54 protein-coding genes (1 of these 54 running past the window's edge) are annotated in these 57,671 nt (G+C 57.6%); 26 read left to right on the top strand and 28 right to left on the bottom strand.

The genetic code is table 11. The annotated features are described in order from the left end of the window. Positions 1 to 684: the 3' portion of a radical SAM protein gene (locus VFA76_00270; protein ID HZR30268.1), read on the top strand. The gene continues 351 nt to the left of window position 1, outside the view; 684 of the gene's 1,035 nt are visible here — the last part of the coding sequence; its start codon lies beyond the left edge, outside the window; its stop codon occupies positions 682 to 684. A 71-nt stretch (positions 685 to 755) separates the two neighbouring features. On the opposite strand, the gene galE is transcribed toward VFA76_00270, so the two are convergent. From galE to metK, 5 genes are all read right to left on the bottom strand, one after another. After that, complete coding sequence (galE, locus tag VFA76_00265) at positions 756 to 1,760, bottom strand: UDP-glucose 4-epimerase GalE (GenBank protein HZR30267.1); 1,005 nt, start codon at positions 1,758 to 1,760, stop codon at positions 756 to 758. An 11-nt stretch (positions 1,761 to 1,771) separates the two neighbouring features. Further along, on the bottom strand, positions 1,772 to 2,170 hold the full coding sequence (locus VFA76_00260; protein ID HZR30266.1) for a CBS domain-containing protein: 399 nt from the start codon (positions 2,168 to 2,170) through the stop codon (positions 1,772 to 1,774). Positions 2,171 to 2,250: 80 nt separating this feature from the next. Continuing rightward, positions 2,251 to 3,723: a TldD/PmbA family protein gene (locus VFA76_00255; protein ID HZR30265.1), complete on the bottom strand. Its 1,473-nt coding sequence runs from the start codon at positions 3,721 to 3,723 to the stop codon at positions 2,251 to 2,253. Between the two features lie 316 nt (positions 3,724 to 4,039). Then, positions 4,040 to 5,317, bottom strand: coding sequence for an adenosylhomocysteinase (gene ahcY / locus VFA76_00250; GenBank protein HZR30264.1), 1,278 nt, complete (start codon positions 5,315 to 5,317; stop codon positions 4,040 to 4,042). Between the two features lie 111 nt (positions 5,318 to 5,428). Then, on the bottom strand, positions 5,429 to 6,619 hold the full coding sequence (gene metK, locus VFA76_00245; GenBank protein HZR30263.1) for a methionine adenosyltransferase: 1,191 nt from the start codon (positions 6,617 to 6,619) through the stop codon (positions 5,429 to 5,431). 291 nt (positions 6,620 to 6,910) lie between these two features. Between metK and VFA76_00240 the strand changes: the two genes are divergently transcribed. Continuing rightward, on the top strand, positions 6,911 to 7,963 hold the full coding sequence (locus VFA76_00240; GenBank protein ID HZR30262.1) for a sensor domain-containing diguanylate cyclase: 1,053 nt from the start codon (positions 6,911 to 6,913) through the stop codon (positions 7,961 to 7,963). A 20-nt stretch (positions 7,964 to 7,983) separates the two neighbouring features. Here the strand turns inward: VFA76_00240 and VFA76_00235 are convergent, their stop codons facing one another. After that, a complete protein-coding gene (locus VFA76_00235; GenBank protein HZR30261.1) occupies positions 7,984 to 9,036 on the bottom strand; it encodes a hypothetical protein in 1,053 nt (350 codons plus the stop codon). Between the two features lie 207 nt (positions 9,037 to 9,243). On the opposite strand from VFA76_00235, the gene VFA76_00230 reads away from it, so the two are divergent. Together VFA76_00230 and kdsA are read left to right on the top strand one after the other, a co-directional pair. Beyond that, the gene (locus tag VFA76_00230; protein ID HZR30260.1) at positions 9,244 to 10,917 is read left to right on the top strand and encodes a CTP synthase; all 1,674 of its coding nucleotides are present in this window, start codon (positions 9,244 to 9,246) and stop codon (positions 10,915 to 10,917) included. A 57-nt stretch (positions 10,918 to 10,974) separates the two neighbouring features. Then, positions 10,975 to 11,805, top strand: coding sequence for a 3-deoxy-8-phosphooctulonate synthase (gene kdsA, locus VFA76_00225; protein ID HZR30259.1), 831 nt, complete (start codon positions 10,975 to 10,977; stop codon positions 11,803 to 11,805). A 553-nt stretch (positions 11,806 to 12,358) separates the two neighbouring features. Here the strand turns inward: kdsA and tnpA are convergent. Beyond that, positions 12,359 to 12,802: an IS200/IS605 family transposase gene (gene tnpA / locus VFA76_00220; protein HZR30258.1), complete on the bottom strand. Its 444-nt coding sequence runs from the start codon at positions 12,800 to 12,802 to the stop codon at positions 12,359 to 12,361. A 568-nt stretch (positions 12,803 to 13,370) separates the two neighbouring features. Here tnpA and VFA76_00215 point away from each other — a divergent pair. The 5 genes from VFA76_00215 (at position 13,371) to VFA76_00195 (ending at position 20,359) form a co-directional block, all read left to right on the top strand. Next, the gene (locus tag VFA76_00215) at positions 13,371 to 14,375 is read left to right on the top strand and encodes a KpsF/GutQ family sugar-phosphate isomerase (GenBank protein ID HZR30257.1); all 1,005 of its coding nucleotides are present in this window, start codon (positions 13,371 to 13,373) and stop codon (positions 14,373 to 14,375) included. 119 nt (positions 14,376 to 14,494) lie between these two features. Then, positions 14,495 to 16,270 carry a proline--tRNA ligase gene (locus tag VFA76_00210; GenBank protein HZR30256.1) on the top strand — a complete coding sequence of 592 codons (1,776 nt, stop codon included), beginning with the start codon at positions 14,495 to 14,497 and terminating at the stop codon, positions 16,268 to 16,270. Positions 16,271 to 16,311: 41 nt separating this feature from the next. Continuing rightward, positions 16,312 to 16,659, top strand: a complete 348-nt coding sequence (locus VFA76_00205) for a hypothetical protein (GenBank protein ID HZR30255.1) — start codon at positions 16,312 to 16,314, stop codon at positions 16,657 to 16,659. A 208-nt stretch (positions 16,660 to 16,867) separates the two neighbouring features. Further along, the gene (locus VFA76_00200; protein ID HZR30254.1) at positions 16,868 to 19,492 is read left to right on the top strand and encodes a PBP1A family penicillin-binding protein; all 2,625 of its coding nucleotides are present in this window, start codon (positions 16,868 to 16,870) and stop codon (positions 19,490 to 19,492) included. Between the two features lie 48 nt (positions 19,493 to 19,540). Continuing rightward, positions 19,541 to 20,359 carry a tetratricopeptide repeat protein gene (locus tag VFA76_00195; protein ID HZR30253.1) on the top strand — a complete coding sequence of 273 codons (819 nt, stop codon included), beginning with the start codon at positions 19,541 to 19,543 and terminating at the stop codon, positions 20,357 to 20,359. Between the two features lie 167 nt (positions 20,360 to 20,526). On the opposite strand, the gene VFA76_00190 is transcribed toward VFA76_00195, so the two are convergent. The 10 genes from VFA76_00190 to VFA76_00145 all read right to left on the bottom strand — a co-directional run bounded on the left by VFA76_00190 (position 20,527) and on the right by VFA76_00145 (position 29,350). Beyond that, complete coding sequence (locus VFA76_00190; GenBank protein HZR30252.1) at positions 20,527 to 21,144, bottom strand: HAD hydrolase family protein; 618 nt, start codon at positions 21,142 to 21,144, stop codon at positions 20,527 to 20,529. 128 nt (positions 21,145 to 21,272) lie between these two features. Next, positions 21,273 to 22,208: an energy transducer TonB gene (locus tag VFA76_00185; protein ID HZR30251.1), complete on the bottom strand. Its 936-nt coding sequence runs from the start codon at positions 22,206 to 22,208 to the stop codon at positions 21,273 to 21,275. A 114-nt stretch (positions 22,209 to 22,322) separates the two neighbouring features. Next, on the bottom strand, positions 22,323 to 23,633 hold the full coding sequence (locus VFA76_00180; protein HZR30250.1) for an AMIN domain-containing protein: 1,311 nt from the start codon (positions 23,631 to 23,633) through the stop codon (positions 22,323 to 22,325). 99 nt (positions 23,634 to 23,732) lie between these two features. Then, positions 23,733 to 24,062 carry a PilZ domain-containing protein gene (locus VFA76_00175; GenBank protein ID HZR30249.1) on the bottom strand — a complete coding sequence of 110 codons (330 nt, stop codon included), beginning with the start codon at positions 24,060 to 24,062 and terminating at the stop codon, positions 23,733 to 23,735. Between the two features lie 123 nt (positions 24,063 to 24,185). Then, a complete protein-coding gene (locus VFA76_00170) occupies positions 24,186 to 24,761 on the bottom strand; it encodes an aminodeoxychorismate/anthranilate synthase component II (protein HZR30248.1) in 576 nt (191 codons plus the stop codon). 53 nt (positions 24,762 to 24,814) lie between these two features. After that, complete coding sequence (locus VFA76_00165) at positions 24,815 to 25,138, bottom strand: HU family DNA-binding protein (protein ID HZR30247.1); 324 nt, start codon at positions 25,136 to 25,138, stop codon at positions 24,815 to 24,817. Positions 25,139 to 25,278: 140 nt separating this feature from the next. After that, positions 25,279 to 26,295: a signal peptide peptidase SppA gene (gene sppA, locus VFA76_00160; protein ID HZR30246.1), complete on the bottom strand. Its 1,017-nt coding sequence runs from the start codon at positions 26,293 to 26,295 to the stop codon at positions 25,279 to 25,281. 77 nt (positions 26,296 to 26,372) lie between these two features. Further along, the gene (locus tag VFA76_00155; GenBank protein ID HZR30245.1) at positions 26,373 to 27,218 is read right to left on the bottom strand and encodes a diacylglycerol kinase family protein; all 846 of its coding nucleotides are present in this window, start codon (positions 27,216 to 27,218) and stop codon (positions 26,373 to 26,375) included. Between the two features lie 46 nt (positions 27,219 to 27,264). Next, entirely contained in the window at positions 27,265 to 28,512 is a 1,248-nt protein-coding gene (gene tyrS, locus VFA76_00150; GenBank protein HZR30244.1) for a tyrosine--tRNA ligase, read from the bottom strand. A gap of 88 nt (positions 28,513 to 28,600) precedes the next feature. Beyond that, entirely contained in the window at positions 28,601 to 29,350 is a 750-nt protein-coding gene (locus tag VFA76_00145) for a hypothetical protein (protein ID HZR30243.1), read from the bottom strand. 240 nt (positions 29,351 to 29,590) lie between these two features. Here VFA76_00145 and hfq point away from each other — a divergent pair, with 240 nt between their 5' ends. From hfq to VFA76_00075, 14 genes are all read left to right on the top strand, one after another. Next, a complete protein-coding gene (gene hfq / locus VFA76_00140) occupies positions 29,591 to 29,905 on the top strand; it encodes an RNA chaperone Hfq (protein ID HZR30242.1) in 315 nt (104 codons plus the stop codon). A gap of 10 nt (positions 29,906 to 29,915) precedes the next feature. Beyond that, on the top strand, positions 29,916 to 31,394 hold the full coding sequence (gene hflX / locus VFA76_00135) for a GTPase HflX (GenBank protein HZR30241.1): 1,479 nt from the start codon (positions 29,916 to 29,918) through the stop codon (positions 31,392 to 31,394). A gap of 293 nt (positions 31,395 to 31,687) precedes the next feature. Beyond that, the gene (locus VFA76_00130) at positions 31,688 to 32,167 is read left to right on the top strand and encodes a hypothetical protein (protein ID HZR30240.1); all 480 of its coding nucleotides are present in this window, start codon (positions 31,688 to 31,690) and stop codon (positions 32,165 to 32,167) included. Continuing rightward, entirely contained in the window at positions 32,164 to 32,916 is a 753-nt protein-coding gene (locus VFA76_00125) for a hypothetical protein (protein HZR30239.1), read from the top strand. The genes VFA76_00130 and VFA76_00125 overlap by 4 nt, the downstream gene beginning before the upstream one ends. Continuing rightward, positions 32,917 to 33,471: an ATP synthase F1 subunit delta gene (gene atpH / locus VFA76_00120; protein ID HZR30238.1), complete on the top strand. Its 555-nt coding sequence runs from the start codon at positions 32,917 to 32,919 to the stop codon at positions 33,469 to 33,471. Positions 33,472 to 33,531: 60 nt separating this feature from the next. After that, positions 33,532 to 35,103: a F0F1 ATP synthase subunit alpha gene (gene atpA / locus VFA76_00115; protein HZR30237.1), complete on the top strand. Its 1,572-nt coding sequence runs from the start codon at positions 33,532 to 33,534 to the stop codon at positions 35,101 to 35,103. A 6-nt stretch (positions 35,104 to 35,109) separates the two neighbouring features. Beyond that, positions 35,110 to 36,195, top strand: a complete 1,086-nt coding sequence (locus VFA76_00110) for a FoF1 ATP synthase subunit gamma (GenBank protein HZR30236.1) — start codon at positions 35,110 to 35,112, stop codon at positions 36,193 to 36,195. Positions 36,196 to 36,231: 36 nt separating this feature from the next. Then, positions 36,232 to 37,677, top strand: coding sequence for a F0F1 ATP synthase subunit beta (gene atpD / locus VFA76_00105; GenBank protein HZR30235.1), 1,446 nt, complete (start codon positions 36,232 to 36,234; stop codon positions 37,675 to 37,677). 3 nt (positions 37,678 to 37,680) lie between these two features. Beyond that, positions 37,681 to 38,103, top strand: a complete 423-nt coding sequence (locus VFA76_00100; protein HZR30234.1) for a F0F1 ATP synthase subunit epsilon — start codon at positions 37,681 to 37,683, stop codon at positions 38,101 to 38,103. Between the two features lie 82 nt (positions 38,104 to 38,185). After that, complete coding sequence (locus VFA76_00095) at positions 38,186 to 39,034, top strand: 3-hydroxybutyryl-CoA dehydrogenase (protein ID HZR30233.1); 849 nt, start codon at positions 38,186 to 38,188, stop codon at positions 39,032 to 39,034. A gap of 34 nt (positions 39,035 to 39,068) precedes the next feature. Continuing rightward, positions 39,069 to 39,431 (top strand): hypothetical protein, encoded by a 363-nt coding sequence (locus tag VFA76_00090; protein ID HZR30232.1) that lies wholly within the window; start codon positions 39,069 to 39,071, stop codon positions 39,429 to 39,431. A gap of 166 nt (positions 39,432 to 39,597) precedes the next feature. Then, the gene (locus VFA76_00085; GenBank protein HZR30231.1) at positions 39,598 to 40,401 is read left to right on the top strand and encodes an MBL fold metallo-hydrolase; all 804 of its coding nucleotides are present in this window, start codon (positions 39,598 to 39,600) and stop codon (positions 40,399 to 40,401) included. A gap of 35 nt (positions 40,402 to 40,436) precedes the next feature. Next, positions 40,437 to 40,880 carry a hypothetical protein gene (locus tag VFA76_00080; GenBank protein ID HZR30230.1) on the top strand — a complete coding sequence of 148 codons (444 nt, stop codon included), beginning with the start codon at positions 40,437 to 40,439 and terminating at the stop codon, positions 40,878 to 40,880. A 17-nt stretch (positions 40,881 to 40,897) separates the two neighbouring features. After that, positions 40,898 to 41,305 carry a hypothetical protein gene (locus VFA76_00075; protein ID HZR30229.1) on the top strand — a complete coding sequence of 136 codons (408 nt, stop codon included), beginning with the start codon at positions 40,898 to 40,900 and terminating at the stop codon, positions 41,303 to 41,305. Between the two features lie 45 nt (positions 41,306 to 41,350). Here VFA76_00075 and VFA76_00070 read toward each other — a convergent pair whose 3' ends face one another. Further along, positions 41,351 to 42,298, bottom strand: a complete 948-nt coding sequence (locus tag VFA76_00070; GenBank protein HZR30228.1) for a dihydroorotate dehydrogenase — start codon at positions 42,296 to 42,298, stop codon at positions 41,351 to 41,353. Then, positions 42,295 to 43,932, bottom strand: coding sequence for an alkaline phosphatase family protein (locus tag VFA76_00065; protein ID HZR30227.1), 1,638 nt, complete (start codon positions 43,930 to 43,932; stop codon positions 42,295 to 42,297). The genes VFA76_00070 and VFA76_00065 overlap by 4 nt, the downstream gene beginning before the upstream one ends. Before the next feature lie 115 nt (positions 43,933 to 44,047). Here VFA76_00065 and serS point away from each other — a divergent pair, with 115 nt between their 5' ends. Then, positions 44,048 to 45,340, top strand: coding sequence for a serine--tRNA ligase (gene serS / locus VFA76_00060; GenBank protein HZR30226.1), 1,293 nt, complete (start codon positions 44,048 to 44,050; stop codon positions 45,338 to 45,340). A 40-nt stretch (positions 45,341 to 45,380) separates the two neighbouring features. Here the strand turns inward: serS and VFA76_00055 are convergent, their stop codons facing one another. The 3 genes from VFA76_00055 to VFA76_00045 form a co-directional block, all read right to left on the bottom strand. Continuing rightward, on the bottom strand, positions 45,381 to 47,867 hold the full coding sequence (locus VFA76_00055; protein ID HZR30225.1) for a 2-oxoglutarate dehydrogenase E1 component: 2,487 nt from the start codon (positions 47,865 to 47,867) through the stop codon (positions 45,381 to 45,383). 122 nt (positions 47,868 to 47,989) lie between these two features. Continuing rightward, positions 47,990 to 48,454 carry a GNAT family N-acetyltransferase gene (locus VFA76_00050; GenBank protein ID HZR30224.1) on the bottom strand — a complete coding sequence of 155 codons (465 nt, stop codon included), beginning with the start codon at positions 48,452 to 48,454 and terminating at the stop codon, positions 47,990 to 47,992. A gap of 84 nt (positions 48,455 to 48,538) precedes the next feature. Then, positions 48,539 to 48,934: a PPOX class F420-dependent oxidoreductase gene (locus VFA76_00045; GenBank protein ID HZR30223.1), complete on the bottom strand. Its 396-nt coding sequence runs from the start codon at positions 48,932 to 48,934 to the stop codon at positions 48,539 to 48,541. A gap of 197 nt (positions 48,935 to 49,131) precedes the next feature. Between VFA76_00045 and VFA76_00040 the strand changes: the two genes are divergently transcribed. Next, positions 49,132 to 49,446, top strand: coding sequence for a hypothetical protein (locus VFA76_00040; protein HZR30222.1), 315 nt, complete (start codon positions 49,132 to 49,134; stop codon positions 49,444 to 49,446). A gap of 55 nt (positions 49,447 to 49,501) precedes the next feature. Further along, positions 49,502 to 50,401, top strand: coding sequence for an S-adenosyl-l-methionine hydroxide adenosyltransferase family protein (locus VFA76_00035; protein ID HZR30221.1), 900 nt, complete (start codon positions 49,502 to 49,504; stop codon positions 50,399 to 50,401). An 11-nt stretch (positions 50,402 to 50,412) separates the two neighbouring features. Here the strand turns inward: VFA76_00035 and VFA76_00030 are convergent, their stop codons facing one another. From VFA76_00030 to VFA76_00005, 6 genes are all read right to left on the bottom strand, one after another. Then, positions 50,413 to 51,276, bottom strand: a complete 864-nt coding sequence (locus VFA76_00030; protein HZR30220.1) for a purine-nucleoside phosphorylase — start codon at positions 51,274 to 51,276, stop codon at positions 50,413 to 50,415. Next, positions 51,273 to 52,505: a nucleoside transporter C-terminal domain-containing protein gene (locus VFA76_00025; protein HZR30219.1), complete on the bottom strand. Its 1,233-nt coding sequence runs from the start codon at positions 52,503 to 52,505 to the stop codon at positions 51,273 to 51,275. Before VFA76_00025 ends, VFA76_00030 begins: the two co-directional genes overlap by 4 nt. After that, positions 52,506 to 53,963: a thymidine phosphorylase gene (locus VFA76_00020; GenBank protein ID HZR30218.1), complete on the bottom strand. Its 1,458-nt coding sequence runs from the start codon at positions 53,961 to 53,963 to the stop codon at positions 52,506 to 52,508. Further along, on the bottom strand, positions 53,963 to 54,373 hold the full coding sequence (cdd, locus tag VFA76_00015; GenBank protein HZR30217.1) for a cytidine deaminase: 411 nt from the start codon (positions 54,371 to 54,373) through the stop codon (positions 53,963 to 53,965). The genes VFA76_00020 and cdd overlap by 1 nt, the downstream gene beginning before the upstream one ends. 12 nt (positions 54,374 to 54,385) lie before the next feature. Further along, entirely contained in the window at positions 54,386 to 55,939 is a 1,554-nt protein-coding gene (locus tag VFA76_00010; GenBank protein ID HZR30216.1) for an adenosine deaminase, read from the bottom strand. A gap of 1,175 nt (positions 55,940 to 57,114) precedes the next feature. After that, positions 57,115 to 57,671: IS1 family transposase (locus tag VFA76_00005; GenBank protein HZR30215.1), on the bottom strand; the 557-nt coding region annotated here is incomplete at its 5' end.

Raw genomic sequence — 57,671 nt, 5'->3', positions numbered from 1 at the left:
TTAAAAGGACTGGGCGCCCGTATTCGAGCCGCAATTGCCCGCATGCCGGCGCTGGGCATCACGCCCCTGGCGCAAGTGACCATGAGCCGCCTGATCGAAAATTACCGCGACCTGGTGCCGCTGCTGCGGGAGCTAGGTTTTGAGTCGGTCAGCTTCTCCTATCCTCAGCGAGCACGGTTAGGATCGTCTTCGCTCGCGTGGTCGGACAGTTCTCGCCTGGTCAATTTCGATGATGCCGAACTGATCGCGGCGTTCGACGGAGTTGAGGACTTGCGCAAAGTATTTCCGGTCAACAATCCGCGGGCTTCTGTCGCCGATATGAAGCGACACCTGAAGGGGGAGCCAGAACGATTTGTATGTTATGGCGGCTATAAGAGCTTCTACATGGATTGGAATTTCGATATGTGGCGCTGTGATGCGTGGAATGAACGCATTTGCTCTGTCTGGGATTTTGCCACAGCCACTCTGGTTCGCGACGGGTGCACAGCCTGCATCGCAGATTGCTATCGCGATTCGAGCGTCATGCTGCACTTCGCGGTCTCTCTCGGGGATGCGGTTGAACACCTACGAGAGGGCGAGGTATTGAGCGCCTTAAAGTGTTTGGCCAGCAGGGAGAATCTTAGTTCACTGGGGGCGGTGGCGGGGAATATTGGCGTCCTATCGCGCCTGGCGAAGTTGGGATAGGAAAGCGCTCAGTGGGATTGGTGGAAGCGTCTTATGAGATGGGCGATGACTTCCAGGAAGTGCTCGATATCTTACCGAGGCGTGCCTGCTCCTGCCCCGGACGATAACGCAGCGGGCGATCTTTGCAGCCAGTTCCAGGCCGAGCTAACGATTTCGGTTAAGGAGCGGCGGGCTTTCCACCCAAGCACTCTTTCTGCTTGCGTGGCATCGGCAACAAGCACAGGCGGATCTCCGGCGCGGCGTGACGCCAGCTGCCAGGGAACCTTTTGACCGGTCACCTCTTCAATAGTCGTCATGACTTCCTTCACCGAATGCCCGCGACCGGTACCAAGATTGAGCGATACACTTGACGCTCCATCCTCGTCGAGGTGCTGCAGTGCAAGCACGTGCGCTTCGGCAAGGTCGTTAACGTGGACATAGTCGCGGATGCAAGTACCGTCCGGAGTGGCATAGTCCGACCCAAAGACCTTCAGGGCTGGGCCGGTGCCGGCAGCCGCGGCGAGCGCTAAGGGAATCAGGTGGGTTTCAGGGTCGTGTAACTCGCCAATTTCGCCGCTATCATCTGCGCCCGCAGCATTGAAATAACGCAAGCTGGCAAAACGCAATCCGTAGGCCTGCCGGTAGGACTCCAAAGCCTGTTCAATAAAAAGTTTGGAGATGCCATAAGGATTGACCGGCTGGCGAGGCATATCTTCGGTGATGGGCATCTTCGCCGGAACGCCATACACCGCACAGCTGGATGAGAACACAAACTTCCTCACGCCGACCTCCGCAGCGGTGTTCAGTAAGCTGAGAGTTGCCTCTACATTGTTTTGAAAATACTTGCGTGGATTTTCGACCGATTCGCCCACATTGATGTAGCCGGCGAAGTGCATGATTGCTTCCGAGCGAGCCAACCCGGACACCAGTTTTTTGCGGTCGGCAATATCACCCACGATCAACTCAAAACCGTCTGCCAACAAATGGTGTCCGGTCGAAAGATTGTCATAGATGATTACTTCATGCCCCTGGCGGCGCAATGTTCGTGCGGCATGGCTCCCGATATAGCCGGCGCCACCTACAACCAGAACTGCCATTTCCGGGTCCTTCAGGCGCGCTCGCGCGCCGCTAAGCGCTGCTGGTAGAGGATGATGTCCCGCAGCGAAACAATGCCTTGCACGTTGTCACCATCGCAGATGGGCAGATGGCGAAAGCCGAATTCCTTCATCATGAAGAGGCAGTTGTCCACGGTCTCATCGGGGGGAACGGTCCGTGGATAGGCGGTCATTACCTCTGACACGCGTGTGCTGCCCGGTCCTCGACCGAGAGCTACTACTCGTGTCATGAGGTCGCGTTCGGAGAAAATGCCCAGAAGCTTGCCATCACGCAGCACCGGAACCGCGCCAATGTGGTGCTCGGTCATCAGACGGGCGGCGTCGAACACAGTAGTGTCCGGCCCGACGGTAAACGTCACTCGTTCTCGAATCACTTCGGAAATCTGTGCCATCTACAAACCCTCGGCGATAGACAATGTTAAACGCTTCTTCTGGCTGATAGATGTGACGCCCGCCAGAGTGACACAGAATTCTACGCCCCTTTATACGCACTCCCTACCTGGATATTCCTGAAGCGCGCAGGCGAGGCACCATGGCCGGTACCCATGGTCTGCATGGGTTGGCCCTTGCCGCAGTTAGGAGTGCCCCACAGTGTCCACTGGTCGCGCGAGCAGATCGCGTCCATGGAGTTCCAGAATTCAGTCGTAATGCCTGAATAGGACGGATTCTTCAGCATGCGTCCCAACTTACCTTTTTTGATCTCCCAGCCAATTTCCGTACCGAACTGGAAGTTGTAGCGTTTGTCATCAATAGACCAGGAACGATTCGTCTGGAAGTAAATGCCGTCGTCCGTGTCGGAGATGAGTTGCTCGAAGGTCAGCGGCTTCTCTCCTGGCAAAATGCTGACGTTGGTCATGCGAATGAGTGGAATGCGGTTCCAGCCTTCCGCCCGCATGGTGCCGTTGGAGCGATTCGCGCCAATGGTATGCGCCGTTTCCCGTGATGAGAGGTATCCGGTGAACAGTCCATTCGTGATCACCGGCGTGCACTGCGCCGGTACGCCCTCGTCATCATAGGCAAATGTTCCCAGGCCGGGTCCATGTTGCCGGGTGGCATCCGCGACAATGTTGACCAAATCACTGCCGTAACGCAGCTTGCGCAATTTTTCTATGGTCAAGAAAGACATGCCGGCGAAGTTTGCTTCCATTCCCAGAACCCGGTCTAACTCAATGGGATGGCCGACTGACTCGTGGATCTGCAGGCCGAGTTGGGATGAATCCAGAACGATAGTAAAAACGCCCTGCGGGCATTGCGGCGCTTTATGGAGGGCGACCGCCTCCTCGGCAATGCGCCGCGCGTTCTCTAACAGCTTGAGCTCTTCAATCAGCTCGTATCCTTTGTTCTGGTATTGTCCGCCGAAAGAGTTCGGGTAAGAGCGCTTCTGGATTTCTGTCCCCTCGAAAGAAAATGCTGCATAGCCAGCGCCGGTGGTGTATTTGGTCTCATGAATATTGGCGCCTTCGGAAGAGAAGAACCACTGCTCATAGCGGCGGAAATTCATGTTAGTTTCCGCAAGGGTAATACCCTGGACCGCGCGCAGCTCTTTATCGACATTGAGCAGCAGATCGAGGTTTTCCTCTATGGACTTGCTGAATGGATCAATCTTGATCGGAGTAGTCCATTCGTCCGTAATGGGTTTTTCGGGCGCGAGCCGCACATCCTCCTGCTTGACCATCGCCGATGAGCGGGCGATTTCTACTGCTTTGGCGGCAGTGCTCTCCACTCCGGCTCGGGTCAGGCTTTCTGTAGCGGCAAAGCCCCACGCGCCATTTGCAAGCACGCGAATCCCAAGCCCGAGGGAAGCTGAGTCGGATGCGTGTCCCACTTTGCCATTCTTGGTTGCCAGGCCGCGGTCACGTTCATCCACAATGCGCGCGTCTGCGTAGGAGACACCCTGCTGGTTGGTGGCGTTGAGCGCCCACTCGGAGATCTGCTTGATGTTCATATGAAGCCTTGATGATAAATCTTGCGGGCGGTTTCGTGTGGGAAAGACACTCAGGATTTTTAAGATGTCATTCCGAGGCGGAAATATCGTGCTGAGCTTCGCTCAGCTGCCCGGCCGAGGGCGGCTCGGCCTACGCAAGCCGAGGGCGATCATTCTTTTACTTCTTAGCGTTTGAGGGACTCACGTGGGCACAGGTGACGTCGCCTGTGCGGCCGAGCGCCAGCTCGGCAATCTGCGTCATGCTCACAAGAAGCCTTGATGATAAATCTTGCAGGGGATTCGGTGTGGAACAGCAACTCCGAGATTTAGCCTCGATCTACGTTCCCTCCGACCAGCTGGCCAAATACTCTTCCTGCTCCGGGGTGAGCCGATCAATCTTGATGCCCATGGACTCGAGCTTAAGCCGGGCCACACGCTTGTCGAGTTCTTCTGGAACCCCATAGACTTTCTTCTCGAGGTTTTTGTGGTTTTTTACCAGGAACTCCACGGAGAGTGCCTGGTCGGCAAAGCTCATATCCATGACGGCCGGCGGGTGACCTTCGGCCGACGCCAGATTGATAAGCCGTCCCTCTCCGAGCAGGTTAATCTTCCGTCCGTCCTTCATCGAGTATTCCTCGACAAACGGCCGGGTGGTGCGCTTGGAGGATGCCATCCGCTCCAACGCGGGAATGTCAATCTCCACATTGAAGTGTCCTGAATTCGCAACGATGGCGCCATCTTTCATCAACTCGAAGTGTTCTTGCCGGAGTACGCTCTTGTCTCCGGTGACGGTGACGAAGACATCGCCGATCTTTGCCGCTTCTGTCATTGCCATCACCCGGTGACCATCCATCACCGCTTCTAAAGCGCGAGTGGGATCAATCTCAGTGACGATTACGTCCGCGCCCATGCCGCGTGCCCGCGAAGCCAGGCCACGACCACACCAACCATATCCCGCAACTACGAACTTGCTGCCCGCCAGCAAAATGTTGGTGGCGCGAACTACGCCATCCACGGTGGACTGTCCGGTACCGTAGCGGTTGTCGAACAAGTGCTTAGTGGCGGCATCGTTGACCGCGATGATCGGATAACGCAGCACGCCTTCTTTGGCCATGGCGCGCAACCGAATCACACCTGTGGTGGTTTCTTCGGTTCCGCCAATCACGGTTTCCGCTACGTCGGGTCGCTTGGTGAGCGCAATCGTGACCAGGTCGGCGCCGTCGTCCATGGTGATTTGGGGTTTGTGGTCGAGGGCAGCGAGGATGTGTTGGTAGTAGGTCTCATTGTCCTCACCCTTAATCGCGAACACCGGAATCCCGAAATCGCGGACCAGGCAGGCAGCCACATCGTCCTGGGTGGAAAGCGGATTTGAAGCGCAGAGCACCACATCAGCCCCGCCATCGCGCAAGCAGATCGCGAGGTTGGCGGTTTCTGCGGTCACGTGCAGGCAGGCCGAAATGCGGGTCCCTTTCAGGGGAGCATTCTTGATGAATTCCTTGCGGATGATCTGCAGGACCTTCATCGACTGGTTGGCCCAATCAATGCGTCTCCGTCCCAGATCGGCCAGATCAATGTTCTTTACATCGCAGCTGATTTGCGTGGGTGTGGTGGCCATACTCTCCTTAGTAGCGCGCGATATGAAATTGGAATGATCAGGATAAAACGGCAATCCCGAAAAGAGAAGGGGCGCGCCTGCGCCCCGCTCGCTTGCGGTGCAGAATCGGGCCTACTTCCTATGTCCAGCGTGGACTGGCTCATGCTTGTGGCCAATACCGGCATTCTCTGCCAGTTTTTCCGCCTTGTCGGTCCGTTCCCAGGTGAAGTCGGGATCGTTGCGACCAAAGTGGCCGAAGGATGCCGTCTTGCGGAAAATCGGACGCCGCAGCTTCAATGAATCAATGATGCCGCGCGGTGTCAGGTCGAAATTCGAACGCACCAGATCGGGAAATTTCTCTGCCGCAATCTTGCCGGTGCCGAAGGTATCCACATGAATGCTGACCGGTTCGGCCACGCCGATGGCATACGCGATCTGTACTTCGCAGCGGTCCGCCAGACCGGCAGCAACAATGTTTTTGGCAATGTAACGGCCCATGTAAGCGGCCGAACGATCTACCTTGGTCGGATCCTTGCCGCTAAAGCAGCCGCCACCGTGACGTCCCATGCCGCCGTAGGTATCAACAATGATCTTGCGCCCGGTCAGGCCGGTATCGCCCATGGGGCCGCCCACCACAAACCGTCCGGTGGGATTAATGTGGTACTTGGTGTCGGCGTCGAGCATGTGCGCAGGCAGGGCAGGCTGAATAATGTGCTTGAGCACTTCACTGCGGAGCTTGGCGTGATCTACCAGTTCGGAGTGTTGAGTGGAAACCACGACAGCATCAACTCGCACCGGCTTATGCTTCTCGTCATACTCCACGGTCACCTGAGACTTGCCGTCGGGCCGCAGCCAATCAAGTTCGCCGCTCTTGCGGGCTTCTGACAGGCGCTGCGTCAGCCGGTGCGCCAGCATGATTGGCGTCGGCATATATTGCTCATTCTCATTGCTGGCGTAGCCGAACATCATGCCCTGGTCGCCTGCGCCACCCGGATCGACTCCCTGTGCTATATCGGGAGACTGCTCGTGAATAGACGAGATCACGGAACAAGTCTGGGCGTCAAAGCCATAGGCCGCATCTGTATATCCAACTGAAGTCACTGTGCCGCGCACAATAGAGGGAAAATCTACATAGGCCTTGGTCGTGATTTCCCCGGCGATGAATGCCAAACCGGTGGTCAGCAGGGTTTCGCAAGCTACTCGGCTGTGGGGGTCTTCGCTAAGGCAGGCATCCACAATGGCATCCGAAATCTGGTCGGCAATTTTGTCAGGATGGCCTTCCGTAACTGATTCCGAGGTAAATAAGTAACGATTCTTATTCAATGCAGACTCCTTCTCTTCCTTCTTCGCGGGGGAACCGCCAGGAGGCAGGACCACACTGGTCCCATCAGTTCAAGTCGTACAAAGGCTACCAGACGCCACTAGGGGAAGCAACGCCCGCCACATTGGACGGCAGGTTTTGCGGGTCAAGTTGACCATGCCGGACGTTACTAAGGTGTGCCACGTTATTGTTGTAAAAAGGGTTCCACGTGATCAATACCATTGCCGCTGCGGGAAAACGCCGCCTATAATACCCGCACCCCCGTCTGCACAATTGAGGACATCAGTTTCACCATGACCGAGGCCACTGGGACCGAGAAAAAGCGGCAGATTCAGGAACTGAGTATTTTCCACGATGTAGCCAAGGCCCTGACTTCGTCCCTCGACCTTGATTCCATCCTGCAGACCATCATGGAAAAAATGGCGGAGTATTTCCGCCCAGACACCTGGTCACTGCTCATGGTGGACGAAGAACGCGACGAGCTTTACTTTGCGATCGCGGTAGGCGACGCCGCCGAGTCTTTGAAGAGCGTTCGGTTGAAGGTGGGGGAGGGAATTGCCGGATGGGTGGCCCGTCATGGCGAGCATGTAATTGTTCCCGATGTCTACACCGATGCTCGCTTTGCCAAGCGCATTGATCAGAGCACCAAGTGGGAAACGCGCACCATCATTGCCGTGCCGCTGCGGTCCAAGCACCGCGTCTTAGGTGTGATTCAGCTGGTCAATGTGGATATGAACGGCTTCGGTGACGGCGAGCTCTTCTTTTTACAGACGGTTTGTGACTACGCGGCCATTGCCATTGAAAATGCCAAGTCGGTGGAAAAAATCCAAGAGCTTACCATCACCGACGATTGCACTGGACTGTTCAATGCGCGGCACCTCTACAAGATGCTGGAGAGCGAGGTTTACCGCTCCTCCCGATTCGGGCACGAGTTTACGGTGATGTTCATTGATCTCGATCACTTCAAACAGGTCAATGACACACACGGCCACTTGATTGGCAGCAAATTGCTGGGTGAGATTGGATTCGCGATTAAGGCCCACCTGCGGCTGATTGATTCGGCGTTTCGCTATGGTGGCGATGAATTTGTAATCCTGCTGCCACAAACCAGCAAAGACTCCGCCCTTGTGGTCGCCAAGCGTATCCTCGACCTTTTCCGCGGGAGTGCGTTTTGCCACGAGGAAGGCCTCGATCTGAATATCCGCGCCAGCATCGGATTGGCAACTTATCCCGCCGATGCGCAGAGCGCGCATGACATCATCCGCCAGGCCGACGAGATGATGTATGCCGTAAAGAACAGCACTCGCGACAACATCAGCGTTGCTCAGCGCGGCCTGTTGAAGTAGTCCCGTCTCTTCCCGGAAGATTACTGCTTGCGCGGTTCGAGGGTCGGCTCTTTATCCGCAGGTTTATTGGCCGGGGCTTCCGGTTTCCATGCGCTGGGATTGGCGGGGGCCGCTGGGTTCACTCCAAAATCCCATAAATAGAGGTTCATATCTTTGTCGGTCAGCATCTCCACCAGGGCATATTCACCTGGTTGAAGGTCGGCAGCGGGCGTGACTTTCACCCAGCCACTGCTCATGGCCTCAGCGTTGGCGGGCACCACCTTTTCCTTTTCCCTGACTTTTCCGTAAATCTTCACCGTGAGCGTGCCCACCACCCGCTTGTCTTTCTTGCTTTCCAATTGAATCAATCGGAAGCGTTGAGTGGGGGTTGATGGCGGCTGGTCTGCCTTCTTCTGCTTCGCTTTACTACTCTGGCCTTCGGAGCTCCTCGCTGGAGGCGACTGCCCGGGCTCTGTCTGGCCGGTTGTACCCGGCAGCTCCTCACCGGTATTCACGAAGATGGTTGGCCTCACGGCGTGTGCTTGCACCGGAGCGTGCCCGCCTTTGAGCTCAATGGTCTGTTTGCTGGCATTGATCGGGATGGGATTAATGACGGAGCGAAGAATATTGCCTTTGGTGTCGCGATTCAGCTCTCCACCATTCTGCTGCACCTCGACGAGTTGCTGCTGGCCCTGAAATGAATCCAGCAGAAATACGCCCTCGAAAGGCAGGCGCAATCCTGGCGCGATAATGGGCGCAGCCGCGTCGGCGGCCGCCCGGTCCGCTTGCTCTTCCTTGTCCAGTTCTTTTGCCTCAGGTGGAAGGGTGCCGCTGCCGCGACCCTTCTCGTATTTTTCCGTCGCCGGCCAATCCACCAGTGAGTTGGGAACTTCCTCCCACTCGTTCCGCTCAGCGCTCAGGTAGCGGACACGGTCTCCCCGGACCTGCCACTTAACTACGGACTGGTAAGAACCATCTTTGAGGATCAGGCGTTTGGCGAGCTGCTGGGCTTGTGCCATGGGTGGCCCAAAAAGACCTACCGCCAGCAAACAGGAAAAGGCGGTACCAATCGCTTTGAGGACAAGGCTCCGCATACTTCGTCTATTTCCTCTGATTTCGGGGCTTCTGCTCTACTTAGATGCTGCTATTTAACCAGCTGAAGATCCGCGGCCCTTCGTATCTTTCATGCTGGGACATTACGGGCTTCAACTCTCCTCTGGAATCCACCATCCTTTTAGGGCATAATTGATCGTGCACCCAGCCTGCACAAAATCCAAACAATTAAAACTTACGAGGCGGCGATGTCGGCAAAGTATATCTTCGTGACCGGCGGGGTGGTGTCCTCTTTAGGTAAGGGACTTGCGGCAGCGTCTCTTGGGTGTCTTCTGGAGAGTCGCGGGCTGAAGGTGACCCTTCAAAAGTTCGACCCTTATCTCAACGTTGACCCAGGCACCATGTCGCCGTTTCAACACGGCGAAGTCTTCGTTACCGACGATGGCGCTGAAACCGACCTCGACCTCGGGCACTACGAGCGCTTCACGCACGCCCGCCTCACTCGCGACAATAACTGGACCACCGGCCGTATCTACGAGCAGATCATCGCGAAAGAACGCCGGGGCGACTACCTGGGCAAGACCGTCCAGGTAATTCCCCACGTCACCAACGAAATTAAAGCCGCGATGAAGAAGGTCTCGCAGGATGTAGATGTTGCCATCATTGAGATTGGCGGCACCGTTGGCGATATCGAGTCCCTGCCGTTCATTGAAGCCATTCGCCAGATGCGCCAGGAACTGGGACGCGAGAACACGCTATTTGTCCACACGACCCTTGTTCCCTACATTGCCGCTGCGGGCGAGCTTAAGACCAAGCCGACACAGCACTCCGTCAAAGAGCTGCTCAGCGTTGGGATTCAGCCCGATATCCTGCTCTGCCGCACCGATCGCTTCCTCTCTCACGACATCAAGTCCAAAATCGCGCTCTTCTGCAACGTGGAAGAAGAGGCGGTAATCACGGCGAAAGACGTTGCCTCTATTTACGAGGTGCCCATCGTTTTTGCCCGCGAGGAAGTCGATACCCTGGCGCTGAAATATCTTCATTTGAAAGCTAAAGATCGCGATCTCCGCAATTGGGAGGAGCTAATCCACCGGGTTTACAACCCTAAGGATGAGGTCACGATCGGCATTGTCGGCAAGTACGTCGATTATGAGGACTCCTATAAGTCCCTAAAAGAAGCGCTTGTACATGGCGCCCTGGCCCACAACCTCAAGCTGAACGTGAATTGGGTGGAGGCAGAGGGACTGGAATCGAAAGATGCTGATCTCGACGCTCAGCTCGAGGGCTATGACGGAATCCTGGTTCCCGGCGGCTTCGGAAAACGCGGCATAGCGGGAATGCTGGTTGCAATCCGCTATGCACGGGAGAAGAAGGTTCCGTATTTTGGCATCTGCCTGGGCATGCAGACCGCGTGCATTGAGTTCGCGCGCAACGTTTGCGGACTGGAAGAGGCGAATTCCACGGAGTTCGATCAGGCTACGCCCCATCGCGTCATCTACAAGTTGCGCGAGTTGCGCGGCGTTGAAGAACTGGGTGGCACTATGCGCCTGGGCGCCTGGCCTTGCAAGATCGAGCCGGGTACACTGGCGCACAAGACCTACGGTCAGCTCGAGATCAGCGAGCGCCATCGCCACCGCTACGAGTTCAACCGCGAATATGAGGACCCGCTGACCGCCGGTGGGCTGCGAATTTCTGGCGCCACGCCCGACGGAACTTATGTAGAAATCATCGAACTTCCGGGCCATCCCTATTTCATTGGGTGCCAGTTCCACCCGGAGTTCAAGTCAAAGCCACTCGAGCCGCACCCATTATTCAAAGCGTTCGTAGGCGCCGCTCACCAGCACGGGCTTGAGCGCCGCGCCCGCAAAGAAGCGGCGGAGTTGGAGATGTTTCATCGCCCCGAAAAGGTCGGCAGACGGTAGAATTCACCACCAAGGACAGGGCGCGTTCGTGATCCTTCGTGTCCTTTGTGGTGAGATTTGAAGTCGAACTTCCAAGTCGGCAGCGTGCATATCGGCGGCGGGCGTCTTTTCCTGATCGCCGGCCCTTGCGTCATCGAGAGCGAAGATCACGCACTGCGAATGGCGGAATCGATTGCGGGCGTCGCACGCGCCCTGCGCCTGCCCTACATCTTTAAGGCGTCTTACGATAAAGCCAATCGCACGTCGCTTAAGAGCTACCGGGGTCCGGGAGTAGGCGAGGGGCTTCGCGTCCTTAAGAAAGTTGCGCGGACGGTTCATGTGCCAATTTTGACCGACGTGCACGAGCCTGCGGACGTGCAGCGTGTGGCCGAAGTGGCGGACGTTCTACAGATTCCTGCATTTCTCAGCCGCCAGACCGATCTCATCGTCGCCTCTGCCAAAAGCGGACGCGCCGTCAACATTAAGAAGGGCCAATTCATGTCGCCCTGGGACATGCGGCATGCAGTTGAAAAATGCCGCGCCGCCGGCAATGACCAGGTCTTCGTCACCGAGCGTGGCGCTTCTTTCGGCTACACCAATCTGGTGGTGGATATGCGCTCGCTGCCCATCATGCGGCAGTTCGCGCCGGTGGTGTTCGACGCCACGCACTCCGTCCAACTACCCTCGGCAAACAACACTAACAACGGCGCCGTGAGCGGCGGCCAGCCCGAGTTCATACCCGTGCTCGCCCGAGCGGCGGTGGCTGCGGGGGTGGACGGAATTTTTCTTGAGGTACACGACAATCCAGCCAAAGCCAAATCCGATGGCCCAAATGCCTTGGCGCTACAAAACCTTCGCGAAGTTCTGGCCGGGATTCTGGCGGTGCAGAAGGCCGTGGCGGGGAAATAGCGCGCATCGGCCGTCGGCCGGATAGCCGCGCCAGCCGCGGAGCAGCGGCACGTCTGTCATTCCGCTGTGAGGATACTCTACGTTAATCGCATTTGAAGACGACCAATAAGAATTCCTGCTAAGCCCGCTCGGAATGACTTTGGATGATTAATACGGTTTAGATCACTCCACAGACCTAGCTGCGGAGCAGCGGCACAGTCCATTTCCGCAGCTATAGAGCCGCCCGCAGAAAGACTACAACCTAGCTGCGGAGCAGCGGCACGGTCCATGTCTCCGGACCTACAGGGAGGTTCGAAGGAATTGCGCTCCAGCCGCGGAGCAGCGGCACAGTCCATTTTCGCAGCTATAGAGCCGCTCGCAGAAAGACTACAACCCAGCTGCGGAGCAGCGGCACGATCCATTTCCGCAGCTATAGCGCCGCTCGTAGAAAGACCACAACCCAGCTGCGGAGCAGCGGTACAGCTTTTAGCCCAGCGCGTAAGCGCTGGGTAAGGTCGACAACAATGCAAGCCCCGGAGGGCCGACATTCCTGCTTAAGGGCGTGAGCCCGGCGCTATCCAAAGACGTATTTTGAGTCGAATTCGATTCCATTCCGTACCAGGAACCCGCAGAATTCCTCTTCGAAGCTTTTCTTGGCGTGGTGCACGGCTTGGTTCTCAATGTACTTGGTCACATTTGCAAGGTTCGAAACGCTCACGCTGAATGCGGCATATCCCTCCTGCCAGGCGAATAGATGCCCATTCTCGTTCATCCATTTCGAGGAATTCGCCTTAATCGCACGCATTGCGTGTGCGAGCGAAAGCTTGGGTGGCAGCCCGATCAAGATGTGCATGTGATCTTCAGTTCCGCCGATGGCAAGCATGTGGATGCCATATTCACGCGCAATCCCGCCCATGTAGGCCCAAAGGTCGGGCCGGATTGGAGCCAGCAGTTTCCGATGGCGTTCACGGGTGGAGAAGATGAGATGAACGTAGTTGCGGGCGTAAGTGTGGGACATATTTTGATAGCGTGGGCGGATCGGTAAGGCATTGCAGTGGCGCAGGTCACGTCGAATTGTGACCGGGCGCGGGCCGCCGGGCTGACGCCCTTAAGCAGGAATGTCGGCCCTCCGGGGCTTGCATTGTTGGCGACTCCTACCCAGCGCTTACGCGCTGGGCTAAAAGCTGTGCCGCTGCTCCGCAGCTGGGTTGTAGCCTTTCTGCGAGCGGCTCTACAGCTGCGGAAAGGATTGTGCCGCTGCTCCGCTTTGGATACGGTCGTTTAGCGCCGGGCTCACGCCCTTAAGCAGGAATGTCGGCCCTCCGGGGCTTGCATTGTTGGCGACCTTACCCAGCGCTTACGCGCGGGGCTAACGGCTGTGCCGCTGCTCCGCAGCTGGGTTGTAGTCTTTCTACGAGCGGCGCTATAGCTGCGGAATGGATTGTGCCGCTGCTCCGCAGCTGGGTTGTGGTCTTTCTACGAGCGGCGCTACAGCTGCGGAATGGATTGTGCCGCTGCTCCGCAGCTGGGATTGTGGTGAAATCCGCAATCTTTGCTAACATCCTTCTTCTCGCATGAAGACCAGGATGAAATCCACTGGCGAAAGCGTGGTCCGCATCGAGGCGGAGGCGTTGCGGGCCCTGGCGGACCGTCTGGCTGGCGACATGTCAGATGCTTTCAACCGCGCAGTCGAGCTACTTTTCTGCTGTGCGGGACGGGTTGTGGTCACCGGCCTTGGCAAGAGTGGTCTGATTGCGCGGAAGCTCGCGGCGACGCTCAGTTCCACTGGCACTCCGGCGCTTTTTCTTCATCCCGCGGAAGCGCTACATGGTGATCTGGGCATGCTGGTGCGCGGAGACGTCGTGATCGCGCTCTCCTCCAGTGGTGAAACCGAAGAAATCCTGCAATTGCTGGCTACCATGAAGCGGCTGCAAATTCCACTGATCAGCCTGACCGGCGACCGTTTGGGCGCGGCGGGCACTCACGCTCGCGAGAAGGCTAAGCGTTCCACCCTCGCGGCGGCTGCCGATGTTGCGCTTGATTGCTCGGTCGATCAGGAAGCCTGCTCGCTAGGTCTGGCGCCTACTGCCTCTACTACGACAATGATGGCGCTCGGAGATGCGTTGGCGATGGCTCTCGCTGAGCGACGCGGCTTCAAAGAAGAAGATTTCGCCAACCTGCATCCTGGCGGAAAGCTGGGAAAACGTCTGGCGCGGGTAGAAACCCTCATGCACACCGGCGATGCGATTCCCAAGGTAGCTCCGAGCACCCGGATGCCGGACGTCATTTATGAAATGTCACGCAAGAAGCTGGGGGTCACGGCGGTGACCCAGGGCGATCGCCTCCTCGGGGTTATTAGCGACGGCGACCTGCGACGATTGCTCGAGCGTCGCGGCAAGGACGTGCTTGACCTCGCCGCGGCGGAGTGCATGACCCGCAATCCCAAAGTGATTTCGCCCGACGAGTTCGCCACCGCCGCTCTCGCCATTATGGAGGAGAAAAAGATCACGTCTCTGCCCGTAGTCAACGGCAAGGGTCAATTACAGGGCATCATCCACTTGCACGACCTCTGGGAAACGCAGCTGCTGTAAGCGTCTGTCACGAGCCGACCCGCACAGCTTCCACTCGGCGCTATAGATGCGTTACTGAATCAATGCCTAATTGAATCAATCTCTCAATTACAATATCTGTTCGCAATTTAAAGGACGCTATGCACCGCTGGTCCCAGCTCTTCATCCCCACCCTGCGCGAGGCGCCTGCCGACGCGGAGGTCGCGAGCCACAAGTATCTGTTGCGGGCAGGGTACATTCGCCAACTCGCCGCGGGGATCTACTCGTATCTTTTTCTTGGCCATCGCTCCATGCTGAAGATCATGAACATTGTCCGGCAGGAGATGGACAGGATCGGTCAGGAGTTTTATTTGCCTGCGCTGCATCCGCGGGAGGTTTGGGAAGCCAGCGGCCGCTGGTCGGCCATGGGCGACAATCTGTTCCGGCTGAAGGACAGAAAGGGCGCCGAGCTCTGCCTGGGTATGACCGAGGAAGAGGTCATGACTGAAATTGCGCGCAAGGAGCTGCGCAGCTACAAGCAGCTGCCGCAAATCTGGTACCAGATTGCATCCAAGTTTCGCGACGAGCCCCGGCCCCGCTCTGGCCTGCTGCGCATTCGGCAGTTCATCATGAAGGATGCTTACTCTTTCGACCTGGATGCCGCCGGGCTGGATGTTTCATACCAGAAACATTACGACACTTACCGTCGCATTTTCGACCGCTGCGGCCTCAGGTACGTCGTCGTCGAGGCGCATTCCGGCGCCATGGGCGGATCGCAGTCGCATGAGTTCACCGTGTACAGCGATGCCGGCGAGGATGTAATCGCGAGCTGCCCCAAGTGTGGATATGCGGCCAACCTGGAGAAGGCGGCGTCGCGGTTGGATTCTGTCGAGGAGTTGCAGCCAGCCGGCAATGGCAAGCCTCAGGAAGTCCACACGCCGGGCATGAAAACTATCGAGGATGTCGCCAAGTTCCTGGGCGTCTCCCCCAAGAACAAGATCAAGACTCTGGCGTTGATGGCCGTGGAAGGTAGCGATGCGAAAACTCAGAAGCACCGGCCTGTGGTGGTTCTGCTGCGCGGGGACCATTCGTTAAACGAGGCTAAACTCACCACCGCGCTGGCCGGACGCGAATTTCGGCCAATGCAGCCCCAGGAAATTGAACAGCTGTTTCGGTCGCCTGCAGGCTTCCTCGGGCCTATTGGGCTAAAAGATGTCGCCGCTCGCTCCAACGGGAATTTCGGCCCCGGAACCATTATTCTGGCCGATACTGCTCTGCAAGGCCGCAAAAATCTCATCGTGGGAGCGAACAAAGAAGACTATCATCTCAAGAATGTGACGCCGGATCGCGACTTCACGCCTACAGAATATGTGGACTTGCGCACCGTTGCTGAAGGTGAGCCTTGCCCCAACTGCGGCAGCCCATTGAAAGTCGCGAAGGCAATCGAGATCGGCCACATCTTCAAGCTGGGTTACAAATATTCGGAGTCGATGGGGGCCCGCGTTCTCGACCAAAACGGCAAGGAAATCACGCCGATTATGGGCAGCTATGGCATCGGCATCGAGCGTATCCTCACGGCGGCCATCGAGCAAAACAATGACGAGAATGGCTTCTGGCTACCAATTTCGATAGCGCCTTTCGAAATCGTGGTCACGCCTACCAACGTCACCGATACCAAGCTACAGTCCACCGCCGAAGAGATTACCCGTCAGCTCGAGGCCGCCGGATTCGACGTTCTCCTGGATGACCGGGATGAGCGGCCGGGAGTTAAGTTTAAGGACGCTGACCTAGTGGGCATACCCTTTCGGGTAACTGTGGGCAAGAAGGTTACCGAAGGCATTGTGGAGGTCGTCCAACGCTCGACACGTCAAATCCGGAATGTTAATATCCGCGATATAAACAGCCATTTTCAAGACTTGCTCCGGCCCGGGCACTGATTGCGAGTGCCTCCCCTCCGCCGCCGAAGCTGGAGCTCTGAATGAAGTTACTACAACTGCTTGCTGGGCTGGGGCTAATCGTTGTGGCAGTGTACCTGGGCTTCGAGCTCATACCGCCCTACTTTGCCAATTACCGGTTTCAGGATGCCATAGACAACGAAGCCCTGTTTGACTCTTACAGTTCCAAGTCCGAGGCTGATGTCCGCAAAGTGGTGCTGAAAAAGGCACAGGACCTAGAGATTCCCATCACCGAAGAGCAAATCAAAGTGCAACGACTGGGCAACAATGGTCTGGCCATAGCGGTTGATTACACCGTCCACATTGACCTGCCCAGCTATCCAGTGGACATCGCTTTTCATCCTGGATCCAAAAACCGGCCGCCGTTTTAGCGCCGTTGACCCGCACCTCTCTGGTCAGCAGCGTGGGTCTACGTCTACACCGACCTATGATTTAGAATTGGGCTTGGCTTTTCCTTGGAAACGACCCGCCTGGCAAATCAATACCTCTGGGCGTGATCGGCGAAAAGCTTCTCAGCTCTGGATAACTGAATAGCCGCGAGACGTCGTCTTATTTGATTAGCTACTCCGCCTTCTTACAGTGAGCCTCAGGATAAGAATCCCGAAACGCATCACCCGCGGGCCCAGCACCTATCGCGATGCTGTAGTTCGCACCGTGGTGGCCGTTATTATTATCAGCGTAACCGTCCTTCTTGCAGTATTTGCCTACTATTACGTCCGCTTTGAGCGCATCGTAGACCGCCGTATGCGGGGCCCGATCTTTGCCAGCGCGGCCAAGATCTACGCGTTGCCAAAGACAGTTACTCTAGGCGAACCCATTGAGCCGAAAGAGATCGCCGCCGCTCTTCGGCATGCCGGGTATAGCGAGAAGGGTCGTGGTGGCGACTCCCCGATTGGCACTTTCCAAATCTCGAAAGATGGGATCCTGATCGCTCCCGGACCGGAGTCGTACCACGCTCCGGGTGAGGCCGCGATTCACGTGCAGGATGGCAAGGTTGACCGGATTGCCGCTGCCAGCAATCCCAACCTGGCAGCCTACGAACTGGAACCTCAACTGGTCACTGCCCTTTTCGATGCCCAGGAGCGCTCAAAACGCCAGCTGGTGAAGTACGAGGACATCCCTAAGACGATGGTTGAGGCAGTTCTGGCCATTGAGGACCGGCGCTTCTTTCAGCATGGCGGAGTCAATTACCTCCGCTTGCTTGAGGCAGCGTGGATTGACCTGCGACAGGGCCGTCATGAGCAAGGCGGCTCTACCATCACCATGCAGGTCTCGCGTGGCTTCTTTTTAAGCCCGCAAAAGACCATCAAACGTAAGCTGGAAGAGATGCTCATCTCAATTGAACTGGAGCAGCGTTTCAGCAAGAAGCAAATATTCGAACTCTATGCCAACCAGGTCTACATGGGGCAGCGTGGCTCGTTCACCATCAGCGGGTTTGCCGAAGCGGCGCGGTCCTATTTCAATAAAGATCTGCAGAGCGTTAGCCTTTCAGAAGCGGCCCTTCTGGCGGGACTGATTCAACATCCGAATTACCTCTCCCCTTACCGCCACCCGGAGCGGGCCCTGGAGCGCCGGAATTTGGTACTCGACTCAATGGTCGAGACTCGCGCCATCAGCCGCCCCGACGCGGAAAAGGCCAAGGCCGCGGCTCTGAAGCTTGCTCCCCCTAATGTGGAAGCCAGTGACGCGCCGTATTTTGTGGACCTGATCAAAGACACGCTGGTGAATCGCTTCAAAGAGAACGAGCTAAACGAGCAGGCCATGCGGATCTATACCACCCTCGATCCTGACTTGCAGCGTGCGGCGGCACAGGCGGTGGACGATGGGTTGAAAGTGGTTGACGCGAAGATCACCAAGCTGCGCACTCGCCGGGTAAAGGTCGGAAAAGGCAAGAAAGCCAAGTACGAGACCAAGGTGCTTCCCGGGCCGCAGGCCCAGGTTGCGCTCGTGGCGATGGATCCACACAGCGGCAAAGTGCTGGCCCTGGTAGGGGGCCGCAACTACGGCACGAGTCAATTGAACCACGCCATCGCCAAGCGTCCTACGGGGTCGATTTTCAAGCCATTTGTTTACGCCGCCGCCGTTAATACGGCGCTCGCAGGCGGCAACGTGTTGACCCCGGTCTCGATGATTGACGATCAGCCGAGTACGTTCACCTACGGCGACCAGATCTATGAACCGAGAAATTACAAGGATGAATACCACGGTCAGGTGACGGCACGCTATGCGCTGGCCTTGTCCATGAACAATGCCACGGTGAAGCTCGCTGAAATGGTCGGATATGACAAAGTTGCCGACCTGGCTCGCGCCGCCGGCATCAACTCGGTCAAGGCTACCCCGGCGATGGCCTTGGGAGCGTACGACGCCACCCCACTCGATATGGCATCGGCATACACAATATTCGCCAATGGCGGCGTGAAGATCTCACCCACTCTGGTAACCACGGTCCGCAATTCGCAAGGGCAAGTTCTCGCCAATTTTCAGCCGGAACGCAAGCCGGTGTTGGATCCGCGCGTCTCCTACGTGATGACCAATTTGATGGAGGGTGTCCTGAACTTTGGCACCGCGTACGGGGTCCGCACGGCAGGATTCAAGGCTCCAGCGGCGGGGAAGACGGGAAGCTCCCACGATGGCTGGTTCGCAGGCTACACCTCAAATTTGTTATGTATCGTGTGGGTAGGATACGACGACTATAGCGACATACGCCTGAGTGGCGCCGATACTGCCGCGCCCATTTGGACGTCCTTTATGAAACGGGCCGTAGAGCTGCCCGAGTACCACGACACCGAACCTTTTCAGCAGCCTGCGGGCGTGGTTGACGTTCAGCTCGATAAGGTGACAAATGCCTTGGCCACCCCAACCTGCCAGGAAACCTACACCGCGGCATTTGTGGCTGGAACTGAGCCCAAGGAGACCTGCGACCAGGCGCTAGGTGACCATCGCGGAATCCTCTCCCGCATTCTGGGGATCGGCAATCACCCTCTGCCCCCAGCGCCGCCCGGAACGGTGTTGAAACCGGTGACCGCTCCCAAGCCGGGAACACCGGCTCCCATTGCCGGTGCTCCTGCGGGACAGCAGATTCCCGGTCAGCAAGCCCAACCCGGAGAAGACTCCAAAAAGAAAAAGGGTGTTTTGGGCAAGATTGTGGGTATCTTTAAGGAAGACAAGCCACCCGACCAGCCCCAGAGCCCGCCGCCCCAGTGACTGGTTGAGTTTGCAGCCGTCTAATATTTGGCTGCTTGGGAGGTGCGTATGCCGCGCGTTTTCCGCACGATTCTTCTGATCTCCTTCCTTTTACCGGCCTTGACGTTTTCTTTATCGGGTGCCGCTCATGCCCAGACAAGTGAGCAAATCCAGGTGGCGCCTCCGATGCGCCGTATTGAACCGCCTCCTGCCGATTGGAGCGCCGAGCGTTTGGAGGAACGAGGAGACCTCTTGCGCACGCGCAAGGCATTTCTCGATGCGCTCGACTACTACAGCGCCGCTCTTTCCAAAGATGCCAAGAGTGCCATTCTGCTAAACAAAATCGGCATCACCAACTTGCAACTGCAGCGGCTAAAGGACGCGGACAAGTATTTCCATCGTGCCATCAAATACGACAAGCAATATGCCGATGCTTACAACAATCTTGGGGTAATCGAGTATCTCCGAAAGAAATACGGTCGGGCGGTGAAGCGATACGAGTCGGCGCTGAAGCTGCGCCCCGAGTCAGCCTCGTTCTGTAGCAACCTTGGAGCGGCGTACTTCTCCGAGAAAGAATTCGAAAAAGCTATCGTGGCTTACAACCACGCGGTGCAGCTCGATCCTGACATCCTGGAGCGAACTTCCGCGTCTGGCGTCACCGCCCAGATGTCGTCTCCCGAAGACCGTGCGCATTACGACTACGTCGTGGCCAAAATGTACGCCAAGCTGGGAATTGCCGACCGTTCTTTGCAGTACTTGAGAAAGGCCATGGAAGAAGGCTACAAAGGAATCAACAACGTATTCAAAGACGCCGAATTCGCCGCCCTGAGGAAAGACCATCGTTTCACGGAGTTAATGGCCTCACGCCCTCCAGGAATTCCAGAGTAGTTGCTCCAGAAAATGAGCTGGAACGCAACTTTTGCTCAGTTTCCGGGTCTGGAAATGGAAAGGCTCCTGAAAACAGGAACAAGTGAGTAAGGAGAGATGACAACCCACCGGTTGCATCACCCGAGCACGCCCCAAGCAGCAATCGGTGGGTTTTATTATCGAGTCATCTATTTCACCGGGCTGCGTTCCTGGATGTACTCCCGCATCACCTCTTCCCATTTGGCTTGGGCTTTCAGGATGTACTCCACGGCATCTCTCGCTGCGCCTTGTCCGCCACGGTTCTCAGTAATGTAGTGGGCCACTTCCTTAACTTCAGCGCGGGCGTTGGCGACCGCGATGGCCAGACCGCAGTTGCGCATAATCGGCAGGTCAATTACGTCATCGCCCACGTAAGCTGCCTGCTCTGGCCGTAGTTTCTCCTTGCGGAGAATTTCTTCGAAGACCGTCAGCTTGTCTTGAATTCCTTGATGAACGTGGTCGAGCTTCAAATCCCGGGCGCGCAATGCGACGGTTTCTGAAACCCGTTTGGTGATGATGCCGCACTTAATTCCGCCCAAACGAGCCAGTGAGATCGCAGTTCCGTCGTGGGCGTGGAAACCTTTCGCTTCGATGGTGGTTTGGCTGATGATGCCGAAGCCACCCTCGCCACCATGTTTGCGGGAATGATCTTGCGCTGGCATCTGCGCTCCGGCTGGCGCCGGGAAGAGCCAAATCGTGCCGTCGGTAAGCACCCCGTCCACGTCGAATAGAACCAATTTGATCTTCTGGGCGCGCTCCGCAGACATGCGCGAATCATAGCAGAGGCAGTCAGCACTCAGGTGCCAGTCTGAAATTGCGAAATCGGTGTTCCAGGAGTGGCAAGTGGACGGAATATCAACGGGAAGATATGAAACGGGAAACTCGAAACTGCCACTCAGTAGAGCCGGAAGTTCACTTCCACATTGATCTGGACGGCCACCGGCTGGCCATCCTTACGAGCGGGATCGAATTTCCAGGTCCGGACCGCATCCATGGCTTTCTCGTCCAGCCCCATTCCAAGGGAACGCTGCACGCGAATGTCGTGCGGGCGTCCGTCCGGCCCAACTACCACCCAAAGCACTACCGTGCCTTGAAACTTCGCCTTGCGGGCTTCTTCGGAATATTCCGGGTCGGGCGCGAACAGGGCGCGTGGAGCGCTTACGCCCCCGCCCACACGATATGCGCCTCCACCAATACCAGCATCGTACCCAGGCCCGGCGCCAATGCCGTGGCCGCTGCCGACACCGCCGCCACTACCGCTTCCAATTCCTCCGCCAGCGCCGGTACCGCTGGAAGGGGGCGTCAGCACCGCAGTGAGCGGGTCTCCCAGCATATTTCCGGTCGGCAATTTTATTTGCGGTGGCACAACTATGCTGGCATCGGCCGTCAACTTCGGATTTTCATTGCGCACCACAACCGCGGGTGGAGTAATTTGTCGCTTGGCTGCCTTCGGAAGAGCACCCTTTGAAGCCTGAAGTTTGTCGCGATCGCCGCCGCCACCGCCGCCTCCGGTTTGGTTCTTGGAGGCGGGCAGTACGTAAGGGCTGAAATCTGTCACCACATCAATAACCTGTCTCTTAATTTCGTGGCGATGTGAGACCACGTAGTTGGCAACCAGCAGGATGATTGTTGCCGCCACGATGTGTCCGACGAACGAATACACAAACGTCACCGGCTTGGTGTCGTACATCCCGTAACCCTCGCCAAAAAGCGTGGGCAGAAGGATGGGCTCCGGTGCGGGCGACTGGATCGCCTCGGGCTTCTCAGGGGTTGTAGTTGGCGACATTTCTGCCCAATAAGTATAGGCCAGAATGGGCTTTTGAGATGTCAAATCCGCATCGCCAAAAGTGGGTACACCAAGGTACTTGCGGATGAGTGAGTTACTGGCTCTCGGCGCAGGTCGCGGGGATTTCGGTGTTCTGAGATAGGCCCAGGAACGGCTTTTTTATCGGAACATCGCGCCAAAGAACCCGCGCAGCTTGGCAAGGAACCCGCGCGACGATTTGGTTTTTGCCGGTTGAGGCTGCTGGTTGTAATTCGTCACCGAGGGCGGCTCTGCATCCGCATTCAGCAACTGGGTGGGAGGGCGTCCTCCCACCAGACGTAAATGCGCTACCACCGGCGCTGCCGGCAAGACGGGGTCGGTGGCACGAAAAACAAAGGGCGCGTCGACTTGCACGTGTGCTTCGCCTGTCTTGACGGGCGGCGGAGGACTCGTCACGGATGGAGTTGCCGTTGGCGACGCCACGGGAGAAGTGTTCACTGCAGGCGCTTGTGCCCGAGTCACCGGAACCATAATTGGCGGGCAGCCGCAACCCTGCGGCATGACTGAACTCACGTTTCGTAAACGGCCTGCCGTGAACACCACTTGATCGCTCGGATGTACCTGATAATTCCCATCGCCCATCAACTCGGAAACCATCAATGACGCGGTATTTCCTGTGAGCGACCGTACGCACGTGTTTCCGCGTTGGTCGGCGCTGATCGCGAAATCAAAACGCCCTGGTCCCGGCAGCAGGATGCGGAAGTCGGGGGTAAGAATCACGTCCGCTGCAGAACTCAGCGCGTAATGGGTTTCGATGGCCCCTGTATTGAGGCCTACCATCAGGTCGTGACCTGATGGCGTCACCGAGACCGCAGTCCCGGGGCAGATCCGCACTTCGCCTCCACGTGGCAAGCGTAGCACGGTCGTGTCGGCTCCGGCGGTGATGGACGATGCTCCTTGTAACGTCATGGTCGGAGTTGCAGCCTCCACCATCGCGACCGGCGCAGGAGGAGGAACTGCGCCCGCTTCCAGCACGGTTGTCGGCTGCTCCGGTTTTGCGGCCATCGGCCTTGGGCCCGCCTGGGGAGCAACCGGGGTGAGCTTTACCGACAGATTGTTTCCCTGAGATGAGACAGAATATTCGCGAAGTTTCTTGAGCTGCACAACCACGCGCGTCACCGGTGGTGTGTTTTGAAACTGGCTGGCCCGTATTTCAATGATGTCCTGCCGGTTTACGGTAATGCGCTTTTGCCCAGCCGAGAACAGCGCGTCCGGCAGATCAATAACTACGCGTGGCGGATTTTCCAGCTTTTGAACGATCGGCGTGATGGGCCGGCTGGCAAGAATCTGGATGGTGATGCCACCTGCCGCCGGCGCGATTATAACGTCGCGCACAGCAGCCGGTGTGTTGGACTGAGCGCCGAGACTGATGGACACTCCCGCCACTAAAGTGGCCAATAGACACCAGCGAAGAAATCCGGGAAAAACCATGGCTGGGCAGACACTACTCCGACTTGAAAACATATCATTGGTAAGTTGCTGCGAGAAGGGGCGGGGCCGGATCACGTGGTGCGCAGGCTGCAAACCCACTCAGCCCTCGTTCAAGAACTCGTACTCGTCAATCACTGCCGCCACGCTCAGTTGTCCGGTGCCATTACTCTCTTCCGTGCGCACCACTTTACCTTTACAGCGCACGCGGATATTTTCCGTCAAAGTAATTTCCGGCGGCAAAGTGAGCGTGAACTCAATCTCGGAGCCGCCTCCAATAGGCGCGTCCATCAAAAAGCAAATTCCGCGCGCGCTGACGTCGCGGGTGGTAGCGTCTTTTTCTACTGTTGCGCCGTCCTGGAACTTTACTGATATTGGCAGCCGTAAGGAGAACCGGCGAGTGGCACGCTTGTCCGGCTTGGGCTCATCCATGCTGCCTCCGAAGTGGTGCTTAGCATGTCTGCACTTGTGAATTGTGTCAAGCCCGCACTGGATGGTGGCCCTCCTGAGACAGCGGCAGGCCCCGAGTCATTTCCGCCGAGTTCACGTAAGTAGCTACATTAACAAGAAGTTACGAATCAAATTCTTGCCGTCGGAGGTCAGCACGCTCTCCGGGTGGAACTGCACTCCTTCTACTGGCAGCTGGCGATGGCGGAGGCCCATAATCACTCGCGGAGCGTCTTTATCGGATGTCCACGCCGTAACCTCCAATTCCGCGGGAAGACTGTCTTCCGCCACAATCAGTGAGTGATAGCGGGTGGCGGTGAGTGGCGAGTTTAATCCGCGGAAGATGGTGCGGCCATCATGTTCCACGGTGCTGGTCTTGCCGTGCATCACTTTCTTTGCGCGCACGACCTCCCCACCGAACGCCTCTCCGATCGCCTGATGTCCCAGACATACTCCCAGGATCGGCATCTGCCCCGCGAGCTTGCGGATGAGTTCTACGCTGATGCCCGCTTCCCGCGGCGTGCACGGCCCTGGCGAAAGCAGAATTCGCTCTGGTTTCAATTCTTCCACTTCGTTCACCGTAACCTGGTCGTTGCGCCGCACGTCAACGCGCGCCCCCAGCTCTCCCAGATATTGCACCAGGTTGTAGGTGAAGGAGTCGTAGTTGTCGAGCACGAAGACCATGGTTGTGATCCTGCGCGAGCGGCGATAAGTATTGGCAGCGAAAAGTCGGTTGACTAGCCTGCGGGCGCGGCCGCCGGAGGAGGCGCGCTTTCCCCGGCACCGCCGGTGTTTACCAGGTCTTTCAATTCCTTGCTGGGTTTGAAGAAGGGAATCTTCTTGGCCGGCACTTCTACACGATCGCCGGTTTTCGGATTGCGACCGACGCGCGGCTTTCTCTGGCGCGTGCGAAAGCTGCCAAAGCCGCGAATCTCAATCTTGTCGCCGACCCGCAAGGAGCGCACGATGCTGTCGAATATGGTTTCGACGATCACTTCACTGTCTTTCCGGGTCAGTTCCGCCAAACGCGAAACTTCATCGATCAGGTCGGCTTTCGTCATCTTGTTCCGCTCCCTTTATAGACGCCGGTCGCTGTCCCATCCCCCAAAATGCAGCCACCAGCGGCCCACGCATCCGCTCCACTTGAGTGTACCCCACGGGATATTCCTGAATACCAGTCCCCCAGAAATTTTCCCGGACATCACTTCCAAAGATAGTAAAAGCCGATGTGGGTTTCCATCAACTTGGCCCGGTCGGGAAGCCACTCTGAAACGTCCCCGAACAACAGATCCCAGAGCGTCTTCCGCTCTCTTTGTGGCCGCACCAGCACGGGCTCGCCGCTGATTCCCACCGACTTTGCCGTGTCATCAATCGCCGCCTGGAAGTCACCTAACTGGTCAACAAGTTTGAGCGTCAGCGCCTGCTGGCCGGTCCATACTCTGCCGTCAGCGATTGCTTTTACTTCGTCCACTTTCAAATGACGTCCATCCGAAACCGCTCTGATGAACTGGGAGTGCATGTCGTCAAGTAAACTCTGGAAGTAGGCACGCTCTTGCGGGGTCAGGTCGCGAGTGGGCGAACCTGCATCCTTCAGCGCGCCGGCTTTGAGGGTGACGTCCTTCAGCTTGGCCCAGCGCAGAAGGTCGCCATAATTGACCCACTCAGCAATTACGCCGATGCTGCCCACAATGCTGCCGTTGTTGGCGAAGATCTTATTGCAAGCCGAGGAAACGTAATAGCCACCGCTGGCACCGACGGTCTCTACAGAAGCGATCACCTTCTTTTTCTTGTCGCGCTCAATGCGCTGCACTTCGCGATAGATCTCTTCTGTGGCAGCCACCCCACCACCCGGCGTATTCACGTGCAGGATGATGGCTTTGATCGAACTGTCGTCGCCGAACTGCTTGAGCTGCCGGACTACGATTTCTGGGGTGACAATCACACCCTCCAGGTCCACCACCCCAATCTTGTCTCCGAAACCGCTAAAGGTGGTGGCCTGAGAAGTGCCACTGCGCATGGTCACGTACACCACGCCAAATACCGCCAAAACGAAGAGGAAAAAGGCGGCGCCGCCAATCACAATCCACAACCAGGTGCGCGAGCGCCGTGGAGGCTTCTGCTCGTATCCTCCCGGAACTGGCGAAGATTGATAGATAGGAGATTGGCTTGGTGGAGTCGCCGGCGGTGGAGCTTGCGGTGTTTGCGGAACGTCCCCCATAAGGAAGCCCGTAGTTTAACACTAAGTGCTGGCAAAAGAAGAGCATCGCCATCCGTGAGGTCGCGCCGATCCGTTCCTTATCCGATCACCGGCAACGCCCTTGGCACGACGCTGACCTCAATGGGCGTGCCCGAGACGAACTCGCCGTCAGCGTGGACTTCCAGAGGAACCTTGCTCTCAATCCGCGCCCGTTCAGTCTGGAAATATTCGATCTCGCGAAGCCGCAGATGATTGCCCCAATAAACGCGAGGAAACAGTTTCATGAGGCGGAGCTTGCTCGTTCCACGCACAAAACAAATGTCCAACCGGCCGTCTTCCATGCTGGCGTGGGGGGCAATGCGCATTCCGTGGCCGTATGCAGGCGCATTGGCGAAGGCCACCAGATAACCTAACTCCGAAACGCGCTCTACCAAAGCGGCGCCGTCTTCGGCGGATGACACAGTCATCTCTGCCGGAGCGAAGCTCAGCAACGACCATGCCAGACTCAAGGCATAACCGCCGGAGCCGCGCAACCAAGCCGGCAGAAGGCTCGCACGTCGTGCTGCCTGGGCGTCAATCCCTGCGCCTCCTGCGCAACAAAAGTACGTAAGCTTGTCATCTGCGCTGCGGATTTGACCCAAATCAACTCGCCGTACTCGCGCCTTATTTCCTTGAAATGCTGACCAGACTGCCAGCGCCTGCCGTGGACTGCCTATCCCGAGGGCGCGCGCAAAATCGTTCCCGCTGCCATGCGGCACAACCAGCACCGGTCGTTGCGCCTCGACCAGCACGGGCAGATGCCGGTGAACCGTGCCATCGCCCCCGAGTACCACCACCGCGTCGGCTTGTTTCAGTTCGTCAGTAAATTGGATTTCAGGTCCGCGGAATTGCGCGAGATCGCTTTTCTTTGCTCCCGGGCCGAGAATCGCCGACGCGCGTATCATGACCGCGCGCAGGGTACCAGATTTACGGGATCGCGGAGAGGTCCAGCTACGAAATTGAAACTCGCCGCATAGTGCGGCCGACTCGCAAGGTAAGCTCCGTGGGAACCTGCACGCGGAGAATTGGTTCGCTCTTGACCTCGCCATTCACGCGTACGGCCTTCTGCTTGATCTTGCGCAGGCCATCGCTGATGGAGTCGGCCAGTCCGGAGCGTGCCAAAAGCTTGTCCAACTTGATGGCGCCGGCATTCTCCGTACCGGCGGCAATATCTGAAAAATTGATTTTGACCTGCTCCACATGTTCCGGCACTTCGTCTTTCTGGAACTGCTTTGACCAATCCTCCGCTGCGCGCTTCGCCGCATCCGCCGAATGGAAATCGGCCACGATGCGGAACGCCAATTCCTGCTTCAACTTCATCGGATGCGCCTGGTTGGTTGCCACCTGCTGCCGCATCTTCGCAATCTCCGCGCTGGAGACGTCCGTCAGCAGCTCGTAATACCGCCACATCATGTCGTCAGAAATGGACATGATCTTTCCGTACATTTCTAGCGGCGGCTCCTTGATGCCAATAGCATTGCCCAACGACTTCGACATTTTCTGCACGCCATCCAAACCTTCCAGGATTGGCGTGGTCAGCACCACTTGGGAGGGCTGACCATAGGCACGCTGAATTTCCCGGCCCACCAGCAGATTGAATTTCTGATCGGTGCCGCCGAGTTCAACGTCGGCCTTGAGCGCTACCGAGTCGTACCCCTGGGCCAGCGCATAAAGCAGTTCGTGCATGGCTATGGGTTTTTCCTCTTGGAACCGTTTGTGAAAGTCTTCTCGTTCCAGCAACTGTGAAACCGTGTAATGCGAGGCCAGGCGCACGAAGTCTTCAGCGCGAAATTTATTAAACCACTCACTGTTGAAGCGCACCTCGGTTTTTTCTTCGTCGAGAATCCGGAAGACTTGCTTCTTGTAAGTCTCGGCGTTCTTGTCAATCTCCGCGCGACTCAGCGGGGGCCGGGTCGCCGAGCGGCCGGTGGGATCACCAATCATCCCGGTGAAGTCGCCGATCAGAAAGATCACCGTATGCCCGAGGTCCTGAAAATGTTTTAGCTTGCGCAGCAAGACAGTGTGACCCAAATGCAGGTCCGGGGCCGTCGGGTCGAAGCCCGCCTTGACGCGTAGCGGCTGCCCCATGGTCCGGGACTTCACCAATTTTTCTCGCAGCTCTGCCTCGCGGATGATCTCCGCCGCACCCTTCTTGATGTAAGTGAGCTGCTCGTCAATTTCAGGAAAGTTCTGGGGCATTATGAGGATAGGCGATCCACATTGATACAACCGCCAAACTCAGCATAACAAAACTAGCTTAACTTCCTGGCCTTTCGAGGACGGGCGCTCACTTCCCCAGAAACGGATAGTGGCTTGCCGCCCCCATAAAGAAGAGCAGGGGAAAGGTGAGCCAGAAGCTGATGCGCGAGACCAAAAAACCTTGGCGGGCCAACTTCTCCGCTTTTTGCGGAATGGGCGTACCGTTGGCCAGATTTTGCTCCGTCCAAAGAATCAGCTTTTTATTTACCCGCCACACAATTCCCCACACATTGAACATCAGCAACCAGCCGATTCCCCCGCCAATACCGATGGAGAGCATGCGGTTGCTCTCCCAGCCGTGATCATTTAACCGCAAATAAAGATAACTGGCGGATCCCACTACGATGATCATGAGCACGGCCAGCACCCAGCCATTGTTGAGTGGGCCTTTAACCGGCATCACCAGCGCATTCTGGACAGCGAATGCCGCCGTCCATATCAGGAAGAAACTCCACATTGCCTGCCCCGGCGAGGCTTGGGCGTTGTGGGCATCCGCGGTGACGATATTCATCCAATAGCCTATGCCCATCAGCACTGTTACCACAGAGCTCCAGCGGAACCACCACATTGAGCGTCTCATCAGGCGCGGGAGCACCAGGGCGCGAGTACTGGCGTCCAGTCCCTTTACGAAGTCAACGTTCACCAGGTTGAAAAAATAGAGCAGTCCAATCCAGGTGATTCCTGCCAAAAGGTGGATCCAACGCATGACCATCAGCACCGTGGCATTGGAACCGGGATAGGTCACCCCCGAGAGCACCTCTAAGTTCAGTAGTGGCATCGCGCCTCCGCGAAGATCAAAATTCGCATAACAGCCTACCTTAAATACCCCATCCCTGAAGTGCCCTGCCAGGACAGCCGTTCCGGCCTAAATTTAACGCCAACGGTTGAAAACTCTCTGCCGACGCCGTATCGTAACTTGAGGCTGCAAGAACGGCCTGGGCAGTGTTCCTGAATTCTTTTTTGATTGGCCTAATTTTTCGGCACCGGACGTTTCGAGTTCCAACAAGGAGATCGGCAGATGGAAAATAAGCCGGCGCAAAACATCCAGGATTCGTTTCTCAACACGGCCCGCAAGGACAAAATCCCCATCACCATTTACCTCCTCAGCGGGGTCAAGCTCGCGGGGCGCATTCGCTCCTTCGACAAGTATTCTGTGGTACTTGAAACCGGCAACCAGGAGCAGCTTATCTTCAAGCATGCCATCTCGACCGTTGTCATGGCCAAGTCCCATGCTGATGGGCGACTGGAAAGACCCGAGCGCGCCGCTGAAGCCAAGCCAGCTCACAACGCTCCCGTGGCGCCGGCGCTGAATAGCTCGGGAACAGAAGGATAGGTCGTTTCGGTTGCCTGCTTCGCGATCCAAGCCCGGATCCAGTCTTGCAAAGAAGTTCGCGGCTGCGCAGAAAGAGCAGAATTCCGGCGGACGTTCTGGCGCCACCGAACGGGCGTTTCTTGTGGGACTCGACTACACGCCGCGTCGTCGTGCCGGCGATGGTTCTCGGGAAAAGGTTGCCAACTCTCCCATTCCGCCACAAGCGAAACTGGCGCGCAGCGTAGTTTCGGGGGCTGCGCACTCAGCTCCGCCGTCTGAGTCGAGCGTGCCTCCTGCGAGTGTTCCCCGGTTCACAGCCGAAGAATCACTTGCGGAACTGCGGGAACTTGCCAGTAGTGCCGGGGCCACCGTCACGGGTGAATTCCTACAACATCGCCAGCAGCCCGATCCTGCCACCCTCATCGGCCGCGGGAAATTGCAGGAGGTTGCTGGCGCTGTCGCCTCCACGTCAGCTGACCTCGTCATCTTTGACCACGAGCTCACGCCATCGCAGCAGCGCAATATCGAGGATGAGGTTTCCACCCGTGTGGTAGATCGCACCCAACTCATCCTGGATATCTTTGCCCGCCATGCTCGCACTCGGGAAGGGCAGTTGCAGGTGGAGCTGGCCCAGCTCAAGTATTTGCTGCCGCGGTTGAGTGGACGCGGTGCTCAGATGTCGCAGTTGGGCGGCGGCATCGGGACACGCGGCCCGGGCGAGACCCAGCTGGAGACCGACCGCCGCAAAATCTATCGGCGTGTCCGCCATCTTGAGCAGCAAATCGAAAATGTCCGGCGTACGCGTGCACAGCAGCGGCAACGCCGCGAATCGGTTCCCGTAGCCACCGTCGCGCTGGTGGGATACACGAACGCCGGAAAATCAACGCTTTTCAACGCCCTCACCCAGGCCGGGGTGCTGGAATCGTCCAAGATGTTCGCCACGCTCGATCCCACCATCCGTCCGGTGATCCTGCCATCGCGCCGCAAGCTGCTGCTCTCAGACACTGTGGGATTCATTCGCAACCTGCCCACAACCCTGGTTTCCGCTTTTCGGGGCACGTTAGAGGAAGTACAGCGCGCTGAGCTGATTGTGCACGTCTCTGACGCCAGCAGCCTCACCGCCCCCGAGCAGGACGCACAGGTGGAACTGGTATTGCGGGAGCTGGGCGCCGAAGGCAAACCCCGCCTGCACGTAGTCAACAAGATAGATCTGCTGCCGGTTGGGGAGCGCGAGGCCCTGCGCGACGGCCCCAACATGGTCCACGTTTCTGCGCTAAAAGGAATTGGCCTGTCCAGCTTGTTGGACAGGATGGACCAACTCCTCGCCCATGACCCTATCAGCCGCGTCTTCCTGAAGGTGCCGCAGAGCGAAGGCAAGATATTATCTGCGCTGGAGGCGCGCTCCCGCATTCTTTCACGTCACTATCGCGATGGTTTGGTGGAACTGGAGGCGGATGCGCCAGAATCGCTGGTCAGAAAATTGAAGCAATTCGTGCGGCCTGACCACTAGTGTGTAGCTGCAAAAATTAAATGGGCCAGAGATCAAGAAGCGGTGACTTTCCTTGACCCCCAGCCCACTCGATCCTGAATTGGATCGGAGGTGATATCAATATGGTAAACCTGTCAAGGGGAAAGTCAAGTGTTGGAGGCAATATTTCCCACCCTCTTGGATAGACCTTAATCCCTCTCTGCTTGAGTCAAGTGCTCCCTGCTTACGTTGACACTTCCTTTCACACGATGATAATTTTTCAAGTTAAGTCCCTTCTTTGATTCGCAGGCTGTCTGGGCGGTAAACCTAACGAAATGGACGAAACGCTAAGGCAATTAGGCGGATTACTGCTCGGCGCGATACCGACGGTAATTTTGCTGCTCATCGTTTTAACGGCCTATCGTTTTCTGGTGCATCAGCCACTGCAGCGCGTGCTCAATGAGCGTCGTAGCCTTACCAAAGGCGCAATCGAGCGTGCTCGCGCCGATATTGCAGCCGCCGAAGCCAAAGCCGCAGAATACGAGCAACGGTTGCGGGAAGCCCGCTCTGCCGTATTCAAAGCGCAGGAAGCTCGGCGACAGCAGGCGCTGCAGGCGCACGTGGAGGCCATCGCCCAGGCCCGGTCGCGCGCTCAGGAGCAAGTGAAACAGGCCCGCGCTGCCTTGGAAAAGGAGAAAGAGTCCGTACAAACCAGCCTGCAAAGCGAGGCCGAACGTCTGGCGCGCGAAATAATAGCGGCAATCCTGCGTCCGGCTGCTACCGCGCCCAGCCCACTCGCCGGTGGCCGTTCATGACCGGGGGCCGGGGCCAACGCATAATTCGTCTTTCCTTCCTGCCGATTTTGTTGCTGACCTTGGTCCTGACCACTATTGCGATGGGGCAATCTTCTCCTGCGGAGCCGAAGTCAGGTGAGGCCGGTTCCGAGCAACAGCTCGCGGAGACCTCGCGAAAGGCCGCCGAAGCCGGGGACGAAAACGCTCAGTTCAAAGAGTCCGGATCGGTGCAGTGGTTGGCGCACCGCCTCGGGATCAGCGTGCATGCCGCCTACTGGCTGGCGTACGTCCTCAACTTCGTGATTATCGCCGTGCTGGTTGCCAAATTCTGGCGGTCGAGTGTTCCACAGATATTCCGCTCCCGCACTGCAAACATCCAGAAGGCGATTGAAGAAGCGCGTGCCGCCAGTGCGGAAGCCCAGAGCCGTCTGGCTGCCATCGAAGCGCGCCTCAGTCGTTTAGATGTCGAGATCGCTTCGATCCGCCAAGAAGCGGAACATGCCACCGCGCTGGAAGAACAGAAAATCCAGACCGCCGCCGCGGAGGAGACACGCAGGATTATCGCGGCCGCCGAGCAGGAGATCGCCGCTGCCGTCCGGCTCGCCCAGCACGATCTAAAAGTTTATGCGGCGGGCCTTGCCGTCTCGGTCGCACAAAAGCAGATTCGGGTAGATGCTCCGACCGACCAGGCGCTTGTCCGCAGTTTTGCCGATCAATTGGCGGACGATTCGAGTGCTGCCCGCAACGTTCGCAAGGATGGTCACCGCTAAATGGCTGCTATCGGCAATCGTTACGCTCGCGCCCTGGTTGATGTAATCTTCGACCGTCGGGGCGAGGCCAAACCGTTGGATCCAGATAAGGTCCGGGGTGAGCTGGAACTCATCGCTGGCCTGGTCGCCCAAAGCAAGGAGTTGCGTGAGGTGTGGGAGAGCCCGGCGCTTTCTTCCGAGCAGAAGCATTCCGTTCTGGATGCCCTGGTAACACGCAGCCGCCTCTCACGCACTGTGCGGAATTTCATGGCGGTTCTGATTGACCATGGCCGTATCCCGCTGTTGGGAGAGATCGTTCGGCATTTTGGACACGAGCTCGACCGGCGCCTCAATTTGGCAGAGGCGGAAATAACCACGGCCCGCGATTTGCGAGACAATGAGAAGCGCCTGCTGGAAACCCAGATTGAGAAGCTGACTGGCAAAAAAGTTCGCGCCCGCTATCAGCGCGACACCAGCATTCTTGGTGGAGCAGTCATCAAGCTGGGTAGCACGATTTACGATGGTTCCATTCTTGGCCAGCTGAACAAGATTCGCGAACAACTAAGTACCGGCTGACCGGTTCTGATAACACCTGCCGAGCACGTGAACTGAGAACGAGCACCTGAGAACTTATAAATGGCTCAAATTAAAGCTGACGAAATCACCCAGCTCATCCGCGAGCAGATCGAAAATTACGAGTCCAGAATTGCTGTAGATGAAGTTGGCACCGTCATCTCCATTGGCGACGGTATCGCGCGCGTGTACGGTCTGGACAAAGTCATGGCCGGAGAGCTCTTGAGCTTTCCTCACAACGTCTCCGGCATCGCCATGAATCTGGAAGAAGACCAGGTCGGCGTAGTGCTTCTCGGTGAATACACCGAAATTAAGGAAGGCGATGAGGTCAAGCGTACCGGCCGCATCATCAGCGTGCCCGTCGGCAACGCGCTGGTCGGTCGGGTCGTAGATGCTCTCGGGCAGCCGATTGACGACAAAGGGCCCATCGCAACCGATCAGTTTATTCCTGTGGAGCGCATTGCTCCCGGCGTCATTGATCGCCAACCGGTGCGTGAGCCCATGGCCACCGGCATCAAGGCGATTGACAGCATGATTCCTATCGGCCGCGGCCAGCGCGAGCTGATCATCGGCGACCGCCAGACCGGCAAGACCGCCATTGCCATTGACACCATCATCAACAACAAAGGCGGAGACCTGATCTGTATTTACTGCGCCATCGGCCAGAAGCGCTCCTCCATCGCGCAGGTGGTCAAAACACTCACCGACCTCGGAGCAATGGACTACACCATCGTGGTGGCCGCCTCAGCTTCCGAGCCTGCTCCCATGCAGTACATCGCTCCGTATGCCGCCTGTGCCATGGGTGAATATTTCCGCGATTCCAAGCGACACGCCCTGGTGGTGTTTGACGACCTTTCCAAGCACGCGGCTTCTTATCGTGAGATTTCTCTCCTACTGCGCCGTCCGCCCGGCCGCGAGGCTTATCCCGGTGACGTCTTCTATCTGCACTCGCGTCTGCTGGAACGCGCCGCCAAGCTCAGCAACGCTAAGGGCGCCGGTTCGTTGACCGCCCTGCCAATTATTGAAACCCAAGCGGGCGACGTCTCGGCGTACATCCCGACCAACGTCATCTCGATCACCGATGGCCAAATTTATCTTGAAACGGACTTGTTCAACAGTGGTGTGCGTCCAGCCGTCAACGTCGGCTTATCGGTAAGCCGCGTCGGTTTCTCTGCCGCCATTAAAGCCATCAAGCAGGTGGGCGCTACACTGAAACTCGAACTGGCGCAATACCGCGATCTGGCCGCGTTCGCCCAATTCGGCAGCGATCTCGACAAAGCTACGCAAGCCCAATTAGCTCGCGGTGAGCGGTTGGTGGAGGTCATTAAGCAGGATCAGTACTCTCCGCTGCCGTTCTCCAAGCAAATCCTGATTATTTTTGCCGGCACGAACGGCCTGCTGGATGAGCTCAAGGTCGAAGACATTCGTCCGTTTGAGAAGTCTCTCTATGCCTACGTGGACACGATGCATCCCCAGCTTCTCGACACCATCATGCAAAAGAAGGCGCTTGATGATCAGCTCAAGTCCCAAATCACCGATGTCATCAGAGAAGCCAAGGAGCGCTTCCTGACAGAACGCCAGGAAGAAAGCGCAACCCAGGCTAAACCAGCAGAGACAACCGCTAAGGCGAGATAGAATTTCATGGCCGGCCTTCTCGATATCCGTCGTCGCATACGCAGCGTGAAGAACACGCGGCAGATCACGCGCGCCATGAAGATGATTTCGGCCGCGCGGCTGCGCCGCGCCCAGGACCGTGCTCTTTCCAGCCGCCCCTACGCGCAAATGTTGACCAACGTGCTCAAGTCGCTGGTGCTCCGGACCGACGTTGTAGATCCTGAAACCGGCCAGCCCAAGCACCCGCTGCTCGCCCAGAGACCGGAGAACAACGTTTTATTTGTGGTTGTGACCGGTGACAAGGGTCTGGCGGGCGCCTTCAATACCAATATCCTTAAAGCAGCAATGACTTTTATCCAGTCAAAGTCGGGCAAGAACCTGGACATAGAGGCAGTAGGCCGCAAGGGACGCGATTTCCTGCGACGCCGCTTTCCCGCCGCCCCGGTGCAGGAGACTCCCGTCACCGAAGAAGAAGAGCGTTTGCAGCCTCCGCCCCGCGCCACCAGCCGCTCCGGCCCGGTGCAGATCGTGGGCGAGCATATCGGTATTCTCGGGCGCCTGCAGTTTGCCCAAGCCGAAGCCCTGGCTGACACCATCGTGGTCCGTTACTCGCGCGAAGAGATTGACTCCGTGTACTTGCTCTATAACGAATTCAAGTCGGTGGTTGCGCAACGGGTAGTGATTTCGCAAATTCTGCCGATCGTGGAGATCGGCGTTTCCCCTATTCTCCAGGCGGAGGAAATGGCGCTCAAAGAAAAGGAACGCATGGCCAAGGCCGCCGCCTCTGCCGGCGTCAGCCTTACCGAAGCTGACACTCGCGAGATTGATGAGCTTGCTGCCGCCTTCGCTGCTTCGCCTGTGGACTACATTTACGAGCAGTCTCCGGCGGAAATCTTTAGCGATCTGCTCCCCAGGTATGTAGCCATTGGGGTGTATCGTGCCTTGCTGGAGTCTGTAGCAGCTGAGCATGCAGCTCGCATGACCGCAATGGATGCCGCCAGTAACAACGCTTCCGAGATGATTGACGCTCTGACTCTGAGCATGAACCGTATTCGTCAGGCGAAGATTACGCGCGAGATCATTGAAATTGTGAGCGGCGCCGCCGCTTTGTGAGGTAATTTTTTTCGAGTTTCGAGTTCGTCGACTTCTATGGAAAACATCGGACACGTAATACAAATTTCTGGCCCGGCGGTGGACGCGCAATTCAGCGAGACCGCCCTGCCCCTCATTTTTCAGGCCATTCGCGTGGTCAGCGATGGATACAAGGTTCCCACCCCAATTGACGTCATCCTGGAAGTGCAACAGCACCTCGGCGAAGGTCGCGTGCGTTGTGTCGCCATGCAGCCCACGGACGGCATGGTCCGCGGCATGAAAGCCATTGACCTCGGCGGCCCCATCTCGGTGCCCGTCGGCCCTGGCACGCTCGGCAGAGTGATGAACGTAATCGGGGAACCTGTGGACCAGCTGGGGCCGATTGATGCCACCGAGCGCCTGCCGATCCACCGCCCGGCGCCCCCCTTCGCGGAACAGTCCACAACCGCGGAGATGTTCGAAACCGGTGTGAAGGTCATTGACCTCATTCAGCCATTTCTGAAGGGCGGAAAGATTGGCCTGTTTGGTGGCGCGGGTGTGGGCAAGACGGTTGTCATCATGGAGCTGATCAACAACGTCGCCAAGCAACATGGCGGCTACTCGGTTTTCGCCGGGGTCGGTGAGCGCACTCGCGAAGGCAATGACCTTTGGCTGGAAATGTCAGAGTCCGGCGTCATCAAGCCAGGTGATCCTAAAAATTCCAAGGCCGCCCTTATTTATGGCCAGATGACCGAGCCTCCCGGCGCCCGCCTGCGTGTGGCGCTGACCGCGTTGACTGTGGCGGAATGGTTCCGCGATGTCGGAGGCGCCGACACTCTGTTATTTATCGACAATATTTTCCGCTTTACCCAGGCTGGCTCAGAAGTTTCGGCGCTGCTCGGCCGCATGCCCAGCGCCGTCGGGTATCAACCCAACCTGGCTACCGAAATGGGCGAGTTGCAGGAGCGCATCACCTCGACCAAACGTGGTTCTGTCACCTCGGTGCAGGCAATCTACGTTCCCGCCGACGACCTCACCGATCCGGCGCCCGCCACGACCTTTGCCCACCTGGACGCCACCACCGTGCTCTCCCGGCCATTGACTGAAATCGGAATTTATCCGGCCGTCGATCCCCTGGCTTCGACCTCGCGGATTCTCGATCCCCGCGTCGTCGGCCAGGAGCACTACGACGTCGCCCAGGGCGTCAAGAAGATTCTGCAGACCTATAAAGATTTGCAGGACATCATCGCCATTCTGGGCATTGACGAGTTAAGTGAGGAGCAGAAGCTTACTGTGACGCGGGCCCGCAAGATCCAACGATTCCTCTCTCAGCCCTTCCATGTGGCCGAGCAGTTTACCGGCCTGCAGGGCCGTTACGTGAAAATTGCGGATACCGTCAGAAGCTTCAAAGAGATTCTTGAAGGCAAGCACGACGACATTCCCGAGCAGGCTTTCTACATGAAGGGCAGCATCGAGGAGGTTGTAGAAACGGCGAAGAAGCTGCGTGCCGGCGCCGCCGCATAGAGTATGGCCGATACTCTCGATCTCGACATCGTCACCCCTGAGCGCCTCGTGGTGCGCGAGAAGGTCGAACAGGTGCAGATACCAGGCAAGAACGGCTATCTCGGTATTCTCCCCGGCCACGCCCCCTTGGTCACCGAACTGGGGGTCGGCGAACTCAGCTACGTCGCCAACGGCCAGACCTACCGGCTGGCGGTCGCCTGGGGATTCGCTGAGGTGCTTCCCACCAAGACCACCGTGCTGGCAGAAAGCGCTGAGCGGGGCGAGGACATAGACGTGGCCCGCGCCCAGCAGGCCCGTGATCGTGCCCAAAAGCTCCTCAGCAGCAACGATCCCAACACCGATTATCCGCGTGCCCTGGATGCGCTGGCGCGTGCCCAGTCGCGCCTTGATGTTGCCGCTAAAGCCAGCCAGCGGGCCGCTGCCTAGTAGCGCCGGCGTCTCGGCGACAAGGCAGGGCCCCTCGCGTACCGCTCGCACCTGCTAAACTTTTCCGTTCTGCGAGGTCTTGATGGAGATCAAAACAGTCGGCGTGGTCGGCGCTGGCACCATGGGCAATGGCATCGCGCATGTCTTTGCCCGCGGCGGCTACCAGGTGATCCTCTCGGACGTGGAACAACGATTTCTGGACCGCGCGCTCGACACCATCGGCAAGAATCTTGAACGCGAAGTAGCCAAAAACAAAATCACCGCCGGAGACCGCACTTCCGCGCTGGGGCGCCTCCGTCCGGTGCTTGACCGCCGTGAACTCGCCACCTGCGATTTCGTGATCGAAGCCGCCACCGAAAAATTCGACATTAAGGCGCAGCTTTTCCGCGACCTGGACGCGCTGTGCCGCCCCGATGTCATTCTCGCCTCCAACACTTCGTCAATTTCGATTACCAAGCTCGGCGCGCTCACCCGCCGCCCGCAGCAGGTGATTGGCATGCACTTCTTCAATCCCGTGCCGGTGATGAAACTGGTAGAGGTCATTCGCGGCCTGGCTACTTCGGACGAGACCTACGAAACGGTTCGCGACCTCGCCGAGAAGCTCGACAAAGTACCAGTGCAGGTAAATGATGCCCCGGGCTTCGTCTCCAATCGCGTGCTCATGCCGCTGCTGAACGAGGCGATGTACGCGGTGATGGAGGGCGTGGCCACGCCGCAGGCGGTAGACGAAGTGTTCAAGCTGGGCATGGCGCATCCCATGGGGCCGCTCACCCTTGCCGACTTCATCGGCCTCGATGTTTGCCTCGACATCATGCGCGTGCTGCAGGATGGCCTTGGCGATCCCAAATACCGCCCCTGCCCGCTGCTCATCAAGATGGTGGATGCCGGCTGGCTGGGACGCAAAACCGGCCGGGGCTTCTATACTTATTAGCTTGTCGGAACCTATTCAGCCTGCCACAAGTGCCGTGTCACCGCCCGAACGTCACGCCATCTTCTATTTCGCGCTAGCCATCTTTTTCGGCGCGCTGGCGGGCTTTGCGGAAGTTAAAGTCGGCGACCTGCTCCTCACCGCGTTCCTCGTCCTTGCTCCCACCATGTTCCTCGGGACGGTCCGTCCCCGGAAACCGTGGCGCTGGACGCTGCTGGTGGCTACCTGTGTGCCGTTTGCCCGGATCTTGGCGGCATTCGTGCTCCATCAATACACCGAGCACCCGCAGATATATGAATCGTTCCTGGTATTTCTTCCCGGAGTGGTGGGCGCTTATGCTGGCCACTTCATGCGGCGTTTTGTGGAGAATGTAATGCCCAAAAAAAGTAACGGAAATTAGGGTGGGCCGCCCGGCGCTCACGCGCCGGGCTATCAGGATGGTTCGCCGCTCAATTACCAATTTCTCATTACCCGTTTCCAAATTCGGTCGCCGCTTTCCACACTCTTGGCTCAAGATAACCAACTAATTACTCCCCCTGCATCACACATCCCGCTATGCTCCGCTTATGGCGGTTTCTTGTACGGTGCTGGCCAGTGGCAGCAAAGGCAACAGCACCATCGTGGCCAGTTCGCGCACTCGCATTCTGGTCGACGCCGGCCTTTCCGGGCGTGAAACTTTTCGCCGCATCAAATCCTGCGGCGAGGACCCGCGTGCGCTCTCCGCCATAATTATTTCGCACGAGCATTGCGACCACATTTGTGGACTCTACACTCTGGCGAAGAAGCTGGGCGTGCCGGTTTACATGACCAGCGCCACCCACCATGCCTGTGCCCGGATTATTCGCGCCCAGCGCAAAGAGCCGTGGAAGTGCGAACAACTCGAGACTTTTGACGCCGGCTCGACCTTCGAAATCGGCGACATCTCGGTTACACCGTTCACCATTCCGCACGATGCCGCCGATCCCGTCGCCTTCACGTTTCGGGCTGAAGGGGTAAAGCTGGCTATTGTCACTGACCTGGGTTATATGCCGGCCAGCGTGCGCCACCATATTCGCGGCTGCGATTTGCTGATGCTTGAATCGAATCACGATCTCGAGATGCTGCGCGGCGGCCCCTATCCCTGGTCGGTCAAGCAGCGGGTGATGAGCCGCGTCGGCCACCTCTCCAACGAAGCTCTCGCGGAATTCTTCTCCAGCGATTATGATGGTGGTGCAGCCGTCGTGGTGCTGGCGCACCTTTCGGAACAGAACAATCATCCGGAGCTTGCGCGAGTGGCCGCCGAGCACGCGCTGGGAAGTCGGCGCACCTTGCTTCAAAATCGCCTGATGCTGGCCACCCAGTCCGCGCCCCTCGAGCCCATCCGCTTTTAGCTGATTGCAGCGGATGCACGCCAAGCTGCCTAAGTATGAGTAAGCAATGCGTTGACCCGATCGTGGGCAACATCCTGGCGGGCTGGCGCTACGATATTTCTGGCATCGCGCCAGAGATGCGCGGCGATTACGAGCAGCACTTCGTTGAGTGCGAGCGCTGCCGCGCCAAGCGCCATCTGCACCGTGGAATTGACATTGCTTTGATGGCGTTGGCTAGTGCCTCCGGCTTTGTCTTCTTGCTGGCGTTTGGCGTCATTCATCACTTCGGCCCCAATCACGCCTTCATTCTCGAATTGGCCGCGCTTTCTGGATTTGCGCTGTCAGCGCTGATTTGGCTCGCGGTCGCCGTCGCTACCCCGGCTCCCTTGGTGATGGTGGACGCCGCCAAGATCGGCGCCCGCCGCGTCCATGACCGCCTGCCTGAGGAAATTCGCGACCGCATTCCCGAACAAATCAAGCTGCGGATTTCCGGACAGTAGATAATGGGCGACTAAATATGGACGCAACCTTACGCTTGGTGAACGTGGTGTACTGGGCGATGCTGGTGTCTGCTCTTTTTGAGATTGGGGTTGCGGAGCAATTCGGCGCGAAATCTACCCCCAAAGATGTCAGGATCGTGCAACTTGCGCTTATTGTGGTCTCCGCCAGTATGCTGGCTTCAATGTGGATCGTTCGCGGACGTATGATGCGTGGGATTGCGGACACTCTCCGCGGCAACCCGGGCGATCGGGCCTCGATTCAGCGCTGGTGGGCTGCCAATATCGTGACCTTTGCGCTGTGCGAAGCCGTCGTTCTCTATGGGTTGGTGCTGCGCTTCCTGGGTGGGAGCTTTTATCAGTCGCTCCCTTTTTATGCTACCGGGGTAGTGTTGCTGCTAATATTTCGCCCGGCCCTCCCCGAGTAAACCCTTTCAATTACCCATTATCCAATTACCCAATTACCAATTGTTTCATTCAGTTTTCATCGCCCCTACTAAGTCGGTCACTCTCGCCACGTGGCGCTCCTCGCACCATTTCTCCAAATTAGCCACAATATTCTCAGTCGCGCACGGGTCCCAGTAACTGGCGGTGCCCACCTGTACCGCCACCGCGCCTGCGAGCATGAATTCGACCACGTCTTCGGCAGTGCTCACGCCACCAATTCCGATCACCGGAATGTTGACCGCGTGCGCCGCCTCCCACACCATCCGCACCGCAATGGGCTTGATCGCCGGCCCGGAGAGCCCCGCAGTTAAGTTGGCGATGCGCGGTTTGCGGGTCTCCACATCGATTGCCATGGCGAGAAAAGTATTGACCAGCGAGAGCACATCCGCGCCAGCTTCTTCCGCTACTCGCGCCATCTGCGCAATGTTGGTCACGTTGGGTGAGAGTTTCACGATCAGCGGCCGACGCGAGATTTTCTTGGCCATGGCCACGACTTCGTCCAGCAGGTGCGGGTCGGCGCCGAAGCTGATGCCGCCCTGTTTCGTATTCGGACAGGAAACGTTTAATTCGTAGGCCGCAATGCCTTCGCCCTCGTTCAAGATCCGAATCGCAGTCTCGTAATCCTCGCGCGAATAGCCAAAAACGTTGGCGATCACAACAATGTTCGCAATTCGACGCAGCCTGGGCAGCTTCTCTTGCACGAACGCCTGTGCGCCAATGTTCTGTAGCCCGATCGCGTTCAACATTCCGGCAGCCGTTTCGTACAGCCGCGGGGGCGGATTGCCGGCCATTGGTTCCTTCGACAATCCCTTCACCACAAATCCGCCGAGCTTCTTTAAATCAACAATGTCTTCGAATTCCACCCCGTATCCGAAAGTTCCGCTGGCGGCAATGACCGGGTTCTTGAGCCTCAGGCCGGCAAACTCGATGCCCAGATCGGGCTTTCCCGGTTCGCGGATTTCAACTGCTGTCATCGGCCGCGTTCCTTGGCGGCGGGATGGGTCTTCACCGGCACTGCCGCATTGCTGGTCGCCACCGCTTCCGTTAGTACTCGCCCAACTGCACTGCTAGGCGCGTTGATTCCCAGCAGGGAAGCCAATGTCGCCGCCAGGTCCACTGTTTCTGCATGAGTACGATAGTAGCCCGGCTTGAACACTGAACCGTAGAATGCCAGCGGGACGTGAGTGTCATAGGTATAGGGCATGCCGTGACCTGTGCCGCGCTTTCCACCGGTGGCGAATGGCGGCGGCACTCCAATCACCCACCAACCACCTACGGGCGAATAGCTGTGAAGATATTTCTTGCCCCATTCGGTGGCTGGGACCTCTCCCCGCTTGAGTTGTACCTTGGTGAAGTAGCCGCGTGTACCGGGTTGCGTTTCGCTCAACCCCATCAGGGCCTCGCCCGCCGCTTCTTCTGCTTGCGCTTCCGTCAGGTGCAGGCCGCTGAATGCCTCCGCAGAGAGAAAAACAATCGAACCGCCCAGCGCATTAACGTAGTCGCCTGGCTGCCCTAGTTTGGTTGCTAACGCGGAGTTCAGCGACGATTTCAGTTCTTGTTCGCTAGGAATCCGGGTCGCGGGGATGCGTATCTTCTGAGCCGCCTCTGGCACCGGGGCTACGCCGTGGTCGGCGCTTAGCGCCAACCATAGGTTTTGTGTTCCGACCTGTTGGCCCAGGACGCGGAAGAAATCGCCAAGTTGACGGTCTAGATCGAGCGCCATGGCGTGCATCTCCGGCGCGTCTGGACCGACGGCGTGCCCCAGAAGATCGTTGGGCGACAGGCTCACCACCAATAGGTCAGTAGTCGGCCCGCTGCCCAGGTGTTCATTGCTGACCAGCTCGCGGGCAAACTCCAACTCATACTCATTGCCAAAGCTGGTCGATCCGACGGTTGTATAAAAATCTGCTCCTGGCTTTTGGGTCGTCGTGGCTAAGGTCTTGCCGTCCGCATCCTTCCATTCGCGGTTCCAGTACTTTTCAGGACGGCTGCGGTTAAACTCTGCCACCCAGGCGGGCAGCTCCTTGCGATAGTAAGTGGAAGTGACCCACGCCCCGGTGCTCTTATCAATCCAGTAAGCGCCATCGCCGGACCAGCCTGCGGGCAGCACGGCCGCGCGGTCTTTGAGTGCGATTCCGAAGACTCGCGATCGCCCTTGGGTCGCCAGCTTTAGCTCGTCGCCCAGAGTGCTGGCCATCAGATTGTGAGGTGAGGAACCGGCTCCGCTGCCCGCTCCCACAACTGTTGTAGCCCTGTCTTCGACGGAAGTTACCATGCGTTTCTGCTGCGTGTCCCACCATTCGTTCACCAGGATTCCGTGTCCGTTGCTGTATGCACCGGTGAGTAAGGTGGCATGACCGGGCGCTGTCTCCGTGTTGGCGTAATCGTAGTAGCAGTCGGTAAAGAACGCGCCCTTGTCGATGAAGAGCCGAAAGCCGTTGGCGCCAAACTCATCGTGGTAGCGCTCCAGATAATCGCCACGAAACTGGTCAATGACCACGATCACCACCAACTTTGGTCGATGGTTATAAGCCGAAGCCAAGGAGAATACGCTGAGGACAAGCCACGAGAGCAGAACAGCGGATGACTGGCGCAGTTTGGTTTTCATGTCGAACTAGTGTACAGAAAGCGCGCCGCGTAACGCCAAGGATTGCCGGGCATTTGATTCCCCGAGAATTGCCCCGGATGACACCATCGCTCGGTTCCGTTACATTAGCTTTCTCATGCTCGACCTGAATTTTGTGCGCGAAAACCTGCCGCTGCTGGAGGAGAAGCTGTCGCAGCGCGGTATGGATCCGGCCGCGACGCTGAAGAATGTTCGTGAGATTGACGCGCGCCGTCGGCAGGCGATCACCGAACTTGAAACCCTGCAGGCCCGCCGCAACCGCGCTTCAGAAGAAATCGCGCGGCTGAAGAAAGATAAACAGGACGCGACCGCCCTGATCGCCGAGACCAAAGACCTGCGTGAGAAGATTCAGCGCCTCGAAGAACAGGCACAAAAAGAGGAGGCCGAGTTACGCCAGCTCCTCGCCGGCATTCCCAACATTCCTCATAAGAGCGTGCCGGTCGGAAAGACCGCCGAAGACAACGTCGAAATTCGCCGCTGGGGGCAGCCGCCGAGATTCGACTTCACTCCCAAGCCCCACTGGGAACTGGGCGAGCAGCTTGGCATCCTCGATCTCGAACGTGCAGCCAAAATCACCGGCGCCCGCTTCGCGGTTTACTGGGACTTAGGCGCGAAGCTGGAGCGCTCGCTCGCCAATTTCATGCTTGACCTGCACACACGGGAACACGGCTATACGGAAGTTCTGCCACCCTACATGGTGAATTCTGAATCTATGTACGGCACCGGCCAGCTTCCCAAGTTTGCCGCCGACCTTTTCCGTGTGCCCCACGGCGACAAAGATTTGTGGCTGGTCCCTACCGCCGAAGTACCGGTAACCAATCTATACAGAGACGAAGTGCTGGACGCTGCCCGTCTGCCCATCTCCCTTACTGCCTACACGCCCTGTTTTCGCAGCGAGGCCGGGTCGTACGGCAAAGATGTGCGTGGAATTATCCGCCAGCATCAGTTCCAGAAAGTCGAACTGGTGAAGTTCAGCCGCCCGGAAACCTCATACGAGGAACTGGAAAAACTCACGCAGAATGCCGAAATGGTCCTGCAGAAGCTGGGGCTGCATTACCGCGTGGTGGCACTCTCCACCGGCGATCTCGGATTTAGCTCCGCGAAAACTTACGACCTGGAAGTTTGGCTACCGGGACAACAGTTGTTCCGAGAGATTTCGTCCTGCTCGAATTTTGAGGCTTTCCAGGCGTGCCGCGCCAATATCCGCTTCCGGCCGGAAGGCAAAGGCAAAACCGAATTTGTTCACACCTTGAACGGCAGCGGTTTAGCCGTGGGTCGCACCTGGCTGGCAATATTGGAGAATTATCAGCAGGCGGATGGCAGCGTGATCATTCCTGAAGTTCTGCGTCCGTATCTCGGGACAGATCGGATCACGGCAAGAAAGTTCTAGTTCTCAGTAGCCAGCACTCAGTAGTCGGTGAGTACTGCCTTCAGGTTTCAAAGGCCAGCGTCAGCAACGTCTTCTGCTCCATCTCGTGTGCTTTGGCCGATCCTGTTGCCGGACTGGAACTCGCCGAGCGCTTCACGGTCAAGACGTGCCGCTCGCCCGCCAGTCGCCGCAAGCGTGGAACCACATACCAGAGCGCTCCCATGTTGGCTGGCTCTTCCTGCACCCACAAAATGTCCTGAGCGCCCTGATGCCGCTCCAGTTCCCGCGTCAGCTCCGCTTCGGGAAACGGATACAGCTGATCCAGGAATACGATCGCGGTCGCCTGGTCTTTTCTTCGCTTGCGCTCAGCTTGCAGTTCGTGTCCGATCTTCCCGGTGCACAGAATCAGCCGTCGCGCATTCTTGATTTCCTCATCCGGTACCACGGGCAAAAATCGCGGGCGCGAAAAATCCTGCAATGGCGAAGAGGCATCGGGATGCCGCAGCATGCTTTTGGGCGTGAACACCACCAACGGTTTCCGCCAATGGCGCAGTGCTTGCCTACGCAACAGATGAAAGTACTGGGCTGCGGTCGAGGGTTGGACTACCTGCATGTTGTCACGTGCCGCCAGTTGCAAATAGCGCTCGATGCGAGCGCTCGAGTGCTCGGGTCCCTGACCTTCGTAGCCGTGCGGCAGCAGCATTACCAGACCGGAAAGTAATCCCCACTTGTCTTCTCCGGCGCTCACAAACTGATCAATCACCACCTGCGCGCCATTGGCAAAATCGCCAAACTGCGCCTCCCAGAGCACCAGCGTTTCCGGATAGTCTCGGCTGTAGCCGTATTCGAATCCCAGCACTCCCGCTTCCGAGAGCGTCGAGTTGTAGATCTCAAATCGCGCCTGCTTGGGGCTGATGTGGCTCAGCGGGATGTACTCCTGCTCATTCTCCACATCCACCAGTGCCGCATGCCGCTGGTTGAACGTGCCGCGCTTGGTGTCCTGCCCGCTGAAGCGCACCGGCACACCTTGCTTCACCAGCGAGCCGAAGGCCAGCGCCTCGGCCATGCCGTAATCCACCGGACGCTTGCCCGCGCCCATCTCCTGGCGCTGTTGCAGCAGCCGCTTGATCTTGGGGTGAACATGAAAATCCGCAGGATAGGTGGTCAGCGTCTCGGTAATGGCGGCAATTTCTTCCGCCGAGACTGCAGTGTCTACCTCGTACTCCGGCTTGTATCGGCCGCCCTTGTAGTTGCTCCAATAGCTCGGCAGTTGGCGGTAGGTCGGCTTAACCTTGAGGGCCGCCGCTTTTTTCTGCGCCTCTCCATATTCGGCGGTGACTCGGTCCACTTCGGGTTTGGGATCGAGGCCCAGATCTTCTGCGTAGATTTGCCACAGTGGCGGATGCTCCTCAATCGCCTTGTACAAGCGCGGCTGGGTGATGGTGGGATCGTCCACTTCGCTGTGCCCGTGCCGGCGATAGCCGATGACGTCCACCACAACGTCGCTGAAAAATCTGTAGCGGTACTCCAGGGCCATGCGTGCCGCTCGTACCACCGCGTCGGGATCCTCGCCATTCACGTGGAAGATGGGAATGTCCTGCCGCCGCGCCAGATCAGCCGCGAAGCGCGCCGAGTGCAACTCTGAAGGCACCGTGGTGAACCCGATCAGGTTGTTAACAATAACGTGCACCGTGCCTCCCACACTGAAACCGTTCAGGTCAGCAAAGTTCATGGTTTCAGCAGTGATGCCTTGTCCGGCGAACGCCGCATCGCCATGCAGAATGATCGGCAGAAAACGCCCAAGACCCGCTTTTCCGGCGCGCGTCTGCTTGGCCCGCACCCGTCCCACAACCACCGGGTCCACCGCCTCGAGATGGCTGGGATTTGAAACTAGATGGATATGAATCGAGCGGCCGCTCGGAGTCTTGTACTCGCCAGTAGCGCCGATGTGATACTTCACGTCACCGCCGCCTAGCACGCTGCGCGGGTCTACGTCCTCAAAACCCGCAAAAAGTTCTTCCGCCGGTCGATTCGCGATGTGCAGTATTACGTTCAGGCGGCCGCGATGGCTCATGCCGATCACCGCCTCTTCGGCATCGTGCGCCGCAGCGCCTTCCAGCAATTCGTCCAGTAGCGGGATTGCTGCCGTAATACCTTCCAGAGAAAACCGTTTGGTCCCCAAATAGCGCGACTGCAACATGTGTTCAAACAGGTCGGCACGGATCAGCCGCTCAAGAATCCATCTTTGGTCGGGAGCAGCCGGTGTGCTCTCCATCTGCTCCTGGATCCAGCGGCGCCGGTCGGGGTCGGTGATATGCATGAACTCAGCGCCAATGGTCCCGCAATAAACTCGGCGCGCCTCTTGGGCCGCCGCTCCGCTCAACTGCAGCTCGGGGCGGGACTGCGGGCGCAGAAAACCCAGCGGATCGAGGTCGGCCTGCAGGTATCCCCAGCGGCGGAACTGGTCGAAGACCTGCTCCTCGTCACCGGACGTACCCATACCGGCCCGCGACGGCTCGATCTCTAAATCAATCTTGGCTTGTGCCATAAACCTTTAGTCTACAAGATGAGGAAAATGGACCGCAGGACTCAGGCCCGGGAGGGCTGATGGAAGAACTGCTTCTATGACCCACGTAGGCACAGCCGGGGCAGACTTGCCGCTATCACGTCCTACAGCATCTTCTGATACCTGTAGAACTCCTCGTCCCGTATCCACCCTTGGCGTTCATATAACTTTTGCCCGGGAATGTTGTCTACCGCAGTTTCCAGCCACAACCCCCAGGCTTTGGTCTCGGCGGCGAACTGCTGTGCGCGATCCATCAACGCCTTGCCGACGCCGAGCCGCCTGGCCTGCGGTGCGACATACAGGTCGTACAGGATCCAGAGCGGCTTCAACGCCACCGAGTTAAAGCACGGATAGAGCTGCGTGAACCCAACCGCCTTTTCGCGTTCTCCCTCGCCGCTCAGAGCCAGGAAAATAACCGACTCGGACCGGATCAGCCGCTCCGACAAAAACGCCTTGGCCGCAGCCAGGTTCGACCTCTGCTTGTAAAACTGACGGTAGGCATCGAACAACGGCGCGATGCGCTCGGCATCTTCGGCCCCTGCCCGCACCACCTTAATGGCTGTCTGCATTTGTCTCTCACCAACAGTCATGTAGCGCGGGCACTCCTGCTCGCGAGTGGCGGACAAGAGTGTCGCCCTACATAATCTCGTTGGTCATCCCATGGTTTGGGTTTTTTCGGGAGCGATCTTGTACAACACTCGTACTTCGCCCGGCTGCGCGTAGGGATATTTATCCACTCCAAGATATTTCTTGGCTAACTTGTCAATGTGCTTGTCCGCGTCCTTTTTGGTGATCTCGGAAACTTTGCCGCGAATTTGCAGGTACCGGTAGGGATTGTCGGGATCCACGATGGAGAGCGCTACGCGCGGGTCGCGCCTCAAATTTTTGTCCTTCTGCCGGCCCTCGGCGGAATTGAAGATTACGTGCTTGCCATCGTAATCAACCCACACTGGTGTGACCTGAGGGCTGCCATCCGGCATCACCGTCGCAAGGTTGGCAAAAGCTTTCTTCTTGAAGAGGTCGGCATATTTCTCGGGAATTGCTGGCATCACTTCCTCCTGGTAAACGTTGATTATAATCGTCAGCGAAGGCTTTTTGACCACAGAGGACACAGAGCAAGACAGAGGGATTTGGCAGTCACCTGCCTGGGCTTTGGATTTAGATCCAGGAGTTTTTCTCTGTGCCCCTCTGTGTCCTCCGTGGTTAAAATTCGGCTTTCTTCGTGAGTCTTCGTGGTGAGAAACAAATGAAATCGCAAACCAGCAGCGGCGTCGCATCGGTGGCTACTGCAGTGCTGGGTTTCTGCACCGGCCCTATCTGCTCAAGCGCGATCGTAGCCGGGTTCGCCAGCCTGCTCGGCATCGGGAGCGCTTCTTTGGTCGTGACCTTCGAACAATACCGCTGGTTGTTCATCGCATTTACCGTCGTGGCGGTGCTGCTCGGTTTCTACTTGAACTACATCCGCGTGCGCAGCCACTGGTCTCTCCAATTGCTATTCTGGGTTTCGTCCGTCGTTACTATTCTCACCGTCGCCCACTGGGGCTGGTGGAACATTTTTTGATCGCCCATTTTCGTTTGACCTTTTCTCCGGCTACAATGTTCTTCCTTAACCCACAATGACCTTCTCTTTTCGGGGAAATTCGTTTCTCATTCTGGCCGTAATCGTCGCACTCGCGGCTGTTCCGGTTGCCGCTCAGCAAAGCGCGCCTCAGCGCCCCATCATCGTATTCATGACGGATTTTGGCACTCAGGATGACGCCGTTCCCATCTGTAAAGGTGTCATGCTTGGCATAGCCCCCGAGGTCCGGATCATCGACCTTACTCACCAGGTCACGCCGTTTTCCATCGCCGACGGAGCGCGTTTTTTGTTTGGCACTACGCCCTATTATCCCGCGGGGACGGTTTTCGTTGTGGTCATCGATCCCGGCGTTGGCACCAGCCGCAAAGCTATCGTTGCGAAGTCGAGGCGCGGTCAATACTTTGTGCTACCCGATAATGGGCTGATGACCATGGTCGAGGACCGCGATGGCATCGAAGGCGCGCGCGAGATCACCAACAAAGCATGGATGATCGGCAGCGCCCTTTCCTCCACTTTTCATGGCCGCGACATTTTCTCGCCGGTTGGCGCTCACCTCGCCCGAGGTGACGATTGGACGCAGGTAGGGCCGGAGCTGAAAGAATTGGTGCGTCTCCCGATTGCTGCCGCAAAAGTTGAGCAGCGCGGAATCAGCGGAGAAGTCATCGCGCTCGATGGGCCGTTCGGCAACCTGATCACCAACATCAGCGGGGAAGAATTTCGTAAGCTGGGTTATGAATTCGGAGATACCGCGCGGATTAAGCTTGGATCAACCGAGATGACCTTACCGTTCGCGCGCACTTTTGGCGACGTGCCCGTGGGCAAGCCACTGCTTTTCATAGATTCCCGCGGGCGCTTGAGTCTGGCGGTAAACCAGAGAAATTTCGCCCAGACTTACAAAATCAGCCCACCCGTGCCATTGTTCATTTCGCGCAAGTAAGCCAAATTTGATCACTCAGTGTCCCTCGCAATTTGGGGGATGACCGCCCTCAGCAGCGCAATGAACTGTCCCTTCACCCGCTCACCAGTTTCCAGCACTTCGCGATGGTCCAGTGGCTTGTCCAAAATTCCCGCCGCCATATTGGTCACGCAGGAGATTGCCAGCACCCGCACCCCCATCTGCCGCGCTGCGATCGTTTCCGCCACCGTTGACATGCCCACCAAATCCGCGCCAATTGCGCGCAGGTAGCGGATCTCCGCCGGAGTCTCGTAGCTCGGGCCGAGCAGCGCGGCGTAAACCCCCTGGTGTGTCTCGAGGTCCAGACGCTTGGCTTCAGCGAGCGCGATCTCCAGGTAGGCTTTGTGGTAGGCCCGCGTCATGTCTGGAAAGCGTGGCCCAAACCGCTCATCATTTTCTCCGACCAGCGGATTGTGTCCCTGCAAGTTGATGTGATCGTTGATTACCACCAGCGCACCTTGCTTGTATTCCAGGTTAATGCCGCCAGCGGCGTTGGTCAGGATTGCGGACTTTACGCCCATGCGTGCCAGCACCCGCATGGGAAATGCCACGTTGTGGGCCGAATAACCTTCATAGAGATGGACGCGCCCCTGCATCGCCGCGACCGGCACTTCTCCCGATTTGCCAATCACCAGCTGTCCGGCGTGCCCAGCCGCAGTGGAACGGGGAAAGAAGGGAATTGCCTGATAGGGAACACGCGTCGGCTCGCGCACTTCGTCGCCGAACGCGCCTAGCCCGGAGCCGAGCACGACGGCTACCTTGGGTCGAAGCTGGGTCTTACTCAGAACAAATTGCGCAGCCTGTTCTACGCGGCTGAACTCGTCGGTTGCCTGGTGCGTTCTGGCCTCACTGCTCACAACAGCATTCCCGCGATCGAAGCCGACATCAAGTTGGCCATGGTGCCCGCCAACATGGCGCGTATACCCAATTTCGCCAACTCCCCCCGCTTATTGGGCGCCAATGCGCCGATGCCGCCGATCTGAATTCCTATCGAGCTGAAGTTGGCAAATCCGCATAGCGCAAAGGTTGCAATAGTAAAAGATCTCGGATCCAGGCCCGCCCGCTGCGGGGCTAAAAGAGAAAACGCCACAAGTTCGTTGATCACCATGCGCGTGCCCAGGAGATTGCCGATTACCGGGCAGTCCCTCCATGGCACGCCGATCACCCACGCAATCGGCGCGAACAGAGTGCCGAAGACCTGCTCCAGGCTGGTTGGGAACCACGGGAAACCGATGTGCGCCAGCCCATTGTGAATGCCGCCCAGAATGCCATTGCTGAGCGCGATAAGCGCGAGAAAGGAAATCAGCATCGCGCCCACATTCAGCGCCAGGTTCAGCCCATCCAGCGTGCCTTTGGCAATTGCGCCCAGGGCATTTTCGCTTTTTTCCACATCAACCAGCTTCACCTCGCCCGCGGTAAGCGGCGTTTCCGTTTCCGGCACCAGCATCTTCGAAATCAGAATGGTACCTGGCGCCGTCATGATCACCGCGCTCAACAGGTGCTTGGCTTCGATTCCGAACAGAATGTACGCACCCATGATCCCGCCGGAAACGTGCGCCATCCCGCTGGTCATGATGGTCATCAATTCCGACCGCGTCACGTTGGGCAAATACGGACGGATGGTTAAGGGCGCTTCGGTTTGCCCCATGAAGATGCTGGCCGCCACGTTCAGCGACTCCACCCCACTCGCGCCCATGAAGCGCGTCATCACTCGCGCCGCCTGACGAATGATGAACTGCATTACCCCGAAGTGATAGAGCACCGCAAAAAATGCGGCAATAAAGATGATGGTGGGCAGCACCTGAAAGGCAAAATAGAAACCCAGGTGCGATGTCTTTTTCCCCAGCTCACCAAAAACGAATTCCGACCCGGCGAATGAATAGCTCAGCAGCTTGTTTACCGCATCGCCGAGTTTTTGAAATATAGTGCGCCCGATCTCCACCCGAAGAACAAACAGCGCAAAAGCAAACTGCAATCCCAGTCCCCAGGCGACGGTCTTCGGATTGATCCTGCGCCGGTTTGTAGAGAATGCAAAGGCCAGCCCGAGCATGGTCAACAGCCCGAGAATGCCTGTAAATCGGCCCATTCAGTGGACCTTCTTTGTCAACGAAGAGTCTTTGGCGGAAGTGGCTGCAACTACTCGATGAATCAGCGGCCGGCTGACTGAAGACGGCGCATCGGCGATCAGGTAGCTTTGCTCGATCAATTTTCTAGCGGCTGCCAGCCGGTCTTCGGAATTGTAATGAATGGTTACCAACGGCTCTCCCGCCGTTACCTGGTCGCGAACCTTCTTGTGCAATACCAGGCCCACCGCCGGGTCGATTGTGTCTTCTTTCTTTTCCCGGCCACCACCCAGCAGCACGCTCGCCGTGCCCACTTGCTCGCATTGAATCGCGCTTACGAATCCGCTCTTCGGACTTCGAACATCCACATGGCCGCGGGCTCGCGGCAGTCGCGCCGGATCGTCAATTGTCGCCACATCTCCGCCTTGCAGACGTGCCATCTCGCGGAATCTCTCCCAGGCTTTGCCCGATGCGATCACCTGCGCAGCGATTTTGTTTCCTTCCGCCACACTCTCTGAGCGTCCGCCTAAATAAAACATCCACCCAGAGAGGTGGAGGCACAACTCCCGCAAATCCTCCGGCCCGTTTCCGCGCAGCACGTCAATGCATTCCACCACTTCAAGCGCATTACCGACGTAGTGGCCCAGTGGCTGGTCCATGTCGGTGATGAGCGCAACGACTTTCTTTCCCATGCGGTCGCCGGTCTCGACCATGAGCTGCGCCAGGAACACCGCGTCTTCTTCTTTCTTCATGAACGCGCCCGAGCCGGTCTTTACGTCGAGCACCAGTGCATCAATTCCTTCGGCCAGCTTCTTGCTCATGATGGAAGCGCAAATCAGGTAGGGACTCTCCACCGTTCCGGTCACGTCGCGCAGCGCGTAGAGCTTCTTGTCGGCGGGTGCGATCTCGGCAGTTTGCCCTATCATGGCGCAGCCGCACGCATCCAGAACCCGACGAAAATCGCTTAACGCCAGGTTCACGTTGAATCCGGGGATCGCCTCCAACTTGTCCAGTGTTCCGCCCGTGTGTCCAAGGCCACGGCCACTGATCATGGGCACAGCTAGCCCGGCCGCCGCGACCACAGGTGCAATCACCAGGGAAGTCTTGTCCCCCACGCCGCCCGTTGAGTGCTTATCAACTTTCTTGCTATGAATTGCCGAGAGGTCAAGCACCTCGCCGGAGTGCAGCATCACTTCGGTGAGCGCTGCCGACTCCGACGGCGTCATCCCCCGTAGCACCACCGCCATCAGCCACGCCGCCACCTGATAGTCAGGAATTTCCCCGCGCGTGTATCCGTTAATCAGATATTCAATTTCCCTGCGCGACAGCTCGCCACCATCGCGCTTCTTGCGGATGACATCCGCGACTCGAATGCTCGATTGCGAGCTCGCAGAAGAATCGCCCGAAGATTTGCTGGAAGCATTCTTCTTGGAAGAGGCACCGCCGGCGGCAATAGCTTTGCGTGCCAGAGGGGCGCTCATTACAGCCTAAATCCTTCCGGCAGCAATTCCGTGATATGCGACTGTTGAACGCCGTTGCGGCCGCGAAAAATGATGATTGCCTCCGGTCCGAATTCGTAGATCACCTGCCGGCACGCACCGCAGGGAGCAGCGGGAACATCTGCCGCGGTGGTCACGCCTACCGCGCGAATCTGCACGTTTTTGGGCCCGAGCTCAGCCACGGCAGAAAATATTGCGCAGCGCTCGGCGCATACCGTCATGCCGTAAGAGGCGTTCTCTACGTTGCACCCCGAGTAGATCTTGCCGTTCTCCAGCAGCACGGCTGCGCCGACATAAAACTTGGAGTACGGGGCGTGCGCATTCTTCATCACTTTACGTGCCGCACTCAGCAGCCTTTCCTGCTCCTCGCCGGAAATGTTCACCTGCGGCATCAGAATCTTCCCTCAGTACTGCCTCTCGAACTTATCGAACTCGCCTTCTTCCTTCCATTGCACGCGCGCCTTTTCGCTGCCAGCCAGAAAATTCCCGCACCCTGCTGAGGCTTTTTGTGACGGACTGTCTCCTGCGCACGCCGCGACCCGCCGAAACTCTTGACCATCACTCCACAAACTCGCGCCCGGCAGGAAGCTGTGTTCCAGGCTGGTGCGCGCCATTCGCTTGAGTTGGGAATAGCTCAGATCGTAAGTTTCGGCAGCGCGGATATACTCACGCGTCATGTCCGACCGCGATACGCCTTCATCATCCGTGGCCAGCGCCACCGGCACTCCATATTTCAAGTACATGGGCAGAGGGTGTTCCTGCCCGCGCACATTCAAAATAACATCGTTGCTGGTGAGGCAAATCTCCGCCATCACGTTGCGGGTTGCCATCTCGCGCAGCAGGCCAATGGGATTGCGTTCGTGCATCACAGCCACTCCATGTCCAATGCGTTCCGCGTGGCCGATTTCGACCGACTCACGGATGTGAAACCGCAGCCCGTCGTCAGGCACTAGCCCGGGCGCCAGTTCGCCGGCATGCAGGCTGATGTGCACTCGCGGATAAAATTTCCGCAGCCCATCAATCATGTGCATGTGCAGGTCGAAATCCCGCATGGGGACGTGCCAATCCTCCGGCATCACCAGGTTGAAACCTACTACCCGGGGATCTGCCTGCGCCATTTCAAAGCCGGTCAATATTTGCGCAAATACCTGCTGCGGCGTAAGCCCACGCAAGACCTGATACAGATACCTCACGGTCACTCCGCATCCTGGCTCGGCATTCGGCTTACCGCAATGCAAGTCCTCTCGCATGCGCGCTTCGAATTCATCCAGATTTCTTTTTCCCGCGGCGACGACCTCTTCGAGTCCGCTTCCCAGCAGGTCTTTGCGAATGTCATCCAGGTTCTTGGTCCAGTCAAAGTCGCCGCTCAGATGCAAATTGCTACCCAACCGTATGGCTCGGCCCTGGTCGGGCGCGAACATGGTCTCGAGATATGTCAGCCGGTCATCAGCCGCTTGCGCGGCAGCCTCGGCCAGCATGTCGCCAACGTGATCGCGGGTGGCGCGATCGAACTTGAAGAACGTATCGAAAAAATGGTCGTGACCGGACTCCCGCGCCGAACTCCAGTCGCGCATCGAGTAGGCATCCACCATCTGCCGATAAAGCACGGGGTCCTCCAGCGCCGCCTTGGCCTGCGCCTTGCCTTCCTCGTCGCACCCTCCCTCGGAGAGCTGAAATGTCTTGGTGTCCACGCACAAGCCATCCTCGGCCGCCCAACGAATAAAACTTTCCGCGTAGATCGCGCCGGTGAGGTGGTTGTGCAGGTCGCCGCCTTTAGGCATCTCGCGCATGAACGCCAACAGCAGCGAAGGTTGGCGCCGAACCGACTCCAGATACCGCCCCGTCCGCTGCTCCGGAGTGGCAGTCTGCGCCGCTGAGAACGTTACGGTTACTAGCAGAAAAGCGAATAAGTATTGGGACCAGATGATTTTTTTCAGCATGATCGGGAAGCGCGCCATTCTACCTATTCCGCTGCTCTCGCGCATCAGGCAAAAGTGAGGAAGCGACTATGCGGAAGAATGGGGCCGGGAACTGAGATCCAAACTCGATTCAAATGTCTGTCCAATGCCGATTTCGCCAGATTTTCACAGCAAGCCCTTCGTCCGCACTCGTGTGTTTATCGCTCCGCCAATTGTGGAACTCTGCTTGCGAAGCGCTTCCTCCGCATCGCCCCGCCACACCGGCGCAGAGATTGCACTACTTTTCGGCACCCCCATGTGAACGCGCTGCAACCAACTACAAACATTGAACTTAAAATCTCATGTTTGTAATTGACTTAAAAAATAAGAGGAGTAAAACCATAATCGTTCTTCGACAGTTTCTGAAGTTTTTCCGGTTGGTGCGGCGTCCGGGGCTCGAGCAAGATCACTGTTGCAGCTGCAAGGCAGTAACAGAGGGTCAGCAAGGGTCTATAGCAAAGCGCTGGTCGAGACGAACAGGAAACTTTGTTGAGGGCAGGATAGAATCCCGAGGCGTTGAAGCGGTTTTCCCGGTTGGCGGTGAGCCCGGAGCCCGAGCGGAACGATCGCGCGTTGCGACCGCAAGGAAGCAGCGAGTGCAGGTCGGCAAGGGTCTAAACGCGAGCTACTGGCCGAGGAGAATGGTTTCAACATCACCTCGGGATTCTTAGTTTTTGCCTCCTTCCGCGTCCCTCTTTGATTCCCCCTCAACGCAGTTTCAGTAGCCGTTCTGGTACTGTCCTAAGCTGAATTCCCATTTGTCATCTCTTGACTGACAATGGCATCACGATTGCTCTTGACTTGGTGTGTTCTAATAAGCTCACCTCTTGCGTTTAGCATACGCCTTCGATAAATCGCAGAACGCGGATTCTAAATGCAATCCATAACTGAAAAAGGTACTTGGCTAATCCCACCTACGAAAACTCTACCTGGCACGTACTTCCCACCGCTCAATCCAGCAGTATCACATCGTCCCGTTGATATTGCCTTTGACGCCTACATTCGGGGCAGAGAACAACGGGGGATAGCCAATCTTCTTCGAGCAGCTTACGTCGCAAGTCTTCGTCTTGAGCGCCCTTTTCTAGTTCGACACTACCAAGGCACGACCTTTGCTTGCAGTATTCACAGACGATTCCGTACGTTCTTGTTTGCGACATTTACGTTCGCCTTTCATCTTAAGCAGGCACTAGACGATCTAGCCCCCAAATCTCATCAGCAATACCAGCCGCCATCGCCGGAGTAATCCGTAGGGTTGAATGAACGCGGCAGAAATTATAGTGGGCGAAGTGCAAAGCGCAAGCGGCCTTGAGATTGGTTAGCTTTTTGGAAAAGCCATTGGTGAGTCGTGTGAATCGTCTCATCTGCATCCGCATGGTTAGGTTCTGTCTTTCCACATGGGACGTGCAGATGTGGGCCGGATCGGGGTCGCCGCTGCGTATTCTGGATATCGTCTCCATGATCGGGCTTGGGGAGTAGTGCTCATGCCCATGCTGGCCGTAATCGCCATACAGCTTGATGAGCTGTGCGAAGTCCACTTCGCCGCCGAATGTGTCCTCGACGTGACGTTGGTAGAACACGAAGCCATCCGTGGTTAGCTGGATACGATTGGCAAGGCGCTCTGCTAGGTCATTAAGGAAATACCAAGTGGTTTCCTCTGTGCGCTTGCCTACCGTGAACACAGGCACCAGCTTGGTTTCCGCGTCCATCGCCACAAATACCCACTGGTCGCCCA

Source organism: Terriglobales bacterium, assembly GCA_035651655.1.
In the GTDB taxonomy this organism is placed as follows: Bacteria; Acidobacteriota; Terriglobia; order Terriglobales; family Acidobacteriaceae; genus DASRFG01.
The sequence above is the reverse complement of the archived record's forward strand: the minus strand, read 5'-3'. Positions and strand labels throughout refer to the sequence as shown.

Bases quoted from the DNA above. Each gene is read 5' to 3' on its own strand.
- galE (HZR30267.1), bottom strand. From the start codon at position 1,760: ATGGCAGTTCTGGTTGTAGGTGGCGCCGGCTATATCGGGAGCCATGCC.
- VFA76_00260 (HZR30266.1), bottom strand. From the start codon at position 2,170: ATGGCACAGATTTCCGAAGTGATTCGAGAACGAGTGACGTTTACCGTC.
- VFA76_00255 (HZR30265.1), bottom strand. From the start codon at position 3,723: ATGAACATCAAGCAGATCTCCGAGTGGGCGCTCAACGCCACCAACCAG.
- ahcY (HZR30264.1), bottom strand. From the start codon at position 5,317: ATGGCCACCACACCCACGCAAATCAGCTGCGATGTAAAGAACATTGAT.
- VFA76_00240 (HZR30262.1), top strand. From the start codon at position 6,911: ATGACCGAGGCCACTGGGACCGAGAAAAAGCGGCAGATTCAGGAACTG.
- VFA76_00235 (HZR30261.1), bottom strand. From the start codon at position 9,036: ATGCGGAGCCTTGTCCTCAAAGCGATTGGTACCGCCTTTTCCTGTTTG.
- VFA76_00230 (HZR30260.1), top strand. From the start codon at position 9,244: ATGTCGGCAAAGTATATCTTCGTGACCGGCGGGGTGGTGTCCTCTTTA.
- tnpA (HZR30258.1), bottom strand. From the start codon at position 12,802: ATGTCCCACACTTACGCCCGCAACTACGTTCATCTCATCTTCTCCACC.
- VFA76_00215 (HZR30257.1), top strand. From the start codon at position 13,371: ATGAAATCCACTGGCGAAAGCGTGGTCCGCATCGAGGCGGAGGCGTTG.
- VFA76_00210 (HZR30256.1), top strand. From the start codon at position 14,495: ATGCACCGCTGGTCCCAGCTCTTCATCCCCACCCTGCGCGAGGCGCCT.
- VFA76_00205 (HZR30255.1), top strand. From the start codon at position 16,312: ATGAAGTTACTACAACTGCTTGCTGGGCTGGGGCTAATCGTTGTGGCA.
- VFA76_00195 (HZR30253.1), top strand. From the start codon at position 19,541: ATGCCGCGCGTTTTCCGCACGATTCTTCTGATCTCCTTCCTTTTACCG.
- VFA76_00190 (HZR30252.1), bottom strand. From the start codon at position 21,144: ATGTCTGCGGAGCGCGCCCAGAAGATCAAATTGGTTCTATTCGACGTG.
- VFA76_00180 (HZR30250.1), bottom strand. From the start codon at position 23,633: ATGGTTTTTCCCGGATTTCTTCGCTGGTGTCTATTGGCCACTTTAGTG.
- VFA76_00175 (HZR30249.1), bottom strand. From the start codon at position 24,062: ATGGATGAGCCCAAGCCGGACAAGCGTGCCACTCGCCGGTTCTCCTTA.
- VFA76_00170 (HZR30248.1), bottom strand. From the start codon at position 24,761: ATGGTCTTCGTGCTCGACAACTACGACTCCTTCACCTACAACCTGGTG.
- VFA76_00165 (HZR30247.1), bottom strand. From the start codon at position 25,138: ATGACGAAAGCCGACCTGATCGATGAAGTTTCGCGTTTGGCGGAACTG.
- sppA (HZR30246.1), bottom strand. From the start codon at position 26,295: ATGGGGGACGTTCCGCAAACACCGCAAGCTCCACCGCCGGCGACTCCA.
- VFA76_00155 (HZR30245.1), bottom strand. From the start codon at position 27,218: ATGATACGCGCGTCGGCGATTCTCGGCCCGGGAGCAAAGAAAAGCGAT.
- tyrS (HZR30244.1), bottom strand. From the start codon at position 28,512: ATGCCCCAGAACTTTCCTGAAATTGACGAGCAGCTCACTTACATCAAG.
- VFA76_00145 (HZR30243.1), bottom strand. From the start codon at position 29,350: ATGCCACTACTGAACTTAGAGGTGCTCTCGGGGGTGACCTATCCCGGT.
- hfq (HZR30242.1), top strand. From the start codon at position 29,591: ATGGAAAATAAGCCGGCGCAAAACATCCAGGATTCGTTTCTCAACACG.
- VFA76_00130 (HZR30240.1), top strand. From the start codon at position 31,688: ATGGACGAAACGCTAAGGCAATTAGGCGGATTACTGCTCGGCGCGATA.
- VFA76_00125 (HZR30239.1), top strand. From the start codon at position 32,164: ATGACCGGGGGCCGGGGCCAACGCATAATTCGTCTTTCCTTCCTGCCG.
- atpH (HZR30238.1), top strand. From the start codon at position 32,917: ATGGCTGCTATCGGCAATCGTTACGCTCGCGCCCTGGTTGATGTAATC.
- atpA (HZR30237.1), top strand. From the start codon at position 33,532: ATGGCTCAAATTAAAGCTGACGAAATCACCCAGCTCATCCGCGAGCAG.
- VFA76_00110 (HZR30236.1), top strand. From the start codon at position 35,110: ATGGCCGGCCTTCTCGATATCCGTCGTCGCATACGCAGCGTGAAGAAC.
- atpD (HZR30235.1), top strand. From the start codon at position 36,232: ATGGAAAACATCGGACACGTAATACAAATTTCTGGCCCGGCGGTGGAC.
- VFA76_00100 (HZR30234.1), top strand. From the start codon at position 37,681: ATGGCCGATACTCTCGATCTCGACATCGTCACCCCTGAGCGCCTCGTG.
- VFA76_00095 (HZR30233.1), top strand. From the start codon at position 38,186: ATGGAGATCAAAACAGTCGGCGTGGTCGGCGCTGGCACCATGGGCAAT.
- VFA76_00085 (HZR30231.1), top strand. From the start codon at position 39,598: ATGGCGGTTTCTTGTACGGTGCTGGCCAGTGGCAGCAAAGGCAACAGC.
- VFA76_00080 (HZR30230.1), top strand. From the start codon at position 40,437: ATGAGTAAGCAATGCGTTGACCCGATCGTGGGCAACATCCTGGCGGGC.
- VFA76_00075 (HZR30229.1), top strand. From the start codon at position 40,898: ATGGACGCAACCTTACGCTTGGTGAACGTGGTGTACTGGGCGATGCTG.
- VFA76_00070 (HZR30228.1), bottom strand. From the start codon at position 42,298: ATGACAGCAGTTGAAATCCGCGAACCGGGAAAGCCCGATCTGGGCATC.
- VFA76_00065 (HZR30227.1), bottom strand. From the start codon at position 43,932: ATGAAAACCAAACTGCGCCAGTCATCCGCTGTTCTGCTCTCGTGGCTT.
- serS (HZR30226.1), top strand. From the start codon at position 44,048: ATGCTCGACCTGAATTTTGTGCGCGAAAACCTGCCGCTGCTGGAGGAG.
- VFA76_00055 (HZR30225.1), bottom strand. From the start codon at position 47,867: ATGGCACAAGCCAAGATTGATTTAGAGATCGAGCCGTCGCGGGCCGGT.
- VFA76_00050 (HZR30224.1), bottom strand. From the start codon at position 48,454: ATGCAGACAGCCATTAAGGTGGTGCGGGCAGGGGCCGAAGATGCCGAG.
- VFA76_00045 (HZR30223.1), bottom strand. From the start codon at position 48,934: ATGCCAGCAATTCCCGAGAAATATGCCGACCTCTTCAAGAAGAAAGCT.
- VFA76_00040 (HZR30222.1), top strand. From the start codon at position 49,132: ATGAAATCGCAAACCAGCAGCGGCGTCGCATCGGTGGCTACTGCAGTG.
- VFA76_00035 (HZR30221.1), top strand. From the start codon at position 49,502: ATGACCTTCTCTTTTCGGGGAAATTCGTTTCTCATTCTGGCCGTAATC.
- VFA76_00025 (HZR30219.1), bottom strand. From the start codon at position 52,505: ATGGGCCGATTTACAGGCATTCTCGGGCTGTTGACCATGCTCGGGCTG.
- VFA76_00020 (HZR30218.1), bottom strand. From the start codon at position 53,963: ATGAGCGCCCCTCTGGCACGCAAAGCTATTGCCGCCGGCGGTGCCTCT.
- cdd (HZR30217.1), bottom strand. From the start codon at position 54,373: ATGCCGCAGGTGAACATTTCCGGCGAGGAGCAGGAAAGGCTGCTGAGT.
- VFA76_00010 (HZR30216.1), bottom strand. From the start codon at position 55,939: ATGGCGCGCTTCCCGATCATGCTGAAAAAAATCATCTGGTCCCAATAC.